Raw genomic sequence first — 40583 nt, forward strand, 5'->3', positions numbered from 1 at the left:
TCGCGTCAAAGCTCCTGGCCCTCGCGGCAGGAATCTGGCACAACTGGAAAACCAACGCACCCCGCAAACGCTCCCTAACCGCCTACGACCACTGAAATGATTAGGACTTAATCATCTAGGAGTCGGCCACGGCATGGAGACGGCAATGGCCCGGAACCAAGGGGGTTCCGGGCCATTGCCACGCGTAGCGGAGCCGGGCTCCTGCTATGCCGCGTAGGGGCTGGGCGGATACTTCGCGTTTGACGGCTCGTCGGCGTTGATGGACCGTTCGCCGGGGAGGTTTCGCCAGGCAAACCAGCCGTAGAAGCCGGCCAGGGCCTGGAAGACCGTGACGCCGAGCAGGGCCAAGGCGGGGTTCGTGTTGAAAAGCAGGGCGACGTAAACAATTGCCGAGACCGTGCTGGCCAACCATGCCCAGCGGTACCCGCACGCAATGCCGATGAGGGCCACGACCAGGGCGGACTCGGCGGCAAAGGAAATCCACAAGGATGCCGTGCCGTCGGTGAAGATGAAGCCGGTTGTCAGCATGCGGCCCATCCGCAATGCAGTGAAAACCACAACGAGCAATGCGCCAATCAGCAACGACTTGACGCTGAAGCCACGTTGGATGACCTTGCGGCCAAAACGGCCGGCGTTTTCAAAGCGGGAGAAGCGCCACAGTCCAAAGGCCGCGGCCAGCAGTGCAGGCACCGCGTACAGGAGCATGGAAGCCTCGAACTGCAGGGCGATGACCAGGGGGCCGGCAAAAACCGCCAGGATCTGGGCCCACCAGCCCAGGTCGTTGCGCCGGGCCAACAGCACCATGGCAATGCAGCTGAGCAGCGCTGAAGCTGAAAAGAGTGCCACCTGGGTTCCGGAATCCGTTCCGGGGGCTTGGGTGAAGAGATTATAGAAAAGTTCGTCCACGAAGAATGCTGCCTATTCACAAAGAAAAACGATGGGGGCGGTCCGATGCCTCAGCTATCGATCGTAGCGTGTCTTGCTGTGCGCGCGGCTACCGGTCGGTCTTGTGTAACCCATCGAACATCATGGTGATGGCATGCTCTTCGACCTGTTCGGCCGTGACGTTTCCGTCTTCCCGGAACCACTCGACCAGCGAGTTGATGGTGCCGAACAGCAGGCGAGTGGTGGTGCGCGGATCGATGTCGTTGCGCAGGGAGCCCTCGCGCTGGGCCTCGACCACGAGGTCCGATACCCGGCGGTCCACGGCACGGCGGCGCTGCAGCGCGTCGCGCTCGATCTCGGTGTTGCCGCGCAACCGCAGCAGCAGGGTCACGTATTGCTGGCGCTTGACCAGGACCCGGATCGTGGAGCGGAGGAAGAACTTCAGTCGCTCCTCGGCGGTGCCCACGCTTGCGCGTTCGTCCTCGGCAATGGCCTCGAGGGGCACCAACGCCTCGTCAAGGGCCAAGCGCAACAAATCGCCCTTGGAGGGGACGTGGTGGTAAATGGCGGACTTGCTGATACCCAGGTTCTCCGCGAGCTTGCCCATCGACGTCGCGTCGTAGCCGTGCTTGTTGAAGACTTCCACCGCTATGGACAGGACGGAGTCCTGGTCGTAGCCGGGGCGTCCACGTTTGATCGGTGAGGAGCTTGCAATGCTGGCAGTCATGATTCCTCATTCTCTCACGAACGGTCGGTCCGGAAATCGGTGGCGGGAAGACGGTGACGGGGACGGGAGTGCGGTGTCGCGCTCCGTCCCCGTCACCATGGCGCCCTACTTGTTGCGCAGGTCGTAGATGCGGCGCAGCTTGCCCGAGGAGCGGGCGAGCGTGCCGGGGTCAACGACCTGGATGGCGCAGGAGGACCCGACGTGGATCTTGATTTGCTGGGCGAGCTCCTTGCCGGCGGCCTCGGCACGGTCGGAGGTGCAGTCCTCGCGGCGTTCGATCTTCACTGCGAGCTGGTCCATGCGCCCGGGACGGGTGATCTCCAGCTGGAAGTGCGGGGAAAGCCCATCGATGCGCAGGGCGATTTCCTCGATCTGGGACGGGAAGAGGTTGACCCCGCGCAGGATGATCATATCGTCGCTGCGCCCGGTGATCCGGCCCATGCGGCGGTGGCCCGGCCGTGCGGTGCCGGGCAACAGGCGGGTGAGGTCGTGGGTGCGGTAGCGGATGATCGGCAGTGCCTGCTTGGTCAGCGAGGTGAACACCAGCTCGCCGTGCTCGCCGTCGCCCAGCACCTTGGTCTCGTCGAAGGCGTCGATGATCTCCGGGCGGAAGTGGTCCTCCCAGATGTGGCTTCCGTCCTTGGTCTCGTTGGATTCCCCGGCCACTCCCGGGCCCATGACTTCGGAGAGGCCGTAGATGTCGCAGGCATCGATGTTGAACATGACCTCGAGCTCGTGGCGCATTTCCTCGGTCCACGGCTCGGCCCCGAGCACCGCGGTCTTCAGCGAGGTCTTGCGCGGATCCAGGCCCGCCCGCTGCATGGCATCGCCAATGGTCAACAAGTAGGTCGGGGTGCACAGGATCGCGTCCGGCTCGAAGTCGTTGATCATGGTGATCTGCTTCTCGGTCTGGCCGCCGGACATCGGGATCACGGTGGTGCCGAGGCGTTCGGCGGCGGCATGTGCCCCCAGGCCGCCGGTGAACAACCCGTAGCCGTAGGCGTTGTGGACCTTCCAGCCCGGCTTTACGCCCGAGAGGCGCAGGCAGCGCGCGCCCATCTTGGCCCAGTCGTCCAGGTCGGACTGGGTGTAGCCGACCACGGTGGCCCGGCCGGTGGTGCCGGAGGAGGCATGGATGCGGGCGACCTCGTGCTGCGGCACGGCGAACATGCCAAACGGGTAGGTCTTGCGCAGGTCTTCCTTTTCGGTGAACGGGAACTTGGCCAGGTCGGCCAGTTCCTTCAGGTCGCTCGGGTGAACGCCCGCGCCGTCGTACTTTTCCTTGTACAGCGGCACCCTGTCGTACGCGTAGGCCAGCGTGTCCTGCAGCCGCGTGAGCTGGATCGATTCGATCTGGTCGCGGCTCATGGTTTCTTCGGGATCCAACGGGTTGGGCAGTTCGATCCGGGTGGAAGTCTGGGTCATGATGTGGCCTTACGTGCGAAGTTGTGGGAGGTGGGAGGTGGGAGGTGGGGGGTGTTTGGGGGCTCAGGGGCTCAGGGGCGCTTGGGGATGGTCCGGGAACGGCCGCGGAATTCGGCCAACACCTCGTCCTCTGCGCCGGGGACGGACTGGAGGATCTGGATGTCGTAGATGCCGCTGCGCCCGGACTGCTGGCGGCGATTGGCCACGGCAGTCAGGGTCCGGCCGGGGATGCCGGGTTTGAGGAAGTTGATGTCGACGCCGGCGGCCACGGTGATGGTGTCCGCGGAGCCGGTGTGCGGGTTGCAGGACATGGCGAATGCGGTGTCGGCGAGGGCGAAGATCATTCCGCCGTGGGCGATGCCGAATCCGTTGAGCATTTCCTGGCGCAACTCCATGGAGATGGTGGCGTGCCCGTCGGCAACCTTCAGCACCTCGATGCCCAACCATTTGGCCGCATAGTCGTTTCTCAGGATGGGATGCATCAGCGGTGCATCGACGCCAGTGTCGCTCATGAAGGACCTCTCAGTTATTTACCGAACGATCATTAGGTAATCCTGAAATGTGAGATAAGTCAAGACGGGAGGGCCGGATTCCCGAGTTTCCGCGGGACATGTCGTCGCCATGTTTCGGCAAATCGGCCGCAGGTGTCCAACCGCCTTCCCTCGGTGCCGCGGGACGAAAGCCCCTTCACGCAGCCAGGGGGCCGGGGCGAGACTGGGAGATGGAATGAATCCATCGTGCCGAAGGAGTTGAGCGTAGATGCGTAGGTGGAGGCGCTGGGAAGACTGGGTCGTGGTTGTCGTGGGCCTGGTCATGGCATTGACACCCTTGTGGTCCGAGGGCATCGGGAATTCGGTGCCGCTGTTGATCACCACCGGGGCGCTGTTGTTTGCCGTCGGCATGGTCAATCTGGGCGGGCCAAACCTGTACGGGATCGAGGTGGGGCAACTGCTGGCGGCCATGGTGGCCATCATCCTGCCCGGGCTGGGGTCCTTTGCCGGGGCCAATGTCCCGGCACTCACGGCCTGGATCGGTGGCGGAATAGCCGTGGTTGCAACGTTGCTGGCGATGAAGCCGAGCATCGAAACCTCGCACAAGCTGCAGCACCAGCAAGGGTAGCGTCGCCGGGTCCGTGAAGCGGCGCCGCACCTGCATGCAACCGAGTCTGCGGTCCGGTCCCCGGGGCGCGACTACCTGTCCGGTCTTGGCGTGGGCCGGTCGGGTCCGCTTGCGGCCGGGATCTGGTGGATCCGGGCGTAGAGGGCGCGGATGAACGGTTCCTTGGCCTTGTTGTAGTCCATGACCAGCCCGGTGCCGCCGCCGCGTTCATTGATTGCCGCTGCCGTGGCCCGCTTGATGAGGGAATAGGCGGCGCGGTCGGCCTCGTGAGTGCGCAGCCAGTCGCGGAAGGCAACCATCCGGGCGGTCTCCGGGCAGCCCGGAGCCAGGACGTGGACATTGGCGGCCGGAAGGCCCGCATCGGGGCCGGACACCAGGAGCCGGTGGCGGTACCAGCCGGACTCGCGCAGGCGGAAAATGAATCCCGCCGCCTCAAGCAGCGGCACATAGTCCGATTCCCGGTCCGGATCCTGAACCGTCAGCACCACGTCGATGATCGGCTTGGCGGGAAGTCCCGGCACCGAAGTGGATCCCAAGTGCTCGATGGCCAGCGCTCGGTCCCCGAGGGCGCGCCGGATCACCCCGGCGAGTGCAGCGAAGTCCTGCGGCCAGGTCGGTGACGGCGGGAGAACCACAACCGGGACAGGGGAGGGCTTCGCCCTGATCCACTCGACGTTTCCGTCATCGGGTTCCGGCTCCCGCACCAGCGGCGGGTGGGGCAGCACGCAAAGGTGCCGGCGGCGACCGGGCCGGCGGGGGTCGGGCGGGGTGTCGGTGCAGTGAAAGCCGATGGCCCGGTAAAAGCCGATGGCGTCCTCGTCGGTGCGTGCCACGACCATGGCGGCCGAAATCTCCCGGATCCGGTGCACCAGTGCGGTTGCCACCCCGCCGCGCCGCTGCTGCGGGGCGACGGCGAGGTATTCGATTTCCACTGCGTGCCGATCCAGGCGCCGGTACGCGGCCAGCGCCGTCGGGACTCCGTGTTCGTCGACGGCGACCAGCAGCTCCCGGTCCTTGATCTCGTCGATCAGGGCGTCGAGGTCCGTGCCGGTGGCGTCGGAAGCCGCGGTGAGCAGCGCCCGGAACGCGGTGTTCATGGCGAACCCCGCGCTGCGGGCGCTGGTTATCTCCGGTGTGTTCATGCCCCCGCGGGGTTCAGTCCCAGGGTGTCGAGGGCGAAGGCATAGTCCCAGGCGCGGGTCTTCCAGCCCTCGTAGCGTCCCGAGGCCCCACCGTGCCCGCCGTCCATTTCAATCTTCATCACGATGGGCGCGGTGCCGGTGGTCTGCTCGCGCAGCTTCGCCACCCACTTGGCCGGTTCGACGTAGAGCACGCGGGTGTCGTTCAGCGAGGTGACCGCGGCGATCTTCGGGTAGGGCAGGGCCGCGACGTTCTCGTACGGGCTGTAGGACTTCATGTACTCGTACACGTCGGCATCCTCGATGGGGTTGCCCCACTCCTCCCATTCCAGTGCCGAGAGCGGCAGGTCCGGGTCCAAGATGGAGGTCAGCGCATCGACGAACGGGACCTGGGCGATGATGCCGGCGTAGAGCTGCGGGGCCAGGTTTGCCACGGCGCCCATGAGCAGGCCGCCGGCCGAGCCGCCCATGGCGACGATGCGCTTCGGGTCCGCCCAGCCGGTGTCCAGCAGGTGCTTGGTGGCGTCCACGAAGTCGGTGAAGGTGTTCTTCTTGGCCAGCTTCTTGCCCTCCAGGTACCAGGACCGGCCCAGCTCGCCGCCGCCACGCACGTGGGCGATGACGAACACGACCCCGCGGTCCAGCAGCGAGAGCCGGGGGATGCCGAAGCCGGGGTCCATGGACATCTCATAGCTGCCGTAGCCGTAGACCAGCACCGGGTGGGGGGTTTCGTTGGTGATATCGGCCCGGCGCAGGATGGTCAGCGGGATCTTGGTGCCGTCCGCCGCTGTGGCCCATTCGCGGGTGGCGCGGTACTTGGCCGGGTCGTAGTCGTTGACCTGGGTTTGCTTGCGCAGCAACAGGGTGCCGTCGGCCAGGGTGTAATCGTAGACGCGCGCCGGGGTGAAGTCCGAGGTGTAGGACAGCCGGATCATTGGCGCTTCGAGTTCCGCATTGGCCAGCGAGCAGGTGTAGAGCTCCTCGTAGAAGGCAGGTTCCACGGCCGGTTGCTGGGCGGCGGTGCCCAGGCCCTCCAGTGGCAGGACCACGACGCGTTCGGTGGTCTCCTTGCGCACCGAAACGACCAGGTGGGTGGCGGTGGCGGCGGTGCCCTCGACCTTGACGGTGTTGCGGTGCTCGAGCACGGTCTCCCAGCGCTGCTGGGCGAAGGGCAGGGCCAGCTGGTCCGTGCGCAGCAGCGAGACCATGTTGTTCAGGGCGTCGCGGTCGTGGGTGATGACGTAGGCCCGCTGCCCGTCGAGCGTGATCGGATCGGCCGAGTGCAGGATGCGGTGCTCCCGGGAGACGAGCATGACCGGGACCGCATGGGGATCGAGCAGGTCAAGGGTCAGGGTCTCGGAGTATTCGGAGTTGCCGATGGAGATCAGCAGCTCGGTGCGGTCGGCCGCGAGGTCGAAGCCCAGCCACATGCCCGGGTCATCCTCCTGGAACACCACGGTGTCGGTGGCCGGGTCGGTGCCCAGGGTGTGTGCCTTGATCTGGTGGGGGCGCCACGAGTCGTCGACCACGGTGTAGAAGACGCGGGTTCCGTCGGGGGAGAACGCCAGGCCGTAGAACACGTTTTCGATGGAGTCCGGAAGCAGTTCGCCGGTGCCCAGGTCCTTGATGCGCAGGGTGAAGCGCTCGTCGCCGGCGTTGTCCTGGGCGTAGGCCAGCAGGTTCCCGTCCTCGGTGACGGCCATCCCGCCCAGGGAGAAGAAGGGCTTGCCCTCGGCCTCCTTGTTGCCATCCAGCAGTACCTGCTCGCCCGCGATCGTGACGCCGGCCTCGATGGCCGGTGGGGTCCAGTCGGCGTTCAGGTCCCCGGTGTCGGTGGCTGCAACGCGGCAGTGGATGGCGTACTGGGAGCCCTCGGCGGTGCGGGTGAAGTACCACCAGCCGCGCTTGCGGGCAGGGACCGAGAGGTCGGTTTCCACGGTGCGTGCCTTGATCTCGTTGAAGATCGCCTCGCGCAGCTGTGCCTGGTCGGCGGTGACTGCCTCCGCGTAGGCGTTCTCCGCCTCGAGGTGGGCGCGGACCTGGGGGCTGTCCTTGTCCCGCAGCCATTCGTAGTCGTCGGTGAAGGCATCCCCGTGGTGGGTGCGGACGGTGGGGACCTTGGGGGTCTGCGGTGCGGCGGGTGCGTGCTCGGCGTGGCTCATGCCTCCATTCAATCCGAACCAGCCCCGAACCGCCGCCCGGCTTCGCCCAACGCGGACAAAACCACCCCGCCGGCGCCAACTGCCCCCCTTGGGTGGGTAGGGCGACGGATCAGCGCCGCGGCTTCAGGGTCCTGGTGTACTGCACCTCGCCGTTGGCGTTGATGAGCTTGACCGTGAAGGCCGAGCCGTCACCGGCAACGTCCACGTGGCCGAAGTACTGGTGCTCGCCCGAGCGCGGGGAAGCCATGGTCGGGCCTGCCTGCTGGAAGTCGACCCGCGGGCCGAAGGTCCCATCCAGCGCGTTGGGGCCAAAGGAGCCGGCGTTGATGGGTCCGGCCACGAATTCCCAGAACTCGTTGAAGTCTGAGAATGCGGCGCGTTCGGGGGAATAGTGGTGCGCCGCGCAATAGTGCACGTCCCCGGTCAGGAACACCACGTTCTTGATGTCGTGTTCCTTGATCGCCGAGAGCAGGCGGGCCAGTTCAAGCTCGCGGCCCAGCGGCGCGCCGTGCTCGGCATTGGAGATCGACTCCTGGGCCTTGCCGTCGGGCACGATGAGCCCCAGCGGCAGGTCGTTGCCGATGACCTTCCACGTCGCCTCGGAGGCACGCAGCGACCGGATGAGCCAGGCCAGCTGTTCCTCGCCCAGCAACGACGTCGGTTCGGTTTCCAGGCCGGCGGTGTTCGGCCCCTTGTGCGAGCGCATGTCCAGGGCGAACACATCCAGGTGCGGGCCGCGCGGGACGTGGCGGTAGATGCGCGCCGGTTCGAACCCGGTGCCCGGGCGCATTGCGCGCGCATCGGCGATCGGCATGTACTCCTGCCACGCCTGGCGGCCGCGCGCCGCCAGGGTGTCGACGTCGCGCACCGTGTAGCGCGGGTCGTCGATCCTCTCGCCCGGGTACCAGTTGTTCACGGTCTCGTGGTCGTCCCATTGGGCGATCACCGGCACGTGCGCGTACATGCTGCGCAGGTTGGCGTCCATCATGTTGTAGCGGTGGCGGCCGCGGTACTCGTTGAGCGTCTCGGCGACCTTGGAGACCTCCTCCGTCATGACGTTGCGCCAGATGTTCCCGTCCGGCTCCGTCATCTCGGCGGACATGGGCCCGTCTGCGTAGATGGTGTCGCCCGAGTGCAGGAAGAAGTCGGGCTTCGTCGCGGCCATGGCGGCATAGCCGCGCATCCCGCCGATCTCCTCGTTGATGCCGTAGCCCTGGCCCGCGGTGTCGGCTGTCCACACGAAGCTCTGCGCCGCGCTTTCGCGGTTCCTGCCCCTGCCGGGGGCCGGGGCGGTGGTGAAGGAACCGTTGCCGCGTTCACTGCGGCGGCCCGCTTCGTCCTCAAAGTACAGCTCCAGGTCAAAGCGCGTGCCCGCGGGCAGTCCCCGGGCATGGATCTTGGCCGTGAAATCGGTGCCCGCATGCGCCTGCGAACCAATGAACTCCACCTTCCGGGCGAAGCGCCCCTTCAACGGATTGCCCTGCTCGTCCTCGGCTCGCAGGACGGCGTGCAGGCGCCCCGGCCCGGAGGCGCGGGACCACAGGACGGCGGAGTTGGTGGAGACGTCCCCGGTGGAGATGCCCGAGGGCAGCAACATCCGGCGGGTTGCCAAGGGCACGGCCGAGGGCCGCGGAGCGGCCAGGGCGGAAGGGGCGGCCAGGGTTGTTGCCGCGAGGGCGGAGAGCGCGGCTGCGCCCTTCAGCAGCGAGCGGCGATCGGGACGGGGCGGGGAGATATCCATGGGACCCAGCCAAGCCCACCCCGGGAACGGGAACATTGCGCCGCGGTTAACGGCTGCCCAATCGTTGGCCGCGGGCGGCGGGCGGCGGCTGCGCCATGGCAGGGGGAGTCAATACACCGGCCACTTGGCACGGGGTGGCAGGATGGCTTCATGGGCACAGGGCATGCGGCGCGGGAGACACCATCGACCAGGGAGACCTGGGAATCCGTGCTGGAATACGCACCGGACTTCCTGGAGTTCGACCGCGCGCTGTCCCGGCAGCCCGGGTACCAGGCGGCAGTGGCCGTCCACGAGGAACTGGTGGGTTCCTTCAGCGGCGGCTACGCACGGCTTTCTCCGCCGGAACCCATGACCGACGGCCACCTGTTCAGGGTCGCCTCCCATTCCAAGACCTTCACCGCCACCGCGGTGATGATCCTGCAGCAGGACGGGAAGCTCTCGCTGGAAGACCGGCTGGGAACCTGGATCGCCGACCTGGCCGGGAGCGAAGTGGCAGAGGTGACGGTGGGTGAATTGCTTTCCCACTCCGCCGGCATCGTTCGCGACGGGGACAATGCAGACTTCTGGACCCTCGACCGCCCCTTTCCCGGCACATCGGAGGTGCTGGAGATCGCCCGGCGGGGCAAGGTGCTCGAACGCAACGAACACTTCAAGTACAGCAACATCGGCTACGGGCTGCTGGGACTGGTCATCGAGGCGGCAACGGGACAGTGCTACGCCGAGGTCGTGGGCGAGCGCATCCTTGCACCCCTGGGGCTTTTGGACACCGGCGTCGACCTCGACGCACGGGAACCCGGGCTCGCCGCCGGCTACGGGCCGCTGGCGCTCGCCGGAAGCAGCCACGAGCTGGCGGACCGAACCGAAATCGAGCACATCGCCACCCATGCACTTGCGCCGGCCACCGGCTTCTATTCCACGGCCAGGGACCTGGCCGCCTACCTCGGCTCCCATCTCCTGGACGCCAGCCCGAGCGTGCTGGACAACGACTCCAAGCGCCGCATGCAGCGCAGAGCCGAAGACTCCGGGGCGCCGGGGCGCGGCTACGGGCTGGGCTTCATCGTGCAGCAGGTCGCCGAACGGCAGTCCTTCGGCCACAGTGGCGGTTACCCGGGGCACATCACCCGTTCCTGGGCGGTGCCCAAGACCGGGGTGGTGCTCAGCATGCTCACCAACGCCGTCGACGGTCCGGCCGCTGCCTGGGGCGAAGCGCTCTTTGCCCTCGCGGCGCTCGCAGAGGCTCCGGTGCCGGATTCCTGGGCGGGGGTCGAAACTGCGGAGCTTCGGCGCTTTACCGGACGGTTCGCTTCGCTCTGGGACGTTATCGACATCGCCGAACTTGGCGGCAAGCTTTATTGGCTCACCCCCGGCCAGACACCCAAGCCGGCGACGGCACGGCCGCTGGAATACGTGGACTCGAACACCTTGAAGTCCGCCGACACCAACGGCTTCGCCGGGTACGGCGAAAAGATGTCCTTCGAAATCGATGAGCGCGGGGCGGCGTCCGTGCGCGGGCCCGGAGGCATGCTCTTCACGCGGTGGGAGGACTTCCGGATTCCGCGAGTGCTGCGGTCACCGATATGATGTGTGGTTTTGTGCATTGCCGCGATGTAACCCACATCGCGCGATGCCCAACCCACGTGGCCACCGCGCCGCGTGGGTGGTATCGCCGTTGGTCACCAGCACCTAGGCTATGACCCGTGTTAGCGCCCTCATACACCGAGGGCGGAGACTGCAAACATAAGGAGAGTGAACGACCCTTGAAGACGTCCAGTAAGACTCGAGGTCCACGGACCTGGTTCAGGGCGGTGATTGCCGGGCTCGCGGGCATGTTCCTGCTGCTGGGGGGCGCCGGCGCCGCCCTGGCAACGCCCGCCGACTCCGGAGTCGAAGGCAAGACCTTCGTCATCGGCACCGACACCACCTTCGCCCCGTTCGAGTTCCGGGCAGACGGCGAACTGACCGGCATCGACATGGACCTGATCCGCGCCATTGCCGAAAAGGAGGGCTTCGAGGTCGAAATCCGTTCCCTCGGGTTCAATGCCGCCTTGCAGGCCCTGTCCTCGGACCAGGTCGACGGCGTCATTGCCGGCATGTCGATCACCGACGAACGCAAGAACATCTACGACTTCTCCGAGCCGTACTTCGAGTCGGGCATCCAGATGGCGATCGCCAAGAACGATGAATCCATCAAGGGCTACGAGGATCTTGAGGGCAAGACCGTGGTCGCCAAGACCGGGTCCGAGGGCGAAACCTACGCCAAGTCGATTGCCGACCAGTACGGCTTCACCGTCAAGTCGCTGGACCAGTCGGCCACCATGTACGAATCGGTGAAGTCGGGTTCCGCCGTGGCCGTCTTTGACGACTACCCGGTGCTCGCCTACGGCGTGGCGCAGAACAACGGGCTGACCACGGTGACCGACAAGGTTCCCGGCGGCTCCTACGGCTTCGCGGTGGACAAGGGCAAGAACGCCGCCCTGCTGGCCGCCTTCAACGACGGCCTGGCCGAGCTGCAGGCCAGCGGCGAGTACGACCAGATCCTGGACAAGTACCTCGCCGATCCCACCGCAGCTGTTCCCACCACGTTCTGGGAGCTGCTCACCGAGTCGTTCCCCGCGTTGATGCAGGGCCTGGGCAACACCATTCTGGTGACTGCCATTTCCTTCGCCGTCGCCATGGTGCTGGGCCTGGTGGCCGGATTCATGAAGATCTCCCACAACATCGTGCTGCGCGGCATCGCCACCACGTTCGTGAACGTCTTCCGCGGCACCCCGCTGCTGCTCTGGGCCTTCATGTTCTACTTCGGCGTACCTCAGCTGACCGGTCAGCCGATGAGCATCTGGGTTGCCGGCGTGCTGACCCTGTCGCTGAACTCCGGCGCCTACGTGGCGGAGATCGTGCGCGGCGGCATCCAGTCGGTGGATCCCGGACAGCTGGAAGCCTCCCGTTCGCTGGGCTTGGGCTACGGCAAGTCCATGCAGAAGGTCGTGGTCCCGCAGGCCTTCAAGATGATGACCCCCTCATTGATCAACCAGTTGATCATCATGCTCAAGGACTCCTCCCTGTTGCTGGCCATCGGCTTCACCGAGCTGCTCTACCAGGGCCAGCAGATCTACGCGTCCAACTTCCGGGTCACCGAGACGCTGCTGATCGTGGGCGTCATCTACTTCGTCGCCATCATGGCGCTGACCAAATTGGCCAACTTCGCGGATAGGAAGTTCAACAAATGAGTGAAGCAACCGTCGCCTCGCCGCGCGAGGCGAAGATCGCGGTCAAGGGGCTGCGCAAGTCCTTCGGCCACAACGAGGTGCTCAAGGGCATCGACGTGGACATCGCCGAGGGCGAGGTCGTGTGCGTGATCGGGCCCTCGGGCTCGGGCAAGTCAACGCTGCTGCGCTGCCTGAACAAGCTCGAGGAAATCTCGGGTGGCCATGTCATCGTGGATGGCTTCGATGTTACCGACCCGAAGGTCGACATCAACGAGGTGCGCCGCCATGTGGGCATGGTTTTCCAGCACTTCAACCTCTTCCCGCACATGACGGTGGCCGAGAACATCATGCTGGCGCCGGTGGAACTGAAGAAGGCGACCAAGGCCGAGGCCCGCGAGCAGGCACTGAAGTTGCTTGACCGCGTGGGCTTGCGGGAAAAGGCCGACGCCCGTCCGGCGTCCCTCTCCGGCGGCCAGAAGCAGCGCGTGGCCATTGCCCGTGCGCTGGCCATGAACCCCGGCATCATGCTCTTCGACGAGGCAACCAGCGCCCTGGACCCGGAGATGGTCGGCGAGGTGCTGCAGGTCATCCGCGACCTGGCCAAGGAGGGCATGACCATGGTCCTGGTGACCCACGAAATGGGCTTCGCCAAGGAAATCGGGGATCGGGTGATCTTCATGGATGCCGGCGTCGTCTGCGAGTCGGGGCCGCCAGCCGAGCTCTTTGGCAACCCGCAGCAGGATCGCACCAAGGAGTTCCTCTCGAAGGTCCTCTAGGGGGGAGTTTCCCTGACTACAGCGAAAGCCCGCTCTGCCTGCGGTCCCCGTCCCGGGGTCCAGCGAGGCAAGGCGGGCTTTCGTGTTTTCACCGCGGTTGGCCGGAGGGGTCAATCCTTCGTCGGCGGTTGCTGGCCGGTCTTGTATCCGACCCCCGGATTGGGCTTGCCGACAAGATCACTGACGGTGACGAAATGGTAGCCCTGGGAATCGAGGTCCTCAAGGATCTTCGGCATGGCATCGATGGTGGATTTGTGGATGTCGTGCATCAGGACGATGGATCCGGGCTTGACGCTTTGGGCCGCCTTGATGGTTTTTTTGGCGTCACGCGTCTTCCAGTCCAGGGTGTCGTCGCTCCACAGGGCCACGGGTACGGTCTGCGCCTTTTTCAGGCTCTCCGTGATCGTGCCGTAGGGGGGACGCATCACCGTCGGGGCGGCTCCGGTGGCCTTCTCAATGGCCTCGCGGCCCTCTTGCAATTCGCGTTGGGCGGCGGCCGGGGAGATTTTCGCGAGGTCTTGGTGGGACCATGTGTGGTTTCCGATTTCATGCCCCCTGGCCAATTCGTCACGCACAATTTCCGGATGCTTTGCGACGTCCTTGCCGATGAGGAAGAACGTCGCCTTGGCGTTGTGCTCATCGAGGATGTCGAGCAGCGCCTCGGTGTGGGGTCCGGGCCCGTCGTCAAAGGTCAGCGCCACGCACTTGACCTTGGCGCAGTCGGGGCCTGTGGGTTCAGCCGTGGCGCTTGGCGCGTCCTGGGACTCCGCCTTTGAGTTCGCCGGGTACCCCTGCCAGTGCGTGCTCAGCGGAACGCCGCAGCCTGCCAGGGGGAGGGCGAGTGTAGGGACGGCAATGAAACGAAGAAGCGTGGAGCGGGAAACCATGCTGGCCATCGTCTCAAGCCAACCTGCGAGAATCCTCAATGGCCGCTGGTTTGGGCCGCGATACTGGGGTTTCCCGGGGGATGTCCAGCACCGGGAAGATGGGGGTTTTTCCTTCTGTGACGCGAGGCATAGCTCACATCGCTTGAAGATTCAACTAATGTTGTGTCATGGTTAAGGGGAACTTGCGGAACGGATGAACCGGCCCGCCACGACCCCAGCCCCCCAGCGGATGGGACATCGTGACGAAACGACCAAAGGATTTTTCATGGACAGCGCAATTAAGAACCCCGCCTTGGCAACCGCCGCACAGACCATCCTGCGCGTCGTCATCGGCTTCCTCTTCGCCGCCCACGGCTGGCAGAAGTACTTCCAGTTCACACTCGATGGCACCACCGCGGCATTTGGCCAGATGGGCATTCCCGCGGCCGGGCTGGTGGCCCCCGTGGTGGCAACGCTGGAAATCGTTGGCGGCATCGCCTTGATCCTCGGTGTACTCACCCGTATCTTCGCCGTCCTGCTGACCGCGAACATGCTCGGCGCAATTTTCCTGGTGCACATCTCGGCCGGTGTCTTCGTTGAAGCCGGTGGCTACGAGCTGGTGTTGGCACTGGCCGCAGGTGCCGCAGCCATCGCACTGCTGGGCGCCGGACGCATCTCCGTGGACCGCTTCATCCCGGGCCGCATCGCCGCCTAGTCTCCAGGGCACCAACGAAGCAAACCCCCGTGGGCACCGGTTGAATCCGGCGCCCACGGGGGTTTGCTCATTTTCCCGCGAGTTCTATTCGGCGGCGATGGGCACCAGCAGGTCCTTCACGGCCGGATCGGTGCGAAGGAATTCCTGTACGGCGGGATCCTGGAACGCCTTGACGAGGTTCTTCACGTTTTCGGTGTCTTGGAAGTCGGTGCCGATGGTCAGTTGACCGGCGAATTCGTCGGGGGCCGCCGGGGCGTAGATCTGCTGCTCCAGCGGAACCTTGGCCGCGACGTAGTACTCGGTGTAGCCCACCGCTGCATCCAGGTCCGGCAGGGAGCGGGACTGCGCGGCGAAGTCGAGCAGTTTGAACTTCAGGTCCTTGGGGTTTTCGGCAATGTCCTTCTGGGTTGCCTTCCACTTGTCCACGCCGTCGGCCAGCTTGATCAGCCCTGCACGCTCCAGCAGCCACAGGCCCTGGGCCTCGTTGGCCGGGTCGGAGTACAGGGAGATGGTTGCCCCGTTGGGGATCTCGTCGATCGACTGGTACTTCGCGCTCCAGATTCCGAAGCCCCAGCGGAACACCGGCGTGGCCGCTGCGAGCTTGAAGTCGGGATTGGCCTCGAGCACCTGGGAGAGCCAAAGCTTGTGCTGGTAAATCGTTCCGGCGACCTCGCCGGTGGATACCGCGCGGTTCAGCGTGGTCGAATCGGCCAATCCCTTGAAGGCCACCTTGATGCCGTACTTGGGGGCGATTTCCTCCGCCACGAAGTTCACCAGCGCCTGCTCGGCGTGGTTGCCTTCCGCTGTGACGACCGTGAGCGTGGCTCCGGCAACGGTGTTCGGTGACTTGTCCCCGGCGTTGGAACTGATGATCGCTGCGGCAGCAATGGCTCCGGCGAGGGCGATGGCACCAAGGGTCCAGGGCCACTTCTTTTTCTTTTGGATGGTGAAGCCGTGGGACTCGGGCCCGGTGGCGGTCTTGGGGTCGGTGATGGTCATGTGGAACTGCCTTTCGGGCGCGGGAGTGAACGGATGAGTGTTGCTAGAAGAGACAAAGGGGGAATGCGTGGGTGGGCGCCGTATTGGCTAGGCCCGGCGGCGCAGGTGCGGGGTGGTCGCCCGCACCAGTGCGTCGCCGGTGAGCTGGACGATGGTGACCAGCGCGATCAGCAGGATGACCGTGGCGAGCATGACGGTCTGGTCGAAGCGCTGGTAACCATAGGTGACCGCGACGTAGCCAATCCCGCCGGCGCCGATGGTCCCGGCGATGGCCGAGTATTCGATCATGGCGATGGTGTTGATGGTCAGCCCGCCCAGGATGGCGGGAACGGCCTCGCCCAGCTGCGCGCTGCGGATGATCTGCAGCGGCGAGCCGCCCGAGGCGCGCGCCGCGGCGGTGACAGAGCGCGGGACGTCGCGCAAACAGTTCTCCACGAGCCTGGCGAAGAACGGGATGCCGGCCAATGACATGGGCACCACGGCGGCGGCAATGCCGATGTTGGTGCCGGTGACGAAACGGGTGAACGGGACGATCGCGGCCATCAGCACCAGGAACGGCAGCGACCTGCCGATGTTCACGATCCAGCTCAGCACCGAGTAGGTGCCCCGGTGCTCATAGAGCCCGCCGGGTGCCATGTTGTGCAGCGCCACGGCGATCGGCGTGCCCAGGGCGACGACGATGAGCATGACGATGCCGACCATGGCCAGGGTCTCGCCGAGTGCCGGCACCAGCAGCGCCGGAAGCTCGGGCAGGGGGGTGTCGGACAGTGCGCGGATCTGCACCGCGGCAGGAATGCCTAGGCCCATTGGAGCTCCTCCGTGATTCGTGGTGCGGGCTGGACCGCGGGGGCGGCGGCCTCGCGGGGAACCGGGCGCAGGCCGTGGCGGGTAAACGCCGCGGCTGCCAGCGGCTCGGGGGCGCGCAGCCCCACGGTGGCGTTGCCGGTGCTGGTCCCGTCGATGCTTTGGATGGTGGCGGCCAGCAAGGCCACCGGCTCGCCGAGGTCGGCAGAGACGCGTTGCAACCAATCCGCCGGGACGGTGCGTGAATCGTAGGTCACGTGCCATGCCCGCGAACCTGCCCCGGGATCGGCGGGGGACAGCCGTGGCTGCAGCGCCCGGCCCAGGGCCGAGTCGTGGTCGGTGAGCAGGTCCACCAGCGACCCTTGTTCGGTGATGCGGCCGTTTTCCAGCCGGGCAGCGGAATCGGCCACGTGCAGCACGGTGTCCATTTCATGGGTGATGAACACGACCGCCAGGTCCAGGTCGTCGCGCAGCTGGCGCAGGAGCGAGACGACCGAGCGCGTGGTTTCCGGGTCCAGCCCCGAGGTCGCCTCGTCGGAGAGCAATACTGAGGGACGCAGGGCCAGCGCACGGGCAATGCCCACGCGCTGGAGCTGGCCGCCGGAAAGTTCGAAGGGGTAGTGGTTGGCGCGGTGGGAGAGGCCGACGCGTTCGAGCAGTTCGGCGACCCGGGCCTTTGTCTCGGCCGGGGTCACGCCCAGGTACTGCAGCGGCAGGGCAATGTTCTCCGCGGCGGTGCGGCGTGAAAGCAGGCTCGCGGACTGGAAGATGGTGCCAATGCGGCGCCGGGCGACCCGTAGCTTGCGTTCCGAAAGCCGGGCCAGGTCTTCGCCGTTGACGATGACCTGTCCGGAGGTGGGGCGTTCCAGGAGATTGATGCACTGGGCCAAAGTGGATTTTCCGGCACCCGAGGGGCCCACGATGGCGAGGATCTCGCCGGTGGCGACGTCGATCTCCAGGTTGTCCAGGACGGTGACGGACGTGTCTCCGTGTCCGTAGACCTTGGTGAGGTTTTTCAGGCTGATCATGCGATGGCTTTCCGTGCTGGCTTGGCACCTGCTGGTGCCGCTGTTTTCCTGCCCCGCCAGGGGGAGGGGTTCCGGGGATGGTCAATTCTGCGTCGAGGGGATAGCCCCTGGCCATGGGTCCGTCACGGCGGGGCACGCAACGACTTGTTGCGTCACGCAGGCGGGCCCCGGCGCGTCGTCCATTGCGTTTCATGACGAGTGAAACGGTGCCGGCGACTTGTCGCGTCACAAACGTGACGCCGGCCGCTTCGGTAGCTCCGTGGACCGAAAACTTCTTTTCCGGCCGAGCGGCCTTCCCCTGCTCGATCGGCGGCGGTCCTCGGCGTGCAGGGGGGGGTGTCCGCTGAGCCGCGGGCATTGCGGGGAGCTTCCGGTCCTGCGGCGATTGACGAAAAGGCGTTCGTCCGCATATCCTGAACGAACGGTCAGTAAATAATCTTTTTGTCACAGTGAGGTGAGCACTATGGCTGCACAGCAAGAAAGCGGCGGATCGCTATCCGCGGTACTTTCTCCTGAGGAGCAAGCAGGGCAGGATCGCTTCAACGCGATCATTGCCGAGGATTCCCGCATCGAACCGCGCGACTGGATGCCCGAGGCATACCGCAAGACCCTGACGCGGCAGATGTCACAGCACGCCCACTCCGAAATCATCGGCATGCAGCCGGAGGCCAACTGGATCACCAGGGCCCCTTCGCTCAAACGCAAGGCCATTCTCATGGCCAAGGTGCAGGACGAAGCCGGTCACGGCCTCTACCTGTATTCGGGCACCGAGACCCTCGGCACCCCGCGCGATGTGCTCAACGACCAGTTGATGACGGGCAAGGCCAAGTACTCTTCGATCTTCAACTACCCGGCACGCTCCTGGGCCGACATGGGCGCCATCGGCTGGCTGGTCGACGGCGCCGCCATCGCCAACCAGGTCCCGCTGTGCCGCGCCTCCTACGGCCCCTACGGCCGGGCCATGGTGCGCATCTGCAAGGAGGAATCCTTCCACCAGCGCCAGGGTTTTGAGATCCTGCTCGAGCTGGCCAACGGCACCGAAGCGCAGAAGAAGATGGCGCAGGACGCAATCAACCGGTTCTACGCCCCGTCCCTGATGATGTTCGGTCCGCCGGATTCCGACTCCCCGAACTCGGGCCAGTCCACCGCGTGGAAGATCAAGCGGTTCTCCAACGACGAATTGCGCCAACGCTTCGTCGGCATGATCGTCGAGCAGGTCAAGGTGCTGGGTCTGACCCTGCCGGACCCCGAGCTGCGCTTTGACGAGGAATCCGGGACGTGGAAGCACATGGACCTGGACTGGGTTGAGTTCAAGGCAGTCATCGCCGGCAACGGGCCCTGCAACGCGCAGCGCCTGCAGCGCCGCCGCGATGCACACAATGAAGGCGCCTGGGTGCGCGAAGCTGCCGCGGCATACGCGGCAAAGATGGCTCGAAAGACCGAGGTTGCATAACTCATGACCGAAACAGAAGGCACCTGGCCGCTCTGGGAAGTATTTGTCCGCTCCTCCCGCGGGCTCTCGCACGTCCATGCAGGATCCCTGCACGCCCCGGATGCGGAGATGGCGCTAAAGAACGCCCGCGACCTGTACACCCGACGCAACGAGGGCGTCTCCCTCTGGGTCGTGGCCAGCAGCGACATCATCGCCTCGGACCCCGACGCCAAGGGCATGTACTTTGAGTCCCCGCAGGGCAAGGACTACCGCCATGCCACGTACTACACCAAGTCCGAGGGCGTGAAGCACCTGTGAGCGCACACGAGACAGACCACTCCCTGGACAGCTTCGGCGACACCTCGGCCTCGGCCACCCGCGTCACCCCGGGCAACGCCCTGCGCCCCGAGGACATTGCCATCCAGCCTGCCAAGCCCGGCGAGCAGGTCGCGGAGTACGCCCTGCGGCTGGGCGACGACGCCCTGATCCTCGCCCAGCGCCTCTCGCACTGGATCTCCCGCGGACCGGAGATCGAGGAAGACATCGCCCTGGGCAATATCGCCCTGGATCAGCTGGGCCACGCCCGCTCCTTCCTCTCCTACGCCGCCAAGGCCTGGGGCAAGACCGAGGACGACCTGGCCTACTGGCGCGAGGAGGAGGACTTCCGATCGCTGCACATCGTCGAACAACCTAACGGCGACTTCGGCGTGACCATCGTGCGCCAGCTGATCATCTCCATCTACCAGCACCTGCTTTACACGGCGCTGCTGGACTCGGCCGATCCGACGATCGCGGCAATTTCCGCCAAGGCCGTCAAGGAGGTCGACTACCACCGCGACCACGCCATCGCCTGGACCCTGCGCCTGGGCATCGGCACCGAGGAATCGGCACGCCGCATGCGCCACGCCCTGGAGGTGCTGTGGCCCTACGTGGGGGAGATGTTCGAGGACGAGGAACTGCACGCAGCCCTGGGCGATGTCGCAGTGGCACCCTCTTCGCTGCGCGCCGCGTGGGAAGAAGAAATCACCGCCGTCTTGAAGGACGCCGAACTCGAGCTCCCCACGGTTCCCTTCGCCATGGCCCGCGGCCGGCGCGGCGAACACTCCGAACACCTCGGCTTCATTCTGGCCGAAATGCAGGTCCTGGCGCGCAAGCACCCCGGCGCCACCTGGTAAGCAAAGGACGAGAGAAAATGATTGCCACCATCACCGAGCTGCGCGAGATCGCCGCACGGGTGACCGACCCCGAGATCCCGGTGCTCACCATCGCGGACCTGGGGATCCTGCGGGACGTGGAGCTTCAGGGCGACACCGTGGTCGTCACCATCACCCCCACGTATTCGGGATGCCCGGCGATGGACGCAATCACCGAGGACCTCGGAACCGTCTTCAAGGATTCCGGATTCGACTCGGTCCGCGTCAACCTGGTCCTTTCCCCGGCATGGAGCACCGACTGGATGACCGAGTCGGGCAAGGCCAAGCTCCAGGCCTACGGCATTGCCCCGCCCACGGGCACCGGCCACCGCGGGCCGGTGACCCTGGGCCTGGGCGTGAAGTGCCCGCAATGCCACTCGCTCAATACCAAGGAACTTTCCCGCTTCGGTTCCACCTCGTGCAAGTCCATGTACCAATGCAAGGACTGCCTGGAACCCTTCGACTACTTCAAGGTGCTCTCATGACAGACACGACTGCCGCCCTGCCGGCCAACGACGGCATTGACCCCGAGATCCCGGGCCGCCGCCGGACCACGTTCCACACCCTGGAGGTCTCCGAGGTCCGCCGGCTCACCGCCGACGCCATCGAGGTCACCTTCGAGGTCCCGTCAGAACTGGCCGGCCAATACGACTACGTCCCGGGCCAGTATGTGGCCCTGCGCAAGGAACTTGAGGACGCCGAGGGCAACCTCGTGGAGCTGCGCCGCAGCTATTCCATTTGCGCCGAACCGACCGCCGGGGAAATCCGCGTCGCCATCAAGCGCGACATCGGCGGCATCTTCTCCACCTGGGCCAACGAGTCCCTGGCCGCCGGTGACACCATGGATGTCATGAGCCCCACCGGCGGCTTCATCTCCAAGCACAAGATGAACGGGTTGAACGACCCCGATGACATCGATGTGGAAACCGAGGACACCTTCGTGGCCGTGGCCGCCGGATCGGGCATCACCCCGGTCATGGCCATCGCCCGCACGGTGCTGGCCGCGAACCAGAACGTCCACTTCGACCTTGTCTATGCGAACAAGGCAGCCATGGACGTGATGTTCCTGGAGGAGCTGGCGGACCTCAAGGACCGCTACCCGGCACGCTTCGCCCTGCACCACGTGCTCTCCCGCGAACAGCGGATCTCCCCGCTGCTCTCGGGCCGCATTGACGCGGAGAAGCTGAACAAGCTGCTGGGCTCGGTCATCCGCACCGACCAGGTCGACGAATGGTTCCTCTGTGGCCCCTTCGAGCTGGTCCAGCTGGTGCGCGACAACCTGGCCGCCCAGGGCGTCCCGGCGGACAAGGTCCGCTTTGAGCTGTTCACCACCGGGGAGCCCACCCGCCCCGAAGGCAACATCGGCCGTCCTGTCGTCATCGACGAATCCGACGAGACCTACCAAATCGAGTTCAAGCTCGATGGCCTGCAGGGCGAGGTCAAGAGCCCCGTTCACGCCCGCGAGACCATCCTCAACGCCGCGCTGCGCGTCCGCCCGGACGTCCCGTTCGCCTGCGCCGGCGGCGTCTGCGGCACCTGCCGCGCCAAGGTCGTCGAGGGTAGCGTGGACATGGACGAGAACTACGCCCTGGAACCTGACGAAATCGAGCGGGGCTACGTGCTCACCTGCCAGTCGCGGCCCACCACCGATCGCGTCCTGGTCGACTACGACGCCTAAGACGCAAACCACATCGCAAGGATCCATCCGCGGGAGCGGGTGGATCCTTGGCATAGGACCTAAAACCGGAGAGACACGGACCAACATGATTGAACTGAACATCACCGGCGGGGTGGCAGAGATTGTGCTTAACGCCCCGGAGAAGATGAATTCCCTGAACGAGGCCGCCCTGGCGGAACTCGGTGCGGCCTACGACAAGGCCGCCGAAGGTGTGGAGACCGGCGAGGTGCGCGCCCTGCTGCTGCGCGGCGAGGGCCGCGGCTTCTGCGCCGGACGTGACATCTCGGGCGTGGTTCCGGCCGACGATGATGTCATGGGATACCTCGGGGGCACGGTGCAGCCGCTGCTGGCCAAGATGTCTTCCTTCCCTGCGCCCACCTTCGCCGCGGTGCAAGGGGCCTGCCTCGGGGTCGGGCTGGGCCTGGCCATTGCCACCGACGTGGTCTACGTGGCGCAGAACGCCAAGATCGGCTCGCCCTTCGCCAACTTGGGGGCGACCCTGGACTCGGGCGGGCACTGGCTGTTCACCGAGCGACTGGGCACGCACCGCACGCTGGATCTGATCTACACCGCGGAACTGATCAGCGGCGCCGACGCGGTGGCCTCCGGGCTCTTCTCCCGGGCCATGCCCGCCGATGAATTGCTCGAGACCACGCGCGGCATCGTCGCCAAGGTCGCCTCCGGTGCCACCGGCGCCTTCCGGGCCTCCAAGGAACTCGTGGCAGAGATCCGCGACGCCCGTCTGGGACTGTGGGAATCGATGGCCAATGAGAACCAGGCCCAGGCGGATCTGTGCGCGACGGAGGACTACGCGGAGGGGTTCCTGGCCTTCCAGGAAAAGCGGAAGCCTGCATTCAAGGGCTAAGCTCCCCGGATTCTTTGTTGGGCGTCCCCGCCAAGCGGGGACGCCCAACCCGTGTATTGGCTCCAGCCTGCATTCGGGCGAAACCTTCCATCAGATCGATCGCGACCGCGTTCGAACTGGTTCTTTCGCCCGCAGATGTCAAAAATGCTTTACATGGGGTAGTCCCCGACATACGCTCCGAAGTAAAGAATTTTTGACAATGAGGAGCGGGTAGACGTGTCTGATGGAGAAAGGGTCGCGTGGGTGACGGTGGCTTCTGCGGGGCTCGGCATGCTGGCTTTTGCCGTTGTCGTGCTGTTGCGGATCCTGGACGGTAGCCTTGCAGGCGACCAGCCCTTTTCATTTCCCATGATCGGCTGCATGTTCCTGATCGTCGTGCCGATTTGGGTGACGCGCGCGGTGCTGTTGAAAAGGAACGCCGGCACAAATATGGGACCGGACGAGCGGGATCGCGACATCGTCCGGCGCGCCGACCAGACCAAATTCGGGATCCTGCTGATGGCTTGCGTGGTCGTCCTAGCCTTGGCCTTCAACGGGAGCGATCATTTTTGGATCGCATCGGCAGTCTTTGCCGGGCTGGGGCTTTCCTTCCTCGGCGGCGCGGCCGTCCAGATCAACGGCTACCGACGCGGCATTCCGGCAGGGTGAGACGCCGTCGCCTGAGTAATTCCATGCGGGCGCTGCGCGCGGGGCGCGACAATATGACCCAGGCGGAGCTTGCGGAAAAGGTCGGTGTCACCAGGCAAACCATCATCGCAATCGAGCAGGCCAAGTATTCGCCGTCGCTGGAAACGGCATTCCTCATTTCCGAGGCATTCGGAGTGCCGCTGACCGATGTCTTTGCCTTTGAACCCGGGGACAATGCCTAGGACGACCCATGGTTCCGTCGGCCCCGATTTTTCAAGAATGAGAGCAATGGCAGGCCGGCACACGCCGTCAACCCCACCCAGATCCACATTGCCGGCTGAAGCCCGATGGCATCGCCCGCCAAACCGCCCACGATGCCAAGGACCGGCACCGGACCCATGGTGAAAACCAGCCGAAATCCCTGCTGTCGCCCCATCATCTCCTCCGGGGTGAACTTGGCCAGCAGGCCATAGGCAGTTGCGTTGTAGGAGACCATCAGCGCGTTGTAGAGCACCGAGTGGCAGATCACCAGCACGATGGCTCCGGTAGTGGCAAGTCCAGCCAGGGGAACCAACGCGACGGCCAGCGGCAGGAACAGGATGGACAGCGCCAAGACCCTGTACTCGCCCAGCTTTTCCACGAGCACTGGAACCACCAGGGAACCCAGCAATCCACCGACGGCAATGGTCGAGATGACCAGCCCAATGGTTTGGGGGCTGAAGCCCAGGACCTTGACGAAGTACAGCGTTTCCAACGCCGACCCGAACGCCAAGCCCATGCTGCTGATCGCGGAAGAGGCGACCAGGGCACGTATGGTGGGGTGCTTGAGGGTGAAGTGAAGCCCCTGGCCGAAGGACTCCCTGAAGCCGACCCGCGCCGCCGAAATGATAGGGGGAGGAGAGTTCCCCGTCTTCTTGCGAAAGCCCCAAAGCAATGTGCCCGCGGCGAGCAGGTTTGCTGTCCCGGCCACGATCAGGGTGAACGGTGCGGATATGACAGCGACCAGCACACCGGCCAACCCGGGGGAAATGATCCCCATCGAGGTTTCAACGGTTTCCTTGCGGGCAAAGGCCGTCGATGCCAGGTCTCGCCCCACGATGCCCGGTAGGGCGGATCCTGCGCCCATGCCCCACAACATGCCCGCCACTCCGACAAGGAATGAAACCAGCACCAACTGTGGGTAGGTCAACGCACCCAACGACCAGCTCAGCGGCACCGAGAAAATCGCCAGCCCCGCCGCCAATTGGGCCCACATCATGGTCTTGATCCGATCTACGCGATCGAGCATGATCCCGGCCGGGATGGCCAGGAACAAAAAGGCGGCGGCCCCCGCGGCATTGAGCAGGCCGATCTGGGTTGCCGTCGCGTTCAGGGCGTAGATGGCGACCAGGTCGTCGGCGACATTGAGGATGCCGGTGGCGAACGCGCCGAACGCCACCGATCGCATCAGCACGCCAAAGCCGGGCTTGCTCCGCAGCCGGGACGGAGATTCAGCGGCCGTCTTCGGGAACTGCCGCTCACTCATGGGGAACATCCTTTGTTGTCAGGGCATCTTCCTGCAGATGCTACCTGCCGGGTACAGCGAACCCATGCCCGCCGCGCAACCGCCGCGCCGTGGCCGACTCCGCTTCGCCCTCCCACGCTCCCGGCAGCGGGCGCCATGGTGCCGGGACGTATGGCAATGGGTGTCGAGACCCGCGGGCGTGGCAAAGCCGGCCCGCTATGGAACGCGGATCCAGTCGGCGCCGCCGGGTGCGCGGTGCCACGACTGCCGTGGACCCTCCCATTCACGCGCTACATCCGAGAGCCAGAAGGTGCTGTCGGGGTCCCAGCCGGCGATGACCGACGCCGTGTCGGTGTCCACGTCCAGGGCACGGCCCGCAAGGCCGAGATACCCCTGGGTCGTCAGGTGCACGGCGTCCCACTCCTGCGCGACTCGTTCCCAGTCCGGGATCACCCAGGGCCCGTCGCGTCCTGTGCAGCGGAACCAGTCGTGCCGTCGGGAGGCGGTGACCTCGAGTGGATGGATGCGACACAGGGATACCCAGTCATCCGCGGCGCGAATCTCGAAGGTGCGCCCTACTCCGCGAACCGGGATGGCTGTCGCCTCGTCCCATCCAAAGTAGTCCTCCACGAGGTTGAACCCCGCCGGGACCTGCCCGACGGTGTGGACAAGCCCCTGCGGGATCGACCACCACTCCCCGGACCAGTTGGCGTGCAGGTCGCTCGGGCGTTCGCGCGCGGCCCGTTCCTCCTCGGCGCGTGCGTTGCAGGCCCACTTTGCCAGGGCTTGGAGCGGGTCCTTATCCAGCGGGGCGGGGTCATCCGGCGATCGCCAGTCGATGGCCCACTGTTCCCGCCGGCGAAGTCCTCCGTTGGACTGCAGCGCCAGGGCCTTCAGGACATGTTCCGCCAGGGACTCGAAGGCGGCTCGGACGGCTGGAAGGGTGGCGAGCTTGTCTTCCCCGTCTGGTTCCTGCCAGTACCTGGCGTTGGCTACCGCCCGCTCAAGGGCGGCCTGCAACGGGGCCTCGTCGAGATCGGTGAGGTCGAGGGTGGCAATTGCTGCAGCCAGCCGAGTGGGCGAGGCGGGAGAAAGGGGAACGACAATGTTGTTGGAACCATCCGCCAACATCACCCACGAAATCCCTCGCCCTGGGTCAAGGACATTGGCCAGCTCGAACACGGCATGCCGGATCTCCGGGTCAAGTTCCATCGCGAGTTCCAGGCACATGCGCCTGGCCCTCGGTCCGCCAAGAAACGAGTCAATGTTTGGTTCCATCGCTTCATCCTTGCATTTCCGCCGCCGCGGCGGGCAGGGAGCCGTGAATCCCGATGTCAGTCGGCCGGCGGAACGCTGCCGGGTGCCGTGAGAATGTCCTGTCCGCCGCGCAACAGCCGCGCCATGATCCGCCTGGCCTGCCGTCCCTCCGGGATTGGCAACAATGGATAGACATGCACCATGCCCGGTGCCTCGTGGAACTCGGTGGCCACACCGGCCGCACGCGCCTTGGAAACCAGCAGCTCGCAGTCCGGATGGGTGATGTCGCGGGTGCCGGCAAACACCGCGAGCGGACCGAGCCCGGCCATCTCACCGAACAACGGAGAGACGATGGGATTGTCCAACGGGAGTTCTCCACGCCAAAGTTCCACGGCGGCCCGCAGGCCGGGGCGGACCAGCCACGGGTCGTTCGGCTCGAGTGCGTCGATGACCGGATTACTCAGGCTCAGGTCCAGGGCCGGGGCGATCAGTACCGTGTGGGCGAGGGCCACGTGTGCATCGCGGAGCAGCAGTGCGGCGGCAAGCGCAATTTGGCCGCCGGCAGAGTCGCCGACAACCGACACGTTTTCCGCTCCGTCACTGGCGGCGAGGCGCTTGAGCAGGTCGGCGACCTGCGGGACCACCGTCGCGGCGGTTCCCTGCGGCGCCAGCGGGTAGATGGGGACCAGCACCCGGGATCCCGTGGTGGCGGCGAGTTCGGCGACGAGTTGCCAATGCTGAAGGGCAATCTGGTTGATCCAGGCTCCTCCGTGGACATAAACGATTTGTCCCCGTGGCTCCGCACCGGAGGGGAAAACCGTGTAGAGAGGCCATCCGTGATCTTGGTCCACGCTGACGCCCACGCCGCGGGGAAGAATGCGCGGGGGTCCATAGGGGCGGGGGCGCAATCGCCGCGCTGCTACCAGATCGGAAGTCGCCTGGGCGCTGGCGAAGCGGCGCCGGTATCCGAGCGCGGTCAAGATCGGCGGCATCATCCGACTGGCAAGACTGGGCACGGCGCACTCCTTGGCGGGATGGGGAACTGCTGCCTCGCTGCTTCCCGAGGCGCAGTCCGGCGCCGGTCACAGCCGACATACCGAACGTACCACCGGTGCGGGGCGCGGGGCGTGGGGCGCGGGGATCGGCCGGTGGCCGGAATTGTGCCCGGGGCGGATCAGCGGGTGTCGACGTCCTCGAAGATCAGGAAGGTCTGGGTGTCCAGCACCCCTGGCATGGATTGCAGCTGGTCGAAGATAACCCGTCGCAGATCGACATTGTCCCGCGCCCTGACCAAGAGAATTACGTCGAAGTTGCCGCCGACCAAGCCCACGTGGTGTACCTCGGGCATTGCGGCGAGCCGCTCGCGCATCTCCCGCCAAGAGTGCTGGCGCAGTTTCAGGGTCACGTAGGCGCTGGCGCGCAGGCCCGCGCGAAGCGGGTCGACAACCGCGGTGTACCGGGTGATGACCCCTTCGTCCTGCAGGCGGTTGATTCGGGAATAGGCATGCGCGCGGGAGACGTGGACCTTTTGCGCGACAGTGGTCACCGATTGGCGGCCGTCCTTGGTGAGCTCCTCCAGAATGCGCCGATCCACCTCATCCAGACGAACCGAGGGAGTCTCCATCAAATGCCTCTTTCCACTTTGTCCAAAAACCGGCATGTAGCGACGGTCACACTTTCAATCCGTCTCCAAGAATAACGATCCCATGCGCAGTTTTCCAGAATAGTCCAAGAAGCTGGATACATTTCATCGAAAATACCGATACTTAAGGCAAGAACTGACGCAACGACGGGCTGGCCCGACACCCGCGTCCCACCGCACACCAGAAAGGCGTGACCCGTGACAAACACCGACGCGCGCGAAGCAATTGAGCAGGTGAGCAGCAAGTTCGGGATTACACCCGAGGACTACATGCTGCCCGCGCGAACCGAAATCCACATGCTTGACATCAACGGCAAGCTGCACCCGGCCGGGGAACAGGGTGCGGAGCCCGGTCACGAATACCCGTTGCCCAGCCCCAAGGCCCTGGTGGATGCGTACGAACAGTTGGTCATCGGACGCCGCGTCAATGACCAGAACTCCGCTCTGGTGCGCCAGGGCCGCATGGCCGTCTATCCCTCCAGCCATGGTCAGGAAGCCGCCCAGGTTGCCGCCGCCTTGTGCCTGGGGGAGGACGACTGGATGTTCCCCACCTACCGGGACACCGTGGCCGTCATGGCCAAGGGAGTGGCGCCCATGGAGGTGATGGCAGGGTTCCGCGGGGACTGGCACAGCGGATACGACCCCAAGCAGTACAAGGTCTCCATCCAGTCCACCCCGCTGACCACGCAGCTGTTGCACGCGGTGGGCGTCGCCCACGCCGCCAAGCTGCGCGGCGAGGATACGGTCGTCATGGCCATGTGCGGCGACGGGGCAACCAGCGAAGGCGACTTCCACGAGGCCCTGAACTTTGCCGCGGTCTTTAACCTGCCCGTCATTTTCTTCGTGCAGAACAACCAATACGCGATCTCCGTTCCGCTCTCCCAGCAGTCGGTGGCGCCGTCCCTGGCACACAAGGCGGTCGGCTACGGCATGGCCGGCGAGCGCGTTGACGGCAACGACCTGGTGGCGCTGTTGGCGGTCCTGGGACGCGCGGTGCGCCTGGCCCGCGAGGGCAATGGCCCGCTGCTGGTCGAGGCCCACACCTACCGGATGCAGGCACACACCAACGCCGACGACGCCACCCGCTACCGCGAAGACGCGGAGGTCCAGGGTTGGATGGCCAAGGACCCGGTCACCCGGATGCGCAGCTATCTCCAGGAGGCAGGCCTGCTGCCCGAGGCCACCGAAGCGCGGATCACCGCAAGTGCCGAAGCAGTGGCGCAGTCGCTGCGCGACGGCATGAACTCGGAAAACACCCCGGATCCGGCCGACCTCTTCGCCCACGTCTATTCCACGCCCACCACCCAATTGTCCGAGCAGGCAGCACTGCTCGCCGACGAACTCGCCCGCGAGGAGGACGCAAAATGAGCGCCACGGCAACCACGGCTTCGGCCGCCAACGTCAGTGCTGCCACGGCAGCCGCCGCTGCACGCACCGCAGAGACCGGAACCCAGCCGGTGACCTTCGCCAAGGCGCTGAACACCGCACTGGCAGACTCCATGGCACGGGAGGATTCGGTCCTGGTCTTCGGCGAGGACGTCGGGGTCCTCGGCGGGGTCTTCCGCATCACCGACGGGCTGACCAAGCGCTTCGGCACCCAGCGCTGCTTCGACACGCCCCTGGCCGAATCGGGCATTGTCGGCATGGCCATCGGCATGGCCATGAACGGCATGCGCCCGGTCATCGAAATGCAGTTCGATGCCTTTGCCTACCCGGCCTTCGAGCAGATCGCCTCGCACGTGGCCAAGATGCACAACCGGACCAAGGGCAGGATGGCGATGCCGATGGTCATCCGCATCCCCTACGCCGGCGGCATCGGGGGAGTGGAGCACCACTGCGACTCCTCCGAAAGCTACTACGCGCACACCCCTGGACTGAAGGTGTTCACCCCGGCCACCGTCGGGGACGCCTACCTGATGCTGCGCGAAGCCATCGACTCCCCGGACCCGGTCATCTTCATGGAACCCAAGAAGCTGTACTGGACCAAGGAACAGGTCGACTTGGACGCCCTGCGGCTCTCGCACGAGACCGCCGCAGTACCCCCGACCGAGGGACGGGCAGCCGTCGCGCGCACCGGAACCGACGCCACACTGATTGCCTACGGTCCCTCGGTGTCCACCGCCATGGCCGCCGCGGAGGCCGCCGCACTGGAGGGCCGCAACCTCGAGGTCATCGACGTGCGCACCATCGTGCCGCTGGATGACGCAACGATCTGCGCATCGGTGCGCAAGACCGGACGGGCGGTGGTCATCGCCGAGGCACCTGGCTTCGCCTCGGTATCCAGCGAAATCGTCGCCCGGATCCAGGAACGGTGCTTCCACTCGCTCGCGGCACCGGTGCTGCGCGTGACCGGGTTCGACACCCCGTACCCTGCACCAAAACTGGAAAAGTACTACTTGCCATCCGTGGACCGCATCCTGGATGCCGTGGATGCGTTGCAATGGGAGGAAAAGGCATGAGCGTGAAAACCTTTTTGCTGCCGGACCTCGGCGAGGGCCTGGCCGAGGCCGAGCTGGTGAAGTGGCTGGTCGCCGTCGGAGACACCATCGTCATCGACCAGCCCATCGCGGAAGTCGAAACCGCGAAGTCCATGGTGGAAGTGCCCAGCCCCTACGCCGGAACCGTGCATGAGCTCCATGGCAGGGTCGGCGAGATGGTCTTGGTCGATGCCCCGCTGTTCTCCGTGCTCGAGGAAGGCGCCCCGGCGCCGGTCGCCGCCCCTGCGCCCCGGCCCACCACGCCGGTGCGCGAAGTCGCCCAGAGCTACAGGGACGAGGAACAGGCAGGCGCCAAGGAGCCCGCTGCCGAAGGCTCGGGCAACGTGCTCATCGGCTACGGAACCCCGGACGGACTCTCCGCCAAGGCGCGCAAGCGCCGCCCGCGCTCCGGCCCGGCCGAAGCCACCGCCCCTGCGATCCCGGAACGGCCAGAGGTTGCCGAGCCAAGAATAGCCCCGCTGGTCATCTCACCCTTGGTCCGGAAGCTCGCCAGGGACCGCGGCATCGACATAGCCACGGTCACCGGCAGCGGTGCCAACGGCCTGATCCTGCGCTCCGACATCGAGGCAGCCGGCGTGGCCGCGCCAGTGCCGGAACCCGGTTCCACCCCGGTGCCCGCCGCTGCACCGGTGGCGGCCGCTCCTGCCGCCCCCGCGACCCGGGGCGAACTCGACGCGCGTTCGGGCCTGGCAATTTCCTCCAGGACCCCGATCAGCGGCGTGCGCAAGACCATCGCCCAGGCCATGGCCCGATCGCGGAGCGAAATTCCCGAGGCGACGGTGTGGGTGGACGTGGATGCGACGAACCTGCTGCAGATGCGTGCGGCGATGAAGTCCACCGACCCGGAGAACACCCCGGGAATCCTGGCATTCATTGCCCGTTTCGTGGTGGCGGGACTGCAAAAGTATCCTGCGCTGAACACCCGCCTTGAGCACAACGCCCAAGGGGACGCCGAGATCATCGGCTTTGACGGGATCAACCTGGGCATCGCGGCGCAGACAGATCGTGGTCTGATGGTTCCGGCCATCCGCAATGCCCAGCAGGTCAGTGCCCGCGGCCTGCATGCCGAACTGGCCCGGCTCACCGAGGTCACCCGTTCGGGCAAGGCCACGGTCGCCGAGCTCACCAGCGGCACGTTCACGCTCAACAACTACGGGGTCTTCGGGGTCGACGGTTCGGCCGCCATCATCAACTACCCGGAGGTCGCGATCCTGGGGGTTGGACGGATCATTGACAAGCCGTGGGTCGTTGACGGCGAGCTGGCGGTTCGCAAGGTCACCGAGCTCACGCTGGCCTTCGACCACCGGGTCTGCGACGGGGGCACGGCGGCAGGATTCCTGCGCTTCGTAGCCGACGCCATGGAAAACCCGGCATCGGTGCTCGCTGACCTGTAAGGGGGGAGTGCAGCAACCTGCGGCGAAACGAGGGCCCGCGGCAACAGGATCTTGATAAACCTGTTGCCGCGGGCGCTCGTGCATGTGCAGCTGCTCCAGTGGAAGCGGATGCCGGGAGAGCTATAGCGTTCCGAACCCGCTTTGGCTGGCTGACGTGTTGTTCTGTTTCCCCGCCCCCCTATTGAAAGGGGCGTCGACCTACTATCCTGATGCCATGGACAAGCTACCTGCTGAATACGAGCACTACCTTGTAGGCAAAGACGAACTCCACGTGGAAACCGTGATGCCGATTTTCAAGGAATCAATGGCCGAAGGCAAATACGGCGTTCACATCCGCGGGCTAGGGGGCCACTCGGAACAAGCCTTCGTGGACGAGAACGTCCCCTTCGGCAAGATCAAGATCACCGTCCCCTAGCACCGGCCCCTTTGGGCCATGCAACAGAGTTCCCCGGTAACCGGCGATCGGTCCCCGGGGACTTGATTTTGCCCGGGTGCCTTTTCGTGCAGAATGTGGATAGCACCGAAACACCGGCTGTGACCGGCACCGAGAAAGTGGGATCCCGCCATGATGAAACCACTAGCGCCCAAGGTGGAACAACTCGATCCACATTGCTGGCGGATGCTCAACCACGGCTTCTCCATGAACTCCGGGCTCATCGTGGGGGAGGAGCGGGCAGTAGTCATCGATACCGGTTCCGGTCCGCGCGAGGCCGCAGGGCTGTATGCCGCGGTTCGCCGGATCACCGACCTGCCGCTGCTCGTGATCAACACCCATGCCCACGGCGACCACGTCTTCGGAAACAGCTACTTTGCCGCCCACGGCGTGGAGGATTTCCACGCCAGTGCAGCTGCGGCGGAGCACTTGCGCGGACACGGCGACGAGGAACGCCAGCTCGTGCGCTTCCTGGAACCGGAAATGGCCCTGCGCCAAGGGCCCTACTCAAACATCGTGGTGCCCTCCCGGATCATCGGGGAAGCCGGTGCAACACTGGATCTTGGCGGCACGAGCCTGGAAGTCTTCGGGCTGGGGCGCGGGCATACCGCCGGGGACCTGCTGGTGCGCTGCGGCCGGATCCTGTTCACTGGCGACCTGGTGGAGGAGGGCGGCCCGCCAAACTTCGAGGACGCCGATCCGTTTCTCTGGGCGGAGCTGCTGGAACGGCTCGAACGGGAATGCCGGCCAGACACGGTGATCGTTCCGGGCCACGGCAATGTGGTGGACGTGGACTTCATCGGCAGGCAACTGCGGGAAATGCGGGCCGCGCTCCGGGAGGGCGAGGAAATCGTGGCGTCCTGGCCGGCCGGTCGGGTTGATCCCACCGCGTTCCAGTTGGATTGGATGCCCTACGGACCTGAACAATCGTCGATCTTCCTGCAACGACTGCGTGAATTATTGCCATAGCCGGTTGCGTAGGATGAATGCATGAGTGAGGAACCTTTCAACCTGCGTCGGATCGCGGTGAAAGTGTACTCACCTTCCCTGCTGTACGGGCTGGGACTCGGTGCCGTCACGCCCATCATTGCGCTGTCGGCCCTGGATCGCGGGGCCAACCTGGCCACTTCCGCCCTGATCGTCACCCTTGTGGGCGTCGGAGCCCTGCTCTCCAACATCCCGGCCGCGATGTTGACGACGAGATTCGGCGAGCGCCTGGCCATGGTCTTTGCCGCAGGCTGGGCATCCCTGGGCATGGTGTTGGGCATCGTGCCCTCCAACCTTGGCTTGTTTGCCGTGGGCGTCACCATGCTGGGCATGGCCGGTGCCGTCTTCAATCTGGCCAGGCAAACGTATCTGGCCGAAGCGGTCCCCTTGGCATTCCGGGCCAGGGCCATGTCGACACTGGGCGGGGTGATGCGCATCGGTGTGTTCATCGGGCCCTTTGCTGCAACGCTGGCCATGAAATGGCTGGGGATCGCGGGGGCCTACTGGGTGGGCATGGCAGCGATGTTCATCGCGATGGTCGTCTGCTTCCGGATCCCGGAGCTGGCATCACGCGCTCCGTTGGAAGCCGGCCAAAGCCGCGCCGGCGGATCCATGTGGAGCATCGCAAAGGACCAATGGAGGATCCTGTCGGGGATCGGGCTGGGCATCGTGTGCATCACCGCGGTGCGCTCAACCCGCCAGGTAGTCCTCCCGCTGTGGGGTGAAAACCTCGGGTTGGACGCCGCCACCATCTCGCTGATCTACGGGATCTCCGGAGCCATCGACATGCTGATCTTCTACCCCGCGGGCAAGGTCATGGACAAGCGAGGCCGTGTGTGGATCGCGGTGCCGTGCATGGTGGTGATGGGAGTGGCCTTGTTCCTGCTGCCGATGACCCACGGCGTGCCGGCGATGATGGCGGTGGCCATGCTGCTGGGTTTCGGCAACGGGATCGGTTCGGGCATCGTCATGACCCTCGGCGCCGACTATTCTCCGGTGGCCGGCAGGGCGAAGTTCCTGGGGCTGTGGCGACTGATGTCGGACTCCGGGGCGATGGCCGGGCCGGTGGTGCTGGCGGCCCTCGTGGCCTCTGCGACCCTGGGTGCCGGGATCTGGGCCATTGGCGGGGTTGCGCTGCTGGGGGCAGGGATCTTCGGCTACTTCATCCCGCGCACGAACCGCCGGCGAATGGGCGCCCCGTAACGCGCAAAGAGCACGTGGACGAACTGGCCCGCAACCATGGCGGTGCCCAGAACCAGGGCCAGTCCCACAGCCAGGAACAGCAGTAGCTGCACATTGCCCACGGTGCCGATGGCCGGGTGCGGCATCGCCACCGCCAGGGCGAGGGCACCTGCTGCCATTGGTATCCCGAGGATCGCCAGGAAGCGCAGTATTCTCTCCGGTGCCGCACGCGTCTGGTTGCCGGTCGTCGCCGGTGCCGCGGAGCTGCCGTGCGCGTGGCGCAGGAACAATCCCGCCAGCACGCTCCACCAGGCCACCACCAGGTAGGCCGCAATCACGTCGCTGGGACGGTGCCAGCCCAGCACCAAGGTGGAGGCCCCGGCAACCGCGGCATAGCCCCATCCCAGCAAGGCCAGCAGGGGGCGGTGCGCGACCGGGGTGACAATGAAGATCGTGGCCATGGCGGCGGCGGCAAAGGTGGTGTGGCCGGAGGGGAACGAATTCATCGACGCCTCCGAGATGTTCAGGTCCGGCCGCTCCAGCACCACATGCTTGAGCAGCTGGGTGGATCCTGCGGAGCCCAGCAACAACGCCCCGGCCACGATCGGACGGACGAAGTCGTGCCGGCGCACCAGGGCAAAGAGGATGAACCCGGCGGCCAGAAGGGCCGATGCCGCGGGCATGTGGTCCAGGAACGCCAGTGCCGGGCCACGGGTCTTGTCCGCAGCCAGGAATGCCTCTCCGCCCCGGAGCGCGGCTTCGTCGATCCACTGCCCCAGTTTCGTCGTGACGAAGAAGCTGTAGCACGCCCAAAATGCGGCAGCCAGAAGCAGCAGGGCGCCATACCAGGGCCACAAGGCACGGCGCGGAGCGGCTGTCGGTGATTGCTGGACGGTGGGATTCATTGTCATTAGGATTTCACAATTTCCTCGCTGTGGGTCCGGAACGTGGGCTTTGTCCCACCGCGACGCCGGGCCAAATGGGTCCTTCAGGTGCCCGGGTTCCACGGTGGAGGGCGCAAACGGCGGCGAACTGCCCGGGTGCTGCGCCGGATAGGCTGGAAACCATGAACCAGCTGCCCGACCTTGACGAACTCCTCGACGCCTCGCACGTGGTGTCATTGCCCATGACCGTGCAATTCCGTGGGGTGCGGCACCGCGAGGCCATGCTGTTTGAGGGGCCAGCCGGCTGGGGCGAGTTCTCGCCCTTCCTGGAATACGGGGCCCCGGAGGCATCTTCATGGCTGCGCTCGGCCATCGAAGCGGCCTGGGAAGGCTATCCGGAACCGGTGCGCGGAAGCGTTCCGGTCAACGCCACGCTTCCGGCAGTGGGCCCGGAACGGGTAGAGGCCGTCCTGGCCTCCTACGACGCAACGCACACCATCAAGGTCAAGGTCGCCGAAAAGGGCCAGGACCTCTCCCAGGATGTAGCTCGCGTGGCGGAGGTCCGCCGGTTGCTGCCCGAGGCGGCAATCCGCATCGATGCCAACGCCGGGTGGGACCATGAAGCGGCGATGGAGGCGCTGGAGGCGCTGGCCGGCTTCTCGCTGCAATACGCCGAGCAGCCGGTTCCCGGCATCGGGGGATTGGCACGCGTGCGAGCAGAAGTGCAGCGACGCGGACTCGGGATCCTGATTGCCGCGGATGAATCGGTGCGCAAGGAATCCGACCCGCTGGCGGTGGCCCGGGCGGGGGCCGCGGACCTGATCGTCATCAAGGCGCAGCCGCTGGGCGGGGTCCGCCGGGCCATCGACATCGTGCGGGACGCCGGACTGCCGGCGGTGGTTTCCTCGGCACTGGACACTTCCATCGGATTGCGCCAGGGTGCCGCCCTGGCGGCCGCGCTTCCCGAGCTGCCCTATGCCTGCGGGCTGGCAACCGGCTCGCTCTTTTCCTCCGACATCACCACCGACAGGTTCATCGCCGTCAACGGATCCCTGCAGTTGCGGGACATCGCCGCCGACCCCCGGCTGCTGCGCAGGCATGCGGTCGGGACCGAACGCCGTACCTGGTGGCGCCAGCGGCTGGCCGGCTGCCTCGAGGAACTGCAGCGGAGCACCGACTAGCCACGGCACCTGACCACGCGTGGACGCAGCCCGGCAAGGCTCCTGTGCGAGACGCACCTCACAATTCAACCCAAAAGGTCGAAGTCGACGCCTGACCGTTGCCCGCCGTTAACCTTTCGGCGGCCAGCCGCTCACCGGGCGCTGGAACGCTGGAATCGAAGTAATCCACTCGATAGCGTTGCACGGAGAAAACCATGAGCCTCACACGTACTTTCCTTCCCATGCTCGGCCACACCCGCGGCAACCGCGATGCCGCAACCTGCCACTTCAAGTGCGGCAACGCGTGCGCCAAGGACGTCTGCAACACCAGTGACAACAGCTACTTCCGGGACATTGCCGATGCCGCACTGAGCCGCCGCTCCATCTTGGGTCTTGGGGCCGTTGCGTCTGCTGCGTTGGTCGTCGGCGTCGAAACGGTTGGCGCAACCGCCGCCCAAGCCGACACCCTCGTTGCCCCGAAGGGCGGCGGCAAGCTGGCATTCAAGGCCATTGCCCCGGTGCCGCGCACCGTCGATGCCGTCACCGTTCCCGAGGGCTACGACTGGGCGACGATCATCCGCTGGGGCGACCCGCTGTTCAACAACACCGCGCAATTCGACATCAACGCACAGAGCGAAAAGCGCCAGACCGGCCAGTTCGGCTACAACAACGACTACCTGAACATCATCGTGGACAAGTACTCGGGACGCTCCGGCGTGCTGGTGGCAAACCACGAATACACCAACGAAGACCTGATGTTCGAACCCGATTGGTTCGCGGCCAACAAGGCCGAGGCCGCGAAGATTGCCATGGCCGCCCACGGCTTCTCCGTGGTCGAGGTCAAGCGCGTCAAGAGCGGCACGCCCTGGAGCTACGTCCGCGGGGGCGAGCGCAACCGCCGCATCACCGCCACCACGCCCTTTGCGGTCGACGGCCCGGCGGCCGGCTCGGACCTGCTCAAGACCGTTGCGGACCCGGAGGGACGCACGGTTCTGGGCACCCTGAACAATTGCGCCGGCGGCACCACCCCGTGGGGCACCGTGCTCTCCGGCGAGGAGAACTTCAACCAGTACTTCCGCGGCACCGGTTCGGCATCCGATGCGCGCTACGGGCTGTCCGATGTGGCGACCGAACGCGGCTGGGAAGACGTGGACCCTCGCTTCTCGGCCCGCAACCCGGGCTACGAGAACGAGATCAACCGCTTCGGCTGGATCGTGGAGATCGACCCGCAGAACCCGACCTCCACCCCGGTGAAGCACACCGCGCTGGGCCGCTTCAAGCACGAGGGCGCCAACGTGCGGATCGCCGATGACGGACGAGTCGTCGCCTACTCGGGCGACGACGAGCGCTTCGACTATGTCTACAAGTTCGTTTCCAAGGCCAAGTACCGCCGTGGGGACCGCAAGCACAACATGACGCTGCTCTCCGAGGGCAACCTCTACGTTGCCAAGTTCTCCGGCAATTCCCCGGCTGCCCAGATCGACGGCTCGGCGGCAGTGCCAACCGATGGCGCCTTCGACGGCTCGGGCAGCTGGATTCCGCTGGTCAAGGACGGCGCCTCCATGGTTCCGGGCATGAGCGTTGAGGAAGTTCTCGTCTATACCCGCCTGGCGGGCGACAAGGTCGGTGCCACCAAGATGGACCGTCCCGAGGACGTCGAGCCGAACCCTGTCACCGGAAAGCTGTACATCGCGCTGACCAACAACACCCAGCGCGACACCACCGGCAAGGCGACAGTCGACGAGGCGAACCCGCGGACCAAGAACCGCGACGGCCACGTCATCGAACTGACCGAGCGCAACAACGACGCGACGGCCACCGAATTCGCCTGGAACATCCTGCTGGTGGCCGGCGACCCGTCCAAGGACGAAAGCACCTACTTCTCGGGTTACCCGAAGGACAAGGTCTCGCCGATCTCCTGCCCGGACAACCTGGCATTCGACTCCAAGGGCAACCTTTGGATCTCCACCGACGGCCAGCCGGGCACCATCGGCTACTGCGACGCCCTGCACAAGGTCACGTTGACCGGCGCGGAGCGCGGGCGTGTCGAGCAGTTCCTGGCCGTCCCGGCCGGTGCGGAAACCTGCGGACCGCTGATCCACGACCGCGACGGCTCGGTCTTCGTCGCCGTCCAGCACCCGGGCGAGAACGGCACCTTCCAGGACCCGACGTCCTTCTTCCCCGACTACGTGCTCAGCCCTTCCAAGGCCAAGCGCGGCGAGGTCTACGGTCCGCGTCCCTCGGTGGTCCAGGTCTTCTCCTCGGCCAAGGGGAACGGGAAGAACAAGTAGGTAGCTGAAGCCCTTCGGCCCAAAAAGGCTCTCGGTCCCAACGGTTTGCCGCCGTTTGGACCGAGGGCCTTTTGTCTTGCCCGACATTCGAAGCCGGTCGAGGCCCGGTCGGGGACGGAATTAGGATGGAAGGCATGCCAACTGATTCCGTCCCCGAACTCGCCTCCATTGACGTTGCCCGTCTGTTGCTGGCCGCACTCCAGAACCACGGGGTTCGCGATGTGGTGATCTGCCCCGGATCGCGCAGCGCCCCGCTGGCCTACGCCCTTGCTGAGGCCGAGGCAGCGGGCACCATTCGGCTGCATGTGCGCATCGACGAACGCGGGGCAGGATTCACTGCGCTGGGGCTCAGCCTGGCAAGCAGTGCCCCGGTGCCGGTGGTGACGACCTCGGGAACCGCCGTGGGGGAGCTGCTGCCCTCAGTCATGGAGGCAAACCACGTCGGAGCCAGGCTGCTGGTGCTTTCGGCCGACCGACCCACCGAATTACATGGAACCGGCGCCAACCAGACCACCAACCAGGTGGATCTGTTCGGAGCCCACGTCCGCGGAAGCGTCACCATCCCGGCTGGTGCGAACCCGGAATCCCTGCTCGCGGCCGCCCTGGCTTCCGCGCGCGGATCCGAAACGGTTGCTCCTGGCCCGGTGCAGATCAATGTCGCTTTCCGCGATCCGCTGGTTCCGGCCCCGGGGGACAAGCTGCCGGATTTCGGTGCCAATGTGTCCCATCCGCCCGTCGCCATCACCGCGAATCTGGACCCCGGATGGAGGAACCACGCGCCGGCGGCCGAGCATCGAACCGTGGTGGTTGCGGGTCACGGGGCAGGAGCAGAAGCCGAGGACTTCGCACGGGCCCTGGGCCTGCCGCTTTTTGCCGAGCCGAGTTCCAACGCACGCTTCGGCCCCAACGCCATTGGCCCCTACCGAACGCTGCTGGCCAAACACCTGGCACGCATCGAACGTGTGGTCCTCTTCGGCCGACCGACGCTGAGCCGGCCGGTGGGCCTGCTCCTGGGCAACCCGGAGATCGCCTCGGCACTGTGGTCGCCGGCCCCCGCCCCGTGGTTCGAAGCAGGGCGCAGGCGCGAGCAGCCCATCGCCGACCCTGCCGAACTGGTGGAGTTCGCCGGGTTCCCTCCCGCGGGCTGGCTGGGGCATTGGCAGCAGCTGGGCCGGCAGGCGGAGAAGAGCATCAGGGAATCCATCGACGCAACCGGCGGACTGAACGGCCCCCTGGTCGCCAGCGTTGTCTGGGAGCTGTCCCGCGGAAACCTGGTTCTGGGCTCCTCCAATGTCATCCGCGATGCAGACCTCTGCGGATCACCGGCGGAGGGTGCCGCGGCCGTGGTGTATGCGAATCGCGGCCTGGCCGGGATCGACGGCACCGTCGCCACCGCCACGGGTATCGCCCTAGCGCGTGGGAGCCGAAAGACCACGCTACTGGTCGGGGACGTGACGTTCCTGCATGATGTCGGAGGTCTGCTGATCGGCGAGGGTGAACCTGAACCAGAGATGGACGTGGTGATCCTGAATGACTCCGGCGGAGCCATCTTCTCGACTCTCGAACACGGTGCAGTCGAGGAATCCGGACGCTATGCCAATGCTGTCGAACGGCTCTTTGCCACCCCGCACCGGGTCCGGATCCAGCCGTTGGCCGCTGCCTACGGTTGGGAATACCTGTCCGTGGACACCGTCGAGGAACTCAGGGACGTGCTGCAGAGCCCCGGTATCCGGCGGATCATCGAGGTCGCGGTGCCACGTGCGGGACTGCGCACTATGCACGCGGGCATTGCCGCACGAATCAACGAACTGGACTGGCCGGAAACACACTAGGGCAAGCCAGCAGGCTCCGATCCCCGGGGGCGGGGTTCCGGGCCCGGGGCAAGGTGCAAGCCACGAAGCCGGGTCCAATGCGGTGGGCATTAAGAACCGAAGGGCGGTTGGCATCCACATGGATGCCAACCG

General features: G+C 65.7%; 38 protein-coding genes and 1 pseudogene. 23 read left to right on the top strand and 16 right to left on the bottom strand.

Going from position 1 to position 40583, the window contains the following annotated elements; all coding sequences use genetic code 11:
- Positions 1 to 95 (top strand): annotated as a pseudogene (locus OIU93_RS17650) (IS982 family transposase); the annotation flags it as partial.
- Positions 96 to 204: 109 nt separating this feature from the next.
- Here the strand turns inward: OIU93_RS17650 and OIU93_RS17655 are convergent.
- From OIU93_RS17655 to paaI, 4 genes are all read right to left on the bottom strand, one after another.
- Complete coding sequence (locus OIU93_RS17655) at positions 205 to 906, bottom strand: nicotinamide mononucleotide transporter family protein (RefSeq protein WP_264271374.1); 702 nt, start codon at positions 904 to 906, stop codon at positions 205 to 207.
- Positions 907 to 994: 88 nt separating this feature from the next.
- Positions 995 to 1612 (bottom strand): TetR/AcrR family transcriptional regulator, encoded by a 618-nt coding sequence (locus tag OIU93_RS17660; protein ID WP_264271376.1) that lies wholly within the window; start codon positions 1610 to 1612, stop codon positions 995 to 997.
- A 105-nt stretch (positions 1613 to 1717) separates the two neighbouring features.
- Positions 1718 to 3037, bottom strand: coding sequence for a phenylacetate--CoA ligase family protein (locus OIU93_RS17665; protein ID WP_264271377.1), 1320 nt, complete (start codon positions 3035 to 3037; stop codon positions 1718 to 1720).
- A 71-nt stretch (positions 3038 to 3108) separates the two neighbouring features.
- Positions 3109 to 3549, bottom strand: coding sequence for a hydroxyphenylacetyl-CoA thioesterase PaaI (gene paaI, locus OIU93_RS17670; RefSeq protein ID WP_264271378.1), 441 nt, complete (start codon positions 3547 to 3549; stop codon positions 3109 to 3111).
- A gap of 247 nt (positions 3550 to 3796) precedes the next feature.
- On the opposite strand from paaI, the gene OIU93_RS17675 reads away from it, so the two are divergent.
- Positions 3797 to 4156, top strand: coding sequence for a hypothetical protein (locus tag OIU93_RS17675; RefSeq protein WP_264271379.1), 360 nt, complete (start codon positions 3797 to 3799; stop codon positions 4154 to 4156).
- A 71-nt stretch (positions 4157 to 4227) separates the two neighbouring features.
- Here the strand turns inward: OIU93_RS17675 and OIU93_RS17680 are convergent, their stop codons facing one another.
- The 3 genes from OIU93_RS17680 to OIU93_RS17690 all read right to left on the bottom strand — a co-directional run bounded on the left by OIU93_RS17680 (position 4228) and on the right by OIU93_RS17690 (position 9198).
- Entirely contained in the window at positions 4228 to 5298 is a 1071-nt protein-coding gene (locus tag OIU93_RS17680) for a GNAT family N-acetyltransferase (protein WP_264271380.1), read from the bottom strand.
- Positions 5295 to 7457 (bottom strand): S9 family peptidase, encoded by a 2163-nt coding sequence (locus tag OIU93_RS17685; protein ID WP_264271381.1) that lies wholly within the window; start codon positions 7455 to 7457, stop codon positions 5295 to 5297. Before OIU93_RS17685 ends, OIU93_RS17680 begins: the two co-directional genes overlap by 4 nt.
- Positions 7458 to 7566: 109 nt before the next feature.
- On the bottom strand, positions 7567 to 9198 hold the full coding sequence (locus tag OIU93_RS17690; RefSeq protein WP_264271382.1) for an alkaline phosphatase: 1632 nt from the start codon (positions 9196 to 9198) through the stop codon (positions 7567 to 7569).
- A gap of 150 nt (positions 9199 to 9348) precedes the next feature.
- On the opposite strand from OIU93_RS17690, the gene OIU93_RS17695 reads away from it, so the two are divergent.
- From OIU93_RS17695 to OIU93_RS17705, 3 genes are all read left to right on the top strand, one after another.
- Positions 9349 to 10779 (top strand): serine hydrolase, encoded by a 1431-nt coding sequence (locus OIU93_RS17695; RefSeq protein WP_264271383.1) that lies wholly within the window; start codon positions 9349 to 9351, stop codon positions 10777 to 10779.
- A gap of 245 nt (positions 10780 to 11024) precedes the next feature.
- Positions 11025 to 12425, top strand: coding sequence for an amino acid ABC transporter substrate-binding protein/permease (locus OIU93_RS17700; RefSeq protein WP_264271412.1), 1401 nt, complete (start codon positions 11025 to 11027; stop codon positions 12423 to 12425).
- Positions 12422 to 13180: an amino acid ABC transporter ATP-binding protein gene (locus tag OIU93_RS17705; protein WP_264271384.1), complete on the top strand. Its 759-nt coding sequence runs from the start codon at positions 12422 to 12424 to the stop codon at positions 13178 to 13180. The genes OIU93_RS17700 and OIU93_RS17705 overlap by 4 nt, the downstream gene beginning before the upstream one ends.
- 110 nt (positions 13181 to 13290) lie before the next feature.
- On the opposite strand, the gene OIU93_RS17710 is transcribed toward OIU93_RS17705, so the two are convergent.
- On the bottom strand, positions 13291 to 14076 hold the full coding sequence (locus tag OIU93_RS17710) for a polysaccharide deacetylase family protein (protein ID WP_264271385.1): 786 nt from the start codon (positions 14074 to 14076) through the stop codon (positions 13291 to 13293).
- A gap of 256 nt (positions 14077 to 14332) precedes the next feature.
- Here OIU93_RS17710 and OIU93_RS17715 point away from each other — a divergent pair, with 256 nt between their 5' ends.
- Positions 14333 to 14761, top strand: coding sequence for a DoxX family protein (locus OIU93_RS17715; protein WP_264271386.1), 429 nt, complete (start codon positions 14333 to 14335; stop codon positions 14759 to 14761).
- 84 nt (positions 14762 to 14845) lie between these two features.
- On the opposite strand, the gene OIU93_RS17720 is transcribed toward OIU93_RS17715, so the two are convergent.
- From OIU93_RS17720 to OIU93_RS17730, 3 genes are all read right to left on the bottom strand, one after another.
- Positions 14846 to 15760, bottom strand: a complete 915-nt coding sequence (locus tag OIU93_RS17720) for a MetQ/NlpA family ABC transporter substrate-binding protein (protein WP_264271387.1) — start codon at positions 15758 to 15760, stop codon at positions 14846 to 14848.
- Between the two features lie 87 nt (positions 15761 to 15847).
- Positions 15848 to 16567: a methionine ABC transporter permease gene (locus OIU93_RS17725; protein WP_264271388.1), complete on the bottom strand. Its 720-nt coding sequence runs from the start codon at positions 16565 to 16567 to the stop codon at positions 15848 to 15850.
- A complete protein-coding gene (locus OIU93_RS17730) occupies positions 16558 to 17592 on the bottom strand; it encodes a methionine ABC transporter ATP-binding protein (protein WP_264271389.1) in 1035 nt (344 codons plus the stop codon). Before OIU93_RS17730 ends, OIU93_RS17725 begins: the two co-directional genes overlap by 10 nt.
- Positions 17593 to 18055: 463 nt before the next feature.
- On the opposite strand from OIU93_RS17730, the gene paaA reads away from it, so the two are divergent.
- From paaA to OIU93_RS17770, 8 genes are all read left to right on the top strand, one after another.
- Positions 18056 to 19045, top strand: coding sequence for a 1,2-phenylacetyl-CoA epoxidase subunit PaaA (gene paaA, locus OIU93_RS17735; protein ID WP_264271390.1), 990 nt, complete (start codon positions 18056 to 18058; stop codon positions 19043 to 19045).
- Between the two features lie 3 nt (positions 19046 to 19048).
- A complete protein-coding gene (gene paaB, locus OIU93_RS17740; RefSeq protein WP_264271391.1) occupies positions 19049 to 19342 on the top strand; it encodes a 1,2-phenylacetyl-CoA epoxidase subunit PaaB in 294 nt (97 codons plus the stop codon).
- Positions 19339 to 20199 (top strand): 1,2-phenylacetyl-CoA epoxidase subunit PaaC, encoded by an 861-nt coding sequence (paaC, locus tag OIU93_RS17745; protein WP_264271392.1) that lies wholly within the window; start codon positions 19339 to 19341, stop codon positions 20197 to 20199. Before paaB ends, paaC begins: the two co-directional genes overlap by 4 nt.
- A 17-nt stretch (positions 20200 to 20216) precedes the next feature.
- A complete protein-coding gene (paaD, locus tag OIU93_RS17750; protein ID WP_264271393.1) occupies positions 20217 to 20702 on the top strand; it encodes a 1,2-phenylacetyl-CoA epoxidase subunit PaaD in 486 nt (161 codons plus the stop codon).
- Positions 20699 to 21895, top strand: coding sequence for a 1,2-phenylacetyl-CoA epoxidase subunit PaaE (gene paaE / locus OIU93_RS17755; protein WP_264271394.1), 1197 nt, complete (start codon positions 20699 to 20701; stop codon positions 21893 to 21895). Before paaD ends, paaE begins: the two co-directional genes overlap by 4 nt.
- Before the next feature lie 85 nt (positions 21896 to 21980).
- Positions 21981 to 22760 carry an enoyl-CoA hydratase/isomerase family protein gene (locus tag OIU93_RS17760; RefSeq protein ID WP_264271395.1) on the top strand — a complete coding sequence of 260 codons (780 nt, stop codon included), beginning with the start codon at positions 21981 to 21983 and terminating at the stop codon, positions 22758 to 22760.
- Between the two features lie 216 nt (positions 22761 to 22976).
- A complete protein-coding gene (locus tag OIU93_RS17765) occupies positions 22977 to 23408 on the top strand; it encodes a hypothetical protein (protein WP_264271396.1) in 432 nt (143 codons plus the stop codon).
- Positions 23409 to 23431: 23 nt separating this feature from the next.
- Positions 23432 to 23629, top strand: coding sequence for a helix-turn-helix transcriptional regulator (locus OIU93_RS17770; protein ID WP_264271397.1), 198 nt, complete (start codon positions 23432 to 23434; stop codon positions 23627 to 23629).
- Here OIU93_RS17770 and OIU93_RS17775 read toward each other — a convergent pair.
- The 4 genes from OIU93_RS17775 to OIU93_RS17790 form a co-directional block, all read right to left on the bottom strand.
- Positions 23626 to 24912 carry an MFS transporter gene (locus OIU93_RS17775; RefSeq protein WP_264271398.1) on the bottom strand — a complete coding sequence of 429 codons (1287 nt, stop codon included), beginning with the start codon at positions 24910 to 24912 and terminating at the stop codon, positions 23626 to 23628. The genes OIU93_RS17770 and OIU93_RS17775 overlap by 4 nt on opposite strands.
- Positions 24913 to 25107: 195 nt before the next feature.
- Positions 25108 to 26169 (bottom strand): hypothetical protein, encoded by a 1062-nt coding sequence (locus tag OIU93_RS17780; RefSeq protein WP_264271399.1) that lies wholly within the window; start codon positions 26167 to 26169, stop codon positions 25108 to 25110.
- 56 nt (positions 26170 to 26225) lie between these two features.
- The gene (locus OIU93_RS17785) at positions 26226 to 27164 is read right to left on the bottom strand and encodes an alpha/beta hydrolase fold domain-containing protein (RefSeq protein ID WP_264271400.1); all 939 of its coding nucleotides are present in this window, start codon (positions 27162 to 27164) and stop codon (positions 26226 to 26228) included.
- 158 nt (positions 27165 to 27322) lie between these two features.
- Positions 27323 to 27772 (bottom strand): Lrp/AsnC family transcriptional regulator, encoded by a 450-nt coding sequence (locus OIU93_RS17790; protein ID WP_264271401.1) that lies wholly within the window; start codon positions 27770 to 27772, stop codon positions 27323 to 27325.
- A 216-nt stretch (positions 27773 to 27988) separates the two neighbouring features.
- Here OIU93_RS17790 and OIU93_RS17795 point away from each other — a divergent pair, with 216 nt between their 5' ends.
- The 6 genes from OIU93_RS17795 to OIU93_RS17820 all read left to right on the top strand — a co-directional run bounded on the left by OIU93_RS17795 (position 27989) and on the right by OIU93_RS17820 (position 34305).
- Positions 27989 to 29158, top strand: a complete 1170-nt coding sequence (locus tag OIU93_RS17795; RefSeq protein ID WP_264271402.1) for a thiamine pyrophosphate-dependent enzyme — start codon at positions 27989 to 27991, stop codon at positions 29156 to 29158.
- The gene (locus tag OIU93_RS17800; RefSeq protein WP_264271403.1) at positions 29155 to 30249 is read left to right on the top strand and encodes an alpha-ketoacid dehydrogenase subunit beta; all 1095 of its coding nucleotides are present in this window, start codon (positions 29155 to 29157) and stop codon (positions 30247 to 30249) included. Before OIU93_RS17795 ends, OIU93_RS17800 begins: the two co-directional genes overlap by 4 nt.
- On the top strand, positions 30246 to 31682 hold the full coding sequence (locus OIU93_RS17805; RefSeq protein WP_264271404.1) for a dihydrolipoamide acetyltransferase family protein: 1437 nt from the start codon (positions 30246 to 30248) through the stop codon (positions 31680 to 31682). The genes OIU93_RS17800 and OIU93_RS17805 overlap by 4 nt, the downstream gene beginning before the upstream one ends.
- A gap of 214 nt (positions 31683 to 31896) precedes the next feature.
- Positions 31897 to 32097, top strand: a complete 201-nt coding sequence (locus OIU93_RS17810; protein ID WP_264271405.1) for a hypothetical protein — start codon at positions 31897 to 31899, stop codon at positions 32095 to 32097.
- A 150-nt stretch (positions 32098 to 32247) separates the two neighbouring features.
- A complete protein-coding gene (locus OIU93_RS17815; protein WP_264271406.1) occupies positions 32248 to 33084 on the top strand; it encodes an MBL fold metallo-hydrolase in 837 nt (278 codons plus the stop codon).
- A 21-nt stretch (positions 33085 to 33105) separates the two neighbouring features.
- Positions 33106 to 34305 carry an MFS transporter gene (locus OIU93_RS17820; RefSeq protein ID WP_264271407.1) on the top strand — a complete coding sequence of 400 codons (1200 nt, stop codon included), beginning with the start codon at positions 33106 to 33108 and terminating at the stop codon, positions 34303 to 34305.
- Here OIU93_RS17820 and OIU93_RS17825 read toward each other — a convergent pair.
- On the bottom strand, positions 34260 to 35195 hold the full coding sequence (locus OIU93_RS17825) for a phosphatase PAP2 family protein (RefSeq protein WP_264271408.1): 936 nt from the start codon (positions 35193 to 35195) through the stop codon (positions 34260 to 34262). The two genes, OIU93_RS17820 and OIU93_RS17825, sit on opposite strands and share 46 nt — an antisense overlap.
- 155 nt (positions 35196 to 35350) lie before the next feature.
- Here OIU93_RS17825 and OIU93_RS17830 point away from each other — a divergent pair, with 155 nt between their 5' ends.
- The 3 genes from OIU93_RS17830 (at position 35351) to menD (ending at position 40451) form a co-directional block, all read left to right on the top strand.
- Complete coding sequence (locus tag OIU93_RS17830; protein ID WP_264271409.1) at positions 35351 to 36349, top strand: o-succinylbenzoate synthase; 999 nt, start codon at positions 35351 to 35353, stop codon at positions 36347 to 36349.
- Positions 36350 to 36543: 194 nt separating this feature from the next.
- Positions 36544 to 38619: a PhoX family phosphatase gene (locus tag OIU93_RS17835; protein WP_264271410.1), complete on the top strand. Its 2076-nt coding sequence runs from the start codon at positions 36544 to 36546 to the stop codon at positions 38617 to 38619.
- A gap of 134 nt (positions 38620 to 38753) precedes the next feature.
- The gene (gene menD / locus OIU93_RS17840; protein ID WP_264271411.1) at positions 38754 to 40451 is read left to right on the top strand and encodes a 2-succinyl-5-enolpyruvyl-6-hydroxy-3-cyclohexene-1-carboxylic-acid synthase; all 1698 of its coding nucleotides are present in this window, start codon (positions 38754 to 38756) and stop codon (positions 40449 to 40451) included.
- Positions 40452 to 40583: the final 132 nt, after the last annotated feature.

Origin of the sequence: Paeniglutamicibacter sp. ZC-3, from assembly GCF_025847175.2 — a bacterium.
Classification (GTDB): Bacteria; Actinomycetota; Actinomycetes; order Actinomycetales; family Micrococcaceae; genus Paeniglutamicibacter; species Paeniglutamicibacter sulfureus.

Bases quoted from the DNA above. Each gene is read 5' to 3' on its own strand.
- OIU93_RS17660 (WP_264271376.1), bottom strand. From the start codon at position 1,612: ATGACTGCCAGCATTGCAAGCTCCTCACCGATCAAACGTGGACGCCCC.
- OIU93_RS17665 (WP_264271377.1), bottom strand. From the start codon at position 3,037: ATGACCCAGACTTCCACCCGGATCGAACTGCCCAACCCGTTGGATCCC.
- paaI (WP_264271378.1), bottom strand. From the start codon at position 3,549: ATGAGCGACACTGGCGTCGATGCACCGCTGATGCATCCCATCCTGAGA.
- OIU93_RS17675 (WP_264271379.1), top strand. From the start codon at position 3,797: ATGCGTAGGTGGAGGCGCTGGGAAGACTGGGTCGTGGTTGTCGTGGGC.
- OIU93_RS17680 (WP_264271380.1), bottom strand. From the start codon at position 5,298: ATGAACACACCGGAGATAACCAGCGCCCGCAGCGCGGGGTTCGCCATG.
- OIU93_RS17685 (WP_264271381.1), bottom strand. From the start codon at position 7,457: ATGAGCCACGCCGAGCACGCACCCGCCGCACCGCAGACCCCCAAGGTC.
- OIU93_RS17690 (WP_264271382.1), bottom strand. From the start codon at position 9,198: ATGGATATCTCCCCGCCCCGTCCCGATCGCCGCTCGCTGCTGAAGGGC.
- OIU93_RS17695 (WP_264271383.1), top strand. From the start codon at position 9,349: ATGGGCACAGGGCATGCGGCGCGGGAGACACCATCGACCAGGGAGACC.
- OIU93_RS17700 (WP_264271412.1), top strand. From the start codon at position 11,025: ATGTTCCTGCTGCTGGGGGGCGCCGGCGCCGCCCTGGCAACGCCCGCC.
- OIU93_RS17705 (WP_264271384.1), top strand. From the start codon at position 12,422: ATGAGTGAAGCAACCGTCGCCTCGCCGCGCGAGGCGAAGATCGCGGTC.
- OIU93_RS17710 (WP_264271385.1), bottom strand. From the start codon at position 14,076: ATGGCCAGCATGGTTTCCCGCTCCACGCTTCTTCGTTTCATTGCCGTC.
- OIU93_RS17715 (WP_264271386.1), top strand. From the start codon at position 14,333: ATGGACAGCGCAATTAAGAACCCCGCCTTGGCAACCGCCGCACAGACC.
- OIU93_RS17720 (WP_264271387.1), bottom strand. From the start codon at position 15,760: ATGACCATCACCGACCCCAAGACCGCCACCGGGCCCGAGTCCCACGGC.
- OIU93_RS17725 (WP_264271388.1), bottom strand. From the start codon at position 16,567: ATGGGCCTAGGCATTCCTGCCGCGGTGCAGATCCGCGCACTGTCCGAC.
- OIU93_RS17730 (WP_264271389.1), bottom strand. From the start codon at position 17,592: ATGATCAGCCTGAAAAACCTCACCAAGGTCTACGGACACGGAGACACG.
- paaA (WP_264271390.1), top strand. From the start codon at position 18,056: ATGGCTGCACAGCAAGAAAGCGGCGGATCGCTATCCGCGGTACTTTCT.
- paaB (WP_264271391.1), top strand. From the start codon at position 19,049: ATGACCGAAACAGAAGGCACCTGGCCGCTCTGGGAAGTATTTGTCCGC.
- paaD (WP_264271393.1), top strand. From the start codon at position 20,217: ATGATTGCCACCATCACCGAGCTGCGCGAGATCGCCGCACGGGTGACC.
- paaE (WP_264271394.1), top strand. From the start codon at position 20,699: ATGACAGACACGACTGCCGCCCTGCCGGCCAACGACGGCATTGACCCC.
- OIU93_RS17760 (WP_264271395.1), top strand. From the start codon at position 21,981: ATGATTGAACTGAACATCACCGGCGGGGTGGCAGAGATTGTGCTTAAC.
- OIU93_RS17770 (WP_264271397.1), top strand. From the start codon at position 23,432: ATGCGGGCGCTGCGCGCGGGGCGCGACAATATGACCCAGGCGGAGCTT.
- OIU93_RS17775 (WP_264271398.1), bottom strand. From the start codon at position 24,912: ATGAGTGAGCGGCAGTTCCCGAAGACGGCCGCTGAATCTCCGTCCCGG.
- OIU93_RS17780 (WP_264271399.1), bottom strand. From the start codon at position 26,169: ATGGAACCAAACATTGACTCGTTTCTTGGCGGACCGAGGGCCAGGCGC.
- OIU93_RS17790 (WP_264271401.1), bottom strand. From the start codon at position 27,772: ATGGAGACTCCCTCGGTTCGTCTGGATGAGGTGGATCGGCGCATTCTG.
- OIU93_RS17800 (WP_264271403.1), top strand. From the start codon at position 29,155: ATGAGCGCCACGGCAACCACGGCTTCGGCCGCCAACGTCAGTGCTGCC.
- OIU93_RS17805 (WP_264271404.1), top strand. From the start codon at position 30,246: ATGAGCGTGAAAACCTTTTTGCTGCCGGACCTCGGCGAGGGCCTGGCC.
- OIU93_RS17810 (WP_264271405.1), top strand. From the start codon at position 31,897: ATGGACAAGCTACCTGCTGAATACGAGCACTACCTTGTAGGCAAAGAC.
- OIU93_RS17815 (WP_264271406.1), top strand. From the start codon at position 32,248: ATGATGAAACCACTAGCGCCCAAGGTGGAACAACTCGATCCACATTGC.
- OIU93_RS17820 (WP_264271407.1), top strand. From the start codon at position 33,106: ATGAGTGAGGAACCTTTCAACCTGCGTCGGATCGCGGTGAAAGTGTAC.
- OIU93_RS17825 (WP_264271408.1), bottom strand. From the start codon at position 35,195: ATGACAATGAATCCCACCGTCCAGCAATCACCGACAGCCGCTCCGCGC.
- OIU93_RS17830 (WP_264271409.1), top strand. From the start codon at position 35,351: ATGAACCAGCTGCCCGACCTTGACGAACTCCTCGACGCCTCGCACGTG.
- OIU93_RS17835 (WP_264271410.1), top strand. From the start codon at position 36,544: ATGAGCCTCACACGTACTTTCCTTCCCATGCTCGGCCACACCCGCGGC.
- menD (WP_264271411.1), top strand. From the start codon at position 38,754: ATGCCAACTGATTCCGTCCCCGAACTCGCCTCCATTGACGTTGCCCGT.